55 protein-coding genes, 4 tRNA genes and 1 other RNA gene (1 of these 60 cut by a window edge) are annotated in these 55,714 nt (G+C 67.3%); 28 read left to right on the plus strand and 32 right to left on the minus strand.

Features of this window, described 5'->3' with window-relative positions:
• The 12 genes from LL964_RS01770 to LL964_RS01825 form a co-directional block, all read right to left on the minus strand.
• On the minus strand, positions 1-518 hold a 518-nt coding region (locus LL964_RS01770), incomplete at its 3' end, for a GTP-binding protein (RefSeq protein WP_228329363.1).
• A 46-nt stretch (positions 519-564) separates the two neighbouring features.
• A tRNA-Thr gene (locus tag LL964_RS01775) sits at positions 565-640 on the minus strand.
• Between the two features lie 33 nt (positions 641-673).
• Positions 674-747 (minus strand) — tRNA-Gly (locus tag LL964_RS01780).
• Positions 748-776: 29 nt separating this feature from the next.
• Positions 777-862, minus strand: a tRNA-Tyr gene (locus LL964_RS01785).
• 153 nt (positions 863-1,015) lie between these two features.
• On the minus strand, positions 1,016-2,107 hold the full coding sequence (gene ychF, locus LL964_RS01790) for a redox-regulated ATPase YchF (RefSeq protein ID WP_104584662.1): 1,092 nt from the start codon (positions 2,105-2,107) through the stop codon (positions 1,016-1,018).
• A gap of 74 nt (positions 2,108-2,181) precedes the next feature.
• On the minus strand, positions 2,182-2,766 hold the full coding sequence (gene pth, locus LL964_RS01795) for an aminoacyl-tRNA hydrolase (RefSeq protein ID WP_104584663.1): 585 nt from the start codon (positions 2,764-2,766) through the stop codon (positions 2,182-2,184).
• A 51-nt stretch (positions 2,767-2,817) separates the two neighbouring features.
• Positions 2,818-3,453 (minus strand): 50S ribosomal protein L25/general stress protein Ctc, encoded by a 636-nt coding sequence (locus LL964_RS01800; RefSeq protein ID WP_104584665.1) that lies wholly within the window; start codon positions 3,451-3,453, stop codon positions 2,818-2,820.
• A gap of 111 nt (positions 3,454-3,564) precedes the next feature.
• Positions 3,565-4,524 (minus strand): ribose-phosphate diphosphokinase, encoded by a 960-nt coding sequence (locus LL964_RS01805; RefSeq protein ID WP_104584667.1) that lies wholly within the window; start codon positions 4,522-4,524, stop codon positions 3,565-3,567.
• A 159-nt stretch (positions 4,525-4,683) separates the two neighbouring features.
• Positions 4,684-4,760, minus strand: a tRNA-Gln gene (locus LL964_RS01810).
• A 3-nt stretch (positions 4,761-4,763) separates the two neighbouring features.
• A complete protein-coding gene (gene ispE, locus LL964_RS01815; protein ID WP_104585549.1) occupies positions 4,764-5,648 on the minus strand; it encodes a 4-(cytidine 5'-diphospho)-2-C-methyl-D-erythritol kinase in 885 nt (294 codons plus the stop codon).
• Positions 5,630-6,283, minus strand: coding sequence for a lipoprotein insertase outer membrane protein LolB (gene lolB / locus LL964_RS01820; protein ID WP_104584668.1), 654 nt, complete (start codon positions 6,281-6,283; stop codon positions 5,630-5,632). The genes ispE and lolB overlap by 19 nt, the downstream gene beginning before the upstream one ends.
• Positions 6,280-7,968, minus strand: coding sequence for a tetratricopeptide repeat protein (locus LL964_RS01825; protein ID WP_104584670.1), 1,689 nt, complete (start codon positions 7,966-7,968; stop codon positions 6,280-6,282). The genes lolB and LL964_RS01825 overlap by 4 nt, the downstream gene beginning before the upstream one ends.
• 65 nt (positions 7,969-8,033) lie before the next feature.
• On the opposite strand from LL964_RS01825, the gene hemA reads away from it, so the two are divergent.
• From hemA to ppk2, 5 genes are all read left to right on the plus strand, one after another.
• Positions 8,034-9,332 carry a glutamyl-tRNA reductase gene (gene hemA / locus LL964_RS01830; RefSeq protein ID WP_104584672.1) on the plus strand — a complete coding sequence of 433 codons (1,299 nt, stop codon included), beginning with the start codon at positions 8,034-8,036 and terminating at the stop codon, positions 9,330-9,332.
• Positions 9,310-10,395 (plus strand): peptide chain release factor 1, encoded by a 1,086-nt coding sequence (gene prfA, locus LL964_RS01835; RefSeq protein ID WP_104584673.1) that lies wholly within the window; start codon positions 9,310-9,312, stop codon positions 10,393-10,395. Before hemA ends, prfA begins: the two co-directional genes overlap by 23 nt.
• Positions 10,392-12,098: an O-linked N-acetylglucosamine transferase, SPINDLY family protein gene (locus LL964_RS01840; RefSeq protein ID WP_104584675.1), complete on the plus strand. Its 1,707-nt coding sequence runs from the start codon at positions 10,392-10,394 to the stop codon at positions 12,096-12,098. Before prfA ends, LL964_RS01840 begins: the two co-directional genes overlap by 4 nt.
• A gap of 218 nt (positions 12,099-12,316) precedes the next feature.
• Positions 12,317-12,835, plus strand: a complete 519-nt coding sequence (gene moaB, locus LL964_RS01845) for a molybdenum cofactor biosynthesis protein B (protein WP_104584676.1) — start codon at positions 12,317-12,319, stop codon at positions 12,833-12,835.
• Positions 12,836-12,867: 32 nt separating this feature from the next.
• Entirely contained in the window at positions 12,868-13,650 is a 783-nt protein-coding gene (gene ppk2, locus LL964_RS01850) for a polyphosphate kinase 2 (RefSeq protein ID WP_104584678.1), read from the plus strand.
• Here ppk2 and LL964_RS01855 read toward each other — a convergent pair.
• The 4 genes from LL964_RS01855 to LL964_RS01870 form a co-directional block, all read right to left on the minus strand.
• Positions 13,632-14,861 carry a hypothetical protein gene (locus LL964_RS01855; protein ID WP_104584679.1) on the minus strand — a complete coding sequence of 410 codons (1,230 nt, stop codon included), beginning with the start codon at positions 14,859-14,861 and terminating at the stop codon, positions 13,632-13,634. The two genes, ppk2 and LL964_RS01855, sit on opposite strands and share 19 nt — an antisense overlap.
• Positions 14,862-14,946: 85 nt before the next feature.
• The gene (locus tag LL964_RS01860; RefSeq protein WP_104584681.1) at positions 14,947-15,213 is read right to left on the minus strand and encodes an acylphosphatase; all 267 of its coding nucleotides are present in this window, start codon (positions 15,211-15,213) and stop codon (positions 14,947-14,949) included.
• Complete coding sequence (locus LL964_RS01865; RefSeq protein WP_104584683.1) at positions 15,213-15,818, minus strand: TlpA family protein disulfide reductase; 606 nt, start codon at positions 15,816-15,818, stop codon at positions 15,213-15,215. The genes LL964_RS01860 and LL964_RS01865 overlap by 1 nt, the downstream gene beginning before the upstream one ends.
• Positions 15,815-17,092: a YihY family inner membrane protein gene (locus LL964_RS01870; RefSeq protein WP_104584685.1), complete on the minus strand. Its 1,278-nt coding sequence runs from the start codon at positions 17,090-17,092 to the stop codon at positions 15,815-15,817. Before LL964_RS01870 ends, LL964_RS01865 begins: the two co-directional genes overlap by 4 nt.
• A 51-nt stretch (positions 17,093-17,143) precedes the next feature.
• Between LL964_RS01870 and wrbA the strand changes: the two genes are divergently transcribed.
• From wrbA to ybaK, 4 genes are all read left to right on the plus strand, one after another.
• On the plus strand, positions 17,144-17,800 hold the full coding sequence (gene wrbA / locus LL964_RS01875) for an NAD(P)H:quinone oxidoreductase (protein ID WP_208621375.1): 657 nt from the start codon (positions 17,144-17,146) through the stop codon (positions 17,798-17,800).
• Positions 17,797-18,141 (plus strand): DUF2069 domain-containing protein, encoded by a 345-nt coding sequence (locus LL964_RS01880; RefSeq protein ID WP_104584689.1) that lies wholly within the window; start codon positions 17,797-17,799, stop codon positions 18,139-18,141. The genes wrbA and LL964_RS01880 overlap by 4 nt, the downstream gene beginning before the upstream one ends.
• 197 nt (positions 18,142-18,338) lie before the next feature.
• Entirely contained in the window at positions 18,339-18,824 is a 486-nt protein-coding gene (locus tag LL964_RS01885; RefSeq protein ID WP_104584691.1) for an asparaginase domain-containing protein, read from the plus strand.
• Between the two features lie 4 nt (positions 18,825-18,828).
• On the plus strand, positions 18,829-19,302 hold the full coding sequence (ybaK, locus tag LL964_RS01890; protein WP_104584693.1) for a Cys-tRNA(Pro) deacylase: 474 nt from the start codon (positions 18,829-18,831) through the stop codon (positions 19,300-19,302).
• Positions 19,303-19,511: 209 nt separating this feature from the next.
• On the opposite strand, the gene LL964_RS01895 is transcribed toward ybaK, so the two are convergent.
• The 5 genes from LL964_RS01895 to sufT all read right to left on the minus strand — a co-directional run bounded on the left by LL964_RS01895 (position 19,512) and on the right by sufT (position 26,984).
• Positions 19,512-21,209: a S8 family peptidase gene (locus LL964_RS01895; RefSeq protein WP_104584695.1), complete on the minus strand. Its 1,698-nt coding sequence runs from the start codon at positions 21,207-21,209 to the stop codon at positions 19,512-19,514.
• 341 nt (positions 21,210-21,550) lie between these two features.
• Positions 21,551-22,960 (minus strand): S8 family peptidase, encoded by a 1,410-nt coding sequence (locus LL964_RS01900; protein WP_104584697.1) that lies wholly within the window; start codon positions 22,958-22,960, stop codon positions 21,551-21,553.
• Positions 22,961-23,222: 262 nt separating this feature from the next.
• Positions 23,223-24,953, minus strand: a complete 1,731-nt coding sequence (locus LL964_RS01905) for a S8 family peptidase (protein WP_104584699.1) — start codon at positions 24,951-24,953, stop codon at positions 23,223-23,225.
• Positions 24,954-25,278: 325 nt separating this feature from the next.
• The gene (locus LL964_RS01910) at positions 25,279-26,364 is read right to left on the minus strand and encodes a branched-chain amino acid aminotransferase (RefSeq protein ID WP_104584701.1); all 1,086 of its coding nucleotides are present in this window, start codon (positions 26,362-26,364) and stop codon (positions 25,279-25,281) included.
• Positions 26,365-26,429: 65 nt separating this feature from the next.
• Entirely contained in the window at positions 26,430-26,984 is a 555-nt protein-coding gene (sufT, locus tag LL964_RS01915) for a putative Fe-S cluster assembly protein SufT (protein ID WP_104584703.1), read from the minus strand.
• Positions 26,985-27,179: 195 nt separating this feature from the next.
• Here sufT and LL964_RS01920 point away from each other — a divergent pair, with 195 nt between their 5' ends.
• A complete protein-coding gene (locus tag LL964_RS01920; RefSeq protein ID WP_104584705.1) occupies positions 27,180-27,599 on the plus strand; it encodes a hypothetical protein in 420 nt (139 codons plus the stop codon).
• Between the two features lie 470 nt (positions 27,600-28,069).
• On the opposite strand, the gene LL964_RS01925 is transcribed toward LL964_RS01920, so the two are convergent.
• Both LL964_RS01925 and LL964_RS01930 read right to left on the minus strand, forming a co-directional pair.
• Positions 28,070-29,527 carry an NAD(P)(+) transhydrogenase (Re/Si-specific) subunit beta gene (locus tag LL964_RS01925; protein WP_104584709.1) on the minus strand — a complete coding sequence of 486 codons (1,458 nt, stop codon included), beginning with the start codon at positions 29,525-29,527 and terminating at the stop codon, positions 28,070-28,072.
• Entirely contained in the window at positions 29,524-29,829 is a 306-nt protein-coding gene (locus LL964_RS01930; RefSeq protein ID WP_104584711.1) for an NAD(P) transhydrogenase subunit alpha part 2, read from the minus strand. The genes LL964_RS01925 and LL964_RS01930 overlap by 4 nt, the downstream gene beginning before the upstream one ends.
• A gap of 113 nt (positions 29,830-29,942) precedes the next feature.
• Between LL964_RS01930 and LL964_RS01935 the strand changes: the two genes are divergently transcribed.
• The 4 genes from LL964_RS01935 to LL964_RS01950 all read left to right on the plus strand — a co-directional run bounded on the left by LL964_RS01935 (position 29,943) and on the right by LL964_RS01950 (position 31,849).
• Positions 29,943-30,506 carry an RNA polymerase sigma factor gene (locus LL964_RS01935; protein ID WP_104584713.1) on the plus strand — a complete coding sequence of 188 codons (564 nt, stop codon included), beginning with the start codon at positions 29,943-29,945 and terminating at the stop codon, positions 30,504-30,506.
• Positions 30,503-30,850: a hypothetical protein gene (locus LL964_RS01940; protein ID WP_104584715.1), complete on the plus strand. Its 348-nt coding sequence runs from the start codon at positions 30,503-30,505 to the stop codon at positions 30,848-30,850. The genes LL964_RS01935 and LL964_RS01940 overlap by 4 nt, the downstream gene beginning before the upstream one ends.
• A gap of 5 nt (positions 30,851-30,855) precedes the next feature.
• Complete coding sequence (locus LL964_RS01945; RefSeq protein ID WP_104585551.1) at positions 30,856-31,344, plus strand: DUF3106 domain-containing protein; 489 nt, start codon at positions 30,856-30,858, stop codon at positions 31,342-31,344.
• Positions 31,345-31,773: 429 nt separating this feature from the next.
• Positions 31,774-31,849: non-coding RNA, sX9 sRNA (locus tag LL964_RS01950), on the plus strand.
• Between the two features lie 24 nt (positions 31,850-31,873).
• Here LL964_RS01950 and LL964_RS01955 read toward each other — a convergent pair.
• Complete coding sequence (locus LL964_RS01955) at positions 31,874-32,965, minus strand: NAD(P) transhydrogenase subunit alpha (RefSeq protein WP_104584717.1); 1,092 nt, start codon at positions 32,963-32,965, stop codon at positions 31,874-31,876.
• Positions 32,966-33,296: 331 nt separating this feature from the next.
• Positions 33,297-33,896 carry a TetR/AcrR family transcriptional regulator gene (locus LL964_RS01960; protein ID WP_104584719.1) on the minus strand — a complete coding sequence of 200 codons (600 nt, stop codon included), beginning with the start codon at positions 33,894-33,896 and terminating at the stop codon, positions 33,297-33,299.
• Positions 33,897-34,018: 122 nt separating this feature from the next.
• Here LL964_RS01960 and LL964_RS01965 point away from each other — a divergent pair, with 122 nt between their 5' ends.
• Positions 34,019-34,882: an alpha/beta hydrolase gene (locus LL964_RS01965; protein WP_104584721.1), complete on the plus strand. Its 864-nt coding sequence runs from the start codon at positions 34,019-34,021 to the stop codon at positions 34,880-34,882.
• A gap of 123 nt (positions 34,883-35,005) precedes the next feature.
• Here the strand turns inward: LL964_RS01965 and LL964_RS01970 are convergent, their stop codons facing one another.
• Together LL964_RS01970 and LL964_RS01975 are read right to left on the minus strand one after the other, a co-directional pair.
• Positions 35,006-37,348, minus strand: a complete 2,343-nt coding sequence (locus tag LL964_RS01970) for a DUF1631 domain-containing protein (RefSeq protein WP_104584723.1) — start codon at positions 37,346-37,348, stop codon at positions 35,006-35,008.
• 204 nt (positions 37,349-37,552) lie between these two features.
• Positions 37,553-39,793, minus strand: a complete 2,241-nt coding sequence (locus tag LL964_RS01975; RefSeq protein WP_104584725.1) for a DUF1631 family protein — start codon at positions 39,791-39,793, stop codon at positions 37,553-37,555.
• A gap of 260 nt (positions 39,794-40,053) precedes the next feature.
• Between LL964_RS01975 and LL964_RS01980 the strand changes: the two genes are divergently transcribed.
• The 5 genes from LL964_RS01980 to LL964_RS02000 are packed head-to-tail and all read left to right on the plus strand — an operon-like array spanning position 40,054 to position 43,892.
• A complete protein-coding gene (locus LL964_RS01980; protein WP_104584727.1) occupies positions 40,054-40,629 on the plus strand; it encodes a nitroreductase family protein in 576 nt (191 codons plus the stop codon).
• Positions 40,626-41,612, plus strand: a complete 987-nt coding sequence (locus LL964_RS01985) for a 5'-3' exonuclease (RefSeq protein ID WP_104584729.1) — start codon at positions 40,626-40,628, stop codon at positions 41,610-41,612. Before LL964_RS01980 ends, LL964_RS01985 begins: the two co-directional genes overlap by 4 nt.
• Entirely contained in the window at positions 41,609-42,160 is a 552-nt protein-coding gene (locus LL964_RS01990; protein ID WP_167395170.1) for an NUDIX hydrolase, read from the plus strand. Before LL964_RS01985 ends, LL964_RS01990 begins: the two co-directional genes overlap by 4 nt.
• Positions 42,153-42,938: an N-formylglutamate amidohydrolase gene (locus tag LL964_RS01995; protein ID WP_208621376.1), complete on the plus strand. Its 786-nt coding sequence runs from the start codon at positions 42,153-42,155 to the stop codon at positions 42,936-42,938. Before LL964_RS01990 ends, LL964_RS01995 begins: the two co-directional genes overlap by 8 nt.
• Positions 42,939-42,995: 57 nt before the next feature.
• Positions 42,996-43,892, plus strand: coding sequence for a leucine-rich repeat domain-containing protein (locus tag LL964_RS02000; RefSeq protein ID WP_104584735.1), 897 nt, complete (start codon positions 42,996-42,998; stop codon positions 43,890-43,892).
• Between the two features lie 218 nt (positions 43,893-44,110).
• On the opposite strand, the gene pip is transcribed toward LL964_RS02000, so the two are convergent.
• Together pip and prmC are read right to left on the minus strand one after the other, a co-directional pair.
• A complete protein-coding gene (gene pip / locus LL964_RS02005; protein WP_104584737.1) occupies positions 44,111-45,052 on the minus strand; it encodes a prolyl aminopeptidase in 942 nt (313 codons plus the stop codon).
• 126 nt (positions 45,053-45,178) lie between these two features.
• Positions 45,179-46,033, minus strand: coding sequence for a peptide chain release factor N(5)-glutamine methyltransferase (gene prmC, locus LL964_RS02010; protein ID WP_104584739.1), 855 nt, complete (start codon positions 46,031-46,033; stop codon positions 45,179-45,181).
• 201 nt (positions 46,034-46,234) lie between these two features.
• Here prmC and ahpC point away from each other — a divergent pair, with 201 nt between their 5' ends.
• From ahpC to LL964_RS02040, 6 genes are all read left to right on the plus strand, one after another.
• The gene (gene ahpC / locus LL964_RS02015) at positions 46,235-46,798 is read left to right on the plus strand and encodes an alkyl hydroperoxide reductase subunit C (RefSeq protein WP_039523700.1); all 564 of its coding nucleotides are present in this window, start codon (positions 46,235-46,237) and stop codon (positions 46,796-46,798) included.
• Positions 46,799-46,989: 191 nt separating this feature from the next.
• Positions 46,990-48,582 (plus strand): alkyl hydroperoxide reductase subunit F, encoded by a 1,593-nt coding sequence (ahpF, locus tag LL964_RS02020; protein ID WP_104584741.1) that lies wholly within the window; start codon positions 46,990-46,992, stop codon positions 48,580-48,582.
• Positions 48,583-48,672: 90 nt separating this feature from the next.
• Positions 48,673-49,614 carry a LysR substrate-binding domain-containing protein gene (locus LL964_RS02025; protein WP_104584743.1) on the plus strand — a complete coding sequence of 314 codons (942 nt, stop codon included), beginning with the start codon at positions 48,673-48,675 and terminating at the stop codon, positions 49,612-49,614.
• Positions 49,615-49,971: 357 nt separating this feature from the next.
• Complete coding sequence (rnk, locus tag LL964_RS02030; RefSeq protein ID WP_104585553.1) at positions 49,972-50,412, plus strand: nucleoside diphosphate kinase regulator; 441 nt, start codon at positions 49,972-49,974, stop codon at positions 50,410-50,412.
• Between the two features lie 52 nt (positions 50,413-50,464).
• Positions 50,465-51,433: a transaldolase gene (gene tal, locus LL964_RS02035; protein WP_104584745.1), complete on the plus strand. Its 969-nt coding sequence runs from the start codon at positions 50,465-50,467 to the stop codon at positions 51,431-51,433.
• A 429-nt stretch (positions 51,434-51,862) separates the two neighbouring features.
• Positions 51,863-52,432 carry a type 1 glutamine amidotransferase family protein gene (locus LL964_RS02040; protein ID WP_104584747.1) on the plus strand — a complete coding sequence of 190 codons (570 nt, stop codon included), beginning with the start codon at positions 51,863-51,865 and terminating at the stop codon, positions 52,430-52,432.
• Positions 52,433-52,442: 10 nt separating this feature from the next.
• Here LL964_RS02040 and LL964_RS02045 read toward each other — a convergent pair whose 3' ends face one another.
• The 3 genes from LL964_RS02045 to LL964_RS02055 all read right to left on the minus strand — a co-directional run bounded on the left by LL964_RS02045 (position 52,443) and on the right by LL964_RS02055 (position 54,022).
• The gene (locus tag LL964_RS02045) at positions 52,443-52,655 is read right to left on the minus strand and encodes a hypothetical protein (protein ID WP_104584749.1); all 213 of its coding nucleotides are present in this window, start codon (positions 52,653-52,655) and stop codon (positions 52,443-52,445) included.
• Between the two features lie 106 nt (positions 52,656-52,761).
• Complete coding sequence (gene msrA, locus LL964_RS02050; RefSeq protein ID WP_104584751.1) at positions 52,762-53,412, minus strand: peptide-methionine (S)-S-oxide reductase MsrA; 651 nt, start codon at positions 53,410-53,412, stop codon at positions 52,762-52,764.
• 94 nt (positions 53,413-53,506) lie between these two features.
• Positions 53,507-54,022 carry an SgcJ/EcaC family oxidoreductase gene (locus LL964_RS02055; protein WP_104584753.1) on the minus strand — a complete coding sequence of 172 codons (516 nt, stop codon included), beginning with the start codon at positions 54,020-54,022 and terminating at the stop codon, positions 53,507-53,509.
• A gap of 124 nt (positions 54,023-54,146) precedes the next feature.
• Between LL964_RS02055 and LL964_RS02060 the strand changes: the two genes are divergently transcribed.
• Together LL964_RS02060 and LL964_RS02065 are read left to right on the plus strand one after the other, a co-directional pair.
• The gene (locus LL964_RS02060; protein WP_104584755.1) at positions 54,147-54,854 is read left to right on the plus strand and encodes a helix-turn-helix transcriptional regulator; all 708 of its coding nucleotides are present in this window, start codon (positions 54,147-54,149) and stop codon (positions 54,852-54,854) included.
• Positions 54,851-55,714, plus strand: the 5' end (the start) of a protein-coding gene (locus tag LL964_RS02065) for an ATP-binding protein (RefSeq protein ID WP_104584757.1). 1,047 nt of this gene lie beyond the right edge of the window; the window shows 864 of its 1,911 coding nt (coding positions 1-864); it begins with the start codon at positions 54,851-54,853; the stop codon falls past the right edge of the window. The genes LL964_RS02060 and LL964_RS02065 overlap by 4 nt, the downstream gene beginning before the upstream one ends.

The following is a 55,714-nucleotide window of genomic DNA, read 5'->3' on the forward strand; positions in this document are numbered from 1 at the left end:
CCGTGGATGATCGGCGTGTCGTCGCCCGGGAAGTCGTACTTGCTCAGCAGCTCGCGCACTTCCATTTCGACCAGCTCGAGCAGCTCGGCGTCGTCGACCATGTCGGCCTTGTTCAGGAACACGACGATGTGCGGCACACCGACCTGACGCGAGAGCAGGATGTGCTCGCGGGTCTGCGGCATCGGGCCGTCGGCCGCCGAACACACCAGGATCGCGCCGTCCATCTGCGCCGCACCGGTGATCATGTTCTTGACGTAGTCGGCGTGGCCGGGGCAATCGACGTGCGCGTAGTGACGGGTCGGGGACTCGTACTCCACGTGCGCGGTCGAGATCGTGATGCCGCGCGCCTTCTCTTCCGGCGCCGCGTCGATCGCGTCGTACGCCTTGAACTCGCCACCGAAACGCTCTGCACCGATCTTGGTCAGCGCAGCTGTCAACGTGGTCTTGCCATGGTCGACGTGACCGATGGTGCCGACGTTCACGTGCGGCTTGGTGCGCTCAAATTTAGCTTTTGCCATGGGTGCGTGTCTCGGTAATCGTTTGGAGTTGAAGACGATTGAGTAATGGTGCTCACGAAAGGAATCGAACCTTCGACCTCCTCCTTACCAAGGAGGTGCTCTACCGACTGAGCTACGTGAGCGAGTTTTGCATTATGCCATGCATTTGCGTTCAATGGAGCGGGAGACGGGAATCGAACCCGCACCATCAGCTTGGAAGGCTGAGGTTCTACCGTTGAACTACTCCCGCGCCGGGAACTGCATGCCACAACGTGAAACTGGTGGAGGGAGGTGGATTCGAACCACCGAAGGCGTAAGCCAGCAGATTTACAGTCTGCCCCCGTTGGCCGCTTGGGTATCCCTCCAGCTTTTACAACCGGACCGCGCCGCCGCGTGGCGATTTCGGTTCGGGGTGAAGCAGCCCGTTATTCTGTTGTGGGCCACGCCCCGTGTCAACAAGAATTTCGAAAAATCGTCACGACTGAATGCGCGCGGCATCCGCTGCCGCGCACAGCCGATCAGACATTGAAACGGAAGTGCAGGACATCACCTTCCTGGACGCGATACTCCTTGCCCTCCAGACGCAGACGACCCGCATCGCGAGCGCCGGCTTCGCCGCGATACTTGATGAAGTCGTCGAAGCCGATCGTCTCGGCGCGAATGAAGCCCTTCTCGAAATCGGTGTGGATCACTGCCGCGGCTTGCGGCGCGGTGGAACCGGCCTTGACCGTCCACGCACGCACTTCCTTGACGCCGGCAGTGAAGTAGGTTTGCAGACCCAGCAGCGTGTATGCCGCCCGGATCACGCGATTCAGGCCAGGCTCGTCCAGACCGAGGTCGGCGAGGAACGTGTCGCGGTCCTCGTCGTCCAGCTGGGAGAGCTCCTCCTCGATGGCGGCCGAGACCGGCACCACTTCCGCACCTTCGGCCGCGGCATGCGCGCGCACTGCGTCCAGATGGGGATTGTTCTCGAAACCGTCTTCGAGCACGTTGGCGATGTACATCACCGGCTTGAGCGTCAGCAGGAACAGATCGCGCACCAGTGCCTTCTCCTCCTCGTCCAGGCCGGCCGCGCGGCCCGACTTGCCCTCGGCCAGTGCAGCCTGCAGCTTGGCCAGCACCGGCTTGCGTGCCGCCGCGTCCTTGTCGCCGCCCTTGGCGCTGCGTTCGGCGCGATTGAGCGCCTTTTCCACGCTATCGAGATCGGCCAGCGCCAGTTCGGTATCGATGGTTTCGATATCGGCGATGGGGTCGACCTTGTTGTTGACGTGGATGACGTCGTCGTTCTCGAAGCAACGCACCACGTGGGTGATCGCGTCGACTTCGCGAATGTGCGCCAGGAATTTGTTGCCCAGGCCTTCGCCACTGGCCGCGCCCGCCACCAGGCCGGCGATGTCGACGAACTCGACCGCGGTGGGAATCAGCTTCTGCGGCTTGACGATCTCGGCCAGCTGGTTGAGGCGCGGATCCGGCACCGGCACGATGCCGACATTCGGCTCGATCGTGCAGAACGGAAAGTTGGCCGCAGCGATGCCCGCCTTGGTCAGCGCGTTGAACAGGGTCGACTTGCCGACATTGGGCAGGCCGACGATGCCGCATTTGATACCCATGGGTCACATCCGGGATTCGGGATTCGGGATTGGGGATTCGTCGCGACGCCTGGCCGCGAATCCCCAATCCCCAATCACGCGCCCCTGCTGGTATGCAGGCGCTTCATCGCCTCGTTGAAATTGCCATCCATTGCCAGCGGCAGCACATCGATGGCGGCATCCACTGCCGCGCCGATCGCCGCATCGTCCTCGCGCCCCGCCCGCCCCAGCACCCACGGCACCACGCGGTCCTTGTGACCAGGATGGCCGATGCCAACGCGCAGACGGTGAAACCTGCCATGCCCGAGCAGGCGAATGGTGTCGCGCAGGCCGTTCTGGCCGCCGTGACCGCCGTCGAACTTGAGCCGCGCCGTGCCCGGCGCCAGATCCAGCTCGTCATGTGCGACAAGCAGGTGTTCCGGCTCGATCTTCCAGAACCGCAGCGCGGCGGTGATCGACTTGCCACTGAGATTCATGAAGGTGGCCGGCTTGAGCAGCCAGACCGACTGCCCCGCGATATCGACCCTGGCCGTCTCGCCGAACAGCTTGCTGTCCAGTGCCCAGCGGGCGCCGCCGCGCTCGACGAGGGCATCGACGAAACGAAACCCGGCGTTATGCCGGGTTTGCGCGTGTTCCGGGCCGGGGTTTCCCAGCCCGACGATCAGACGAAGTGCAGACATGCCGGTCGCCGCAGCCGATCCCCCGCAGCATGCGGGGAACCGGCCGACGGATTACTTGGTCTCGGCGCCTTCGCTGTCTTCTTCGCCGGCAGCGTCGTCTTCCTCGACACGCACGTGCTTGGCGGCAACCACCGCAACGTCGTGTTCCTTGCCCAGCTTCAGCTCGGGAATTTCCACACCGGCCGGCAGCTTGATCTCGGACAGGTGGATCACGGTGCCCACTTCCAGGGCGCCCAGGTCCACTTCGATGAACTCAGGCAGGTCCTTCGGCAGGCAGACCACCTGAACTTCGTTGAGCTCATGGGTGACGACCACTTCGCTCGACTTGCCGGCCGGCGAGCTGGCTTCGTTGATGAAGTGCAGCGGCACGGACGCGCTGAGTTTCTCGTTGGCGCTGACGCGCTGGAAGTCGATGTGCATGATCAGCTGCTTGAACGGATGGCGCTGCATGTCACGCAGCAGCACCTGCTGCACGTCGCCATTGAGGTTCAGGTCCAGGATCGACGAGTAGAACCACTCGTTCTGCTGGGCGAGCCAGATCTGCTCATGGTTGAGCTGGATGCTGACCGGCTCCAGATCGCCACCGTAGACGATGGCCGGAATGACGCCAGCGTGACGCAGGCGGCGGCTCGCACCCTTCCCCTCGTCTGCGCGGCGCTCGACCTTGATTTCGTGAGTCTTTGCCATGTTGTTTCACTACCTAGATTGGAATACCGCCTCGCGGCGATGGAGCGTCTCACCCGCGACCAGGAGAGACGTAGTACCGGCACCCGCGGGATGCGGACGCCGAATGGGGTTCTAGTCGACGTAGAGCGAACTGACCGACTCGCCGAATGCGATACGGCGGATGGTTTCGGCCAGCAGCTCGGCCACGCTCAACTGCCGGATCTTCGGGCATGTGCGTGCGGCCGCGCTCAGTGGGATCGTGTCGGTGACCACCAGCTCGTCGAGTTGGGAATTGGTGATGTTGTCCACGGCCGGGCCGGACAGCACCGGATGGGTGATATAGGCCACCACCTTGAGCGCACCGCGCTGCTTGAGCGCTGCGGCGGCGGCGCACAGGGTGCCGGCGGTGTCGACCAGATCGTCCACCAGCACGCAGGTCTTGCCCTGCACGTCGCCGATGATGTTCATCACCGTGGCCACGTTGGCGCGCGGACGGCGCTTGTCGATGATGGCCAGGTCGGCGTCGTCCAGGCGCTTGGCGACCGCGCGTGCGCGCACCACGCCACCCACGTCCGGCGACACCACGATCAGGTTGTCGGTGCCATAGGCGCGCCAGATGTCGGCCAGCAGCAGCGGCGAGGCATACACGTTGTCGACCGGCACGTCGAAGAAGCCCTGGATCTGGTCGGCATGCAGGTCGACCGTCAGCACGCGGTCGGCCTCCATCGCGCAGATCATCTTGGCCGCGACCTTGGCGGTGATCGGCACGCGCGAGGAGCGCATGCGGCGGTCCTGGCGCGAGTACCCGAAATACGGAATCACTGCGGTGACCGAGGCGGCGCTGGCGCGCTTGAGCGCGTCGATCAGCACCAGCAGTTCCATCAGGTTCTCGGCGCTGGGCGCACAGGTCGGCTGGATGACGAACACTTCCTGCCGGCGCACGCTTTCTTCGATCTCGACCTGCACTTCGCCATCGGAGAACCGCGTGACCAGCGCCTTACCCATGCGCAGACCCAGTTCCTTGCAGATGCTCTGGGCAAGCGGCTTGTTGGCATTGCCGGAGAACACCAGCAGGTTGCGTTGATCTTGCATGGGATCTCTCGGGCGGCGGCGGCGAGCGTACGGACGATGGTGGAGCGGAACAAGGCCGGACAAACGCCGGGCCTTTCGTTAAATCCCCGCACATGGATGTGCGGGATCTTGCAGAGGGATCTGCATGTGCGGCTCTTGCAGAGGGATCTGCATCAATAGTGGCAGGGGCGGTAGGATTCGAACCTACGAATGCCAGGATCAAAACCTGGTGCCTTGGGCCTCTTGGCGACGCCCCTGCATCAAACCTGTAACGCGTCCAGTGCGTCGAGCAACGGCGAGTGCGCTGCACCCTCCGCCACCCACGCCCGCAGGCCGCCCGGCAACCTCGCCAGTGCCTGCTCTGCAGCAGCGCGCGTGGCGAATTCGACGAAACAGCCGCTTCCCGACCCGGTCAAGCGTGGCGTTCCGATCCTGGACAGCGCCTGGAACACGGCCTCGACGGCAGGTTCGCGGCGCCGCAGGACCGGCTCGAACGCATTGTCGAGCAGAGAACCGGAAGCGAAGTCCGCTATTTTCGCGGGCGCAGCATCCCGCGTCAATTCCCGCGACTGAAATAGGGCCGGCGTGGGCACGTGAACGCCGGGATCCACCAGCACATAGGCGGCCTCGGCGAGCGCCATCGGGGTCAGCCGCTCGCCCACCCCCTCGGCCCAGGCGTTGCGACCCCGCACGAAGACCGGCACATCCGCGCCCAGCTGCAGGCCGAGTTCGGCCAGCGTATCGACCGGCAATCGGAGGCCCCATAAGGCGTTGAGCGCCACCAGCACGGTCGCCGCATCCGAGGAACCGCCACCGAATCCGCCGCCGGCCGGGATGCGCTTGTCGACCCGGATCTCGGCGCCGGCCTGCGCAGTGGCGGCCGTTTGCAGCAGGCGGGCGGCGCGGATCACCAGATCGTCGTCTTCGGCCACGCCGGGCAAACTTTCCCCGACACGCCGGATCAGGCCGTCATTGCGCACACGAAGATGAATGGTGTCCCCCCAGGCCAATAGCCGGAACACCGTCTGCAGCAGGTGATACCCATCGGCGCGGCGTCCGGTGATCTGCAGAAACAGATTCAGCTTGGCCGGTGCGGGCCAGGCCGACCAGCCGTCCAGTGCATCCATCAGGGCGAGACCGTCCAGCGATCGACCAGCAGGCGGACCTTGGCGCTGCCGTTGCGGGCCTCGATGCGCTGCGGCAGCTCGGGCTGGCCGTCGCCGGCCGGCGCCCAGGCCAGGAAATCGATGGTCCAGCCATCCTGTTGCACGGTGCGCGGACGTCCTGCGGCATCCAGATCCACGCGCTGCGCGGCGGGCTCGGCGAGCCGTAGCGCGCGCACCCAGTCGGGCATCTGGTTGACCGGGATGGTCCAGCCGGTGGCGTCGCGCAGCACCTGCTCGGCATCGGGGCCGCTGCGCGGGCCGCCCTCCAGGCCTTCGATGCGTCCCGCTCCGGTGGTGGTGTCGCCGCTGAGCACCCAGCTCTGCCGGGTCACCGGCGCACTGAGCTGCACGCGATAACGCGGGCCATCCTGCTGCCAGTCGATACGACCGCTCCCCCCATCGCGCTCCCTGCTGATCGCCACCCGCCCCTGGAAGGACCACTGCGGATGCGCCTGCAACCAGGCCTGCCGCGCAACTTCGGCCTGGCGTGCCTGCTGCGAGACCTGCTCGACGACCGCCGCACCCGTGCCCTGCCCGCGCGGCACGCTGACACACGCGGACAGCCCGGTGAGCACCAGCCCACTCAGGGCCAGCGTGCGGATGGATCCCTTCATGGACCGAACTTCTCGATCGCGCGTTGCAGGGCACGGTTGTCCGGATCCAGCCGGCGGGCTTCGTCGAAGTAACGCCGCGCCTCGTCCTGCTTGCCACTGACCCACAGCACTTCGCCCACGTGCGCGGCGATCTCCGGATCCTTGGTCAGCGCCCAGGCACGACGCAGTTGCACCAGTGCCTCCTTGGTCCGGCCCATGCGGTAGAGCACCCAGCCATAGCTATCGACGATGGCCGGATTGTCCGGGTCGGCGGTGCGGGCGCGGTCGATCAGCGCCAGCGCCTCCTTGTAGCGGGTGGTGCGGTCGGCCAGGGTGTAGCCCAGCGCGTTCAGCGCTGCGACGTTCTCGGGTTCGGCGACCAGGATCTTGCGCAGGTCGGCCTCGGCGCGCGGCACGTCGTCGCGCCGCTCCCAGGCAAGCCCGCGGGCATAGAGCAGCGCGCCGTCGTCCGGATACGCGGCCAGGCCGCGTTCGAAGGCCTCCAGCTCGCCCGGCGCATCGCCGGCACGCTGCTGCAGTTCGGCTTCCAGCACATAGGCATCGCGACGGGCATCGTCGTCGGCACTGGCATCGCCCTGCAGCGCGCGCGCTTCCGCCAACGCCTCGGGCTTGCGCCCCAGTTCGTACAAGGCGCTCGCGGTACGCAGCCGCGCTTCGCTCAGCTGCGGGCCGCCGGGCACACCGCGGTACCACTCCACCGCCTCGTCGTAGCGCTTGAGGAACTCGGCGATCTTGCCGAGCAGCAGGCGGCGATCCGGGTCCGGCTTGGTCGCATTGCCCTTGAGCTCGCCATACAGCGCCTCCAGCGCGCTGCGGTCTTTTTCCTTGGCCAGCATGGAGGCACGCAGGCCGTAGGTCTGGGTGTCCTGCGGCCCGGTGGACAGGACCCGCGCGGCGGCCTCGGTCTGCCCCATGGCGTCATAGGCGAAAGCCAGCGCGCCACGCAGCTCGGAATCCTTGACCGCCTGCGGCTCGACATTCTTCAGCAGCGCCAGGGCCTCGTCGTTCTTGCCCTCCTGCTGCAGCTGCGTGGCATGCAACAAGGCCACGCGCGGCTCTTCGGGGAAGCGCCGCACCACCTCATCGACGATGCGCTTGGCCAGCGCCGGGCGCTCCATGCGCAGCGCGAGCCGGCCGAACTCCTGCCAGGCTTCGATCTGGTTGGGGATGGCGCCGGCCTTGACCAGGTCTTCGAGCACGTCGGCGGAGGCTTCCGGCTCGCGCCCGCCATTGGCCAGGGCGATCAGCGCGAAGCGCCAGCCACGCGGATCCGGCTCCTTGAGCAGACCGAGCAGATCGCGGCGCGCGGTGCGCAGGTCGTTGCGGCGCAGGGCCAGCGAGGCCTCGGTGCTGCGCATGGACAGCGACGAGGGCGCGCGGGCACGCCACAGCGCCAGGGCTTCGATGGCGCGCGGGTCGTCATTGGCCAGCATGGCGATGCGGGCGGCACGTTCGGCCAGTCCGGCATCTCCGGCTTCGGCCCTGGCGGCGTCGAGGTAGGCGCGCGCGGCATCGTCCAGCTGGCCGGCCTGCAGGGCGAACTCACCGGCCAGCACCGGCTCCAGCGCAGCGCTGGCGGTGTTGCCGGCCACGGGCGCAGGCGTGGCTTTTTTTGCTGCTGCGGTGGCGCTGGCGGAGGCTGCGGCCAGCAAAAGAACACACAGGATGCGAATCGGTACAGGCATCGGGGGCAACCGGGCCGTAAAATGGGGCCCTGAATGGCCGCCAGCTTATCGCAAGCAACTGAACAATGACGTTGTGGGTGCTCGGACTGAATCACCAGACCGCACCTGTGGACCTGCGCGAACGCGCAGCGTTCGCAGGGGACGCACTGCCGCGCGCGCTCGAATCCTTGCGCGCCTTGCCGCAGGTGCGCGAAGCTGCGCTGCTGTCCACCTGCAACCGCACCGAGCTGTATGCACTGGCGGACGATGCCCGGACACTGGCCAGCTGGCTGGATGCCCACGCGCCGGGCCTGAGCGGCCACCTGTACCAGCATCAGGAAGCCGAGGCGGTGCGCCACCTGTTTCGGGTCGCCACCGGGCTGGACTCGATGGTGCTGGGCGAGCCGCAGATCCTGGGCCAGGTGAAGGATGCCTGGGCGGTGGCGCGGGCGCACGGCGCGCTGGGCAGCGGCCTGGATCGCCTGTTCCAGCAGACGTTTTCGGTGGCCAAGCGCGCGCGCACCGATACCCGTGTCGGCGCCAATCCGGTGTCGGTGGCATCCACTGCCGTGCGGCTGGCGCAGGAATCGTTCGCCCGGCTCAACGAATCGACCGTACTGCTGGTCGGCGCCGGCGAAACCATCGAACTGGCCGCCAGACACCTGAGCGAAGGCCGCGTGCGCCGCCTGCTGATCGCCAACCGCACCCTGGCCCATGCGCAGACGCTGGCTGGCCAGCATGGCGGCTATGCGCTGCCGCTGACCGACCTGGAACGCCACCTGGCCGAGGCCGATGTCGTGTTCTCGGCCACCGCCGCGCGCGAGCCGGTAGTGACGCGGACACAGGTGGAACAGGCGCTGCGCTTACGCAAACGCAAGCCGATGCTGTTGTTCGATCTGGCGGTGCCGCGCGATATCGAAGCGTCGGTGGCGGAGCTGGGCGATGCCTACCTGTACACGGTGGACGACCTGGAACGCGCGGTCGAAGACAACCGCCGCAGCCGCCGCGAGGCAGCCGACCAGGCCGAAGCCATCATCGACCTGCAGGTGGCACGCTATGTCGAAACCGTGCAGGCCACTGCGCGCCAGGCCCCGCTCAAGCGATTGCGCGCCTTCGGCGACCGTACCCGCGACGAATTGCTGGCCAAGGCGCGTCAGCAGTTGCATAACGGCAAGCCGGCCGACGAAGTGCTGGAGCAACTGGCGAATGCGCTGACCAACCGCCTGCTGCATCCGCCGACCGCGGCCTTGCGCGAGGCGGCACTCAACAACGACCTGGAACTGACCAGCGCAGCCGAACGACTGTTTCCGGAAAATCCCGGTTACCAACATCCCCCTGTAGCTACCCCGATCGTGAGGACCGATGACGCCGACCCTGCGCCGTAAGCTCGAAGCGCTGGCCGAGCGCCGCGAAGAACTGCAGCACCTGTTGTCCGACCCGGAGGTGGTGGGCAACAACGACAGGTTCCGTACCCTGTCGCGCGAACTGTCGCAGCTGGAGCCGGTGGCGGTGGCACTGCAAGACGAAGCGCGCGCCAAGGCCGACCTGAGCGCGGCCGAAGCCATGCGCAACGACCCGGAAATGCGCGAGCTGGCCGAGGAAGAAATCGCCGCCGCGCAGGCGCGCCTGGAAGAACTGGATGCGCAACTGGCGCTGCTGCTGGTACCGCGCGACCCACGCGACGACGGCAACCTGTTTCTGGAAGTGCGCGCCGGCACCGGCGGGGACGAAGCGGCGATCTTCGCCGGCGACCTGTTTCGTATGTACGCGCGCTATGCCGAACGCCAGGGCTGGAAGGTCGAGATCGAGTCGGACAGCCCCGGCGAGCACGGCGGCTACAAGGAAGTGGTGGCGCGCGTGGTCGGGCGCGGCGCGTATTCGCGGCTGAAGTTCGAATCCGGCACCCACCGCGTGCAGCGCGTGCCGGCGACCGAATCGCAGGGCCGTATCCACACCTCGGCCGCCACGGTGGCGATCATCCCCGAAGCCGATGACGTGGAAGAGATCGCGATCAATCCGGCCGACCTGAAGGTGGATACGTTTCGCTCTTCCGGCGCCGGCGGCCAGCACGTCAACAAGACCGAATCGGCGATCCGCATCACCCACCTGCCCAGCGGCGTGGTGGTGGAATGCCAGACCGAGCGCAGCCAGCATGCCAACCGCGACAAGGCGATGAAGCGGCTCAAGGCGCAGTTGCTGGAGACCGAGCGCAGCAAGGCCGCCGCCGCCGAAGCGCAGACACGCAAACTGCAGGTGGGCAGCGGCGACCGCAGCCAACGCATCCGCACCTACAGCTTTCCGCAGGGTCGCATCACCGATCATCGCGTGGACGGACTGACCCTGTACGACCTGCCCAACATCATCGAAGGCGATCTGGATGCCCTGATCGGCCGGCTGGTCCATGAGCATCAGGCCGACGAACTGGCGCGGTTGAGCGAGACCCCATGAACGCCGCGGTTCCGCGCGAGCTGCTGCAGCTGCGCGAGGCGGCGCGGCGCCAGCCCGGCGATCTGGTGGCCTGGTTGATGCTGGCCGATGCCGAGCTCGACATGGGCGCCACCGCCGCAGGTGAGCAGGCCGTGCAACGCGCACTGGTGCTGCAGCCAGGTCACCCGGAAGCGATCGCGCGGCTGGGGCGCGTGCGCTGGGCGCAGGCGCGGCACGCCGAGGCGGCGCGCCTGTTGCAACAGGCCTCCGACCTGGTACCGCAGCATCCAGGCATCGCGCTCTGGCTGGGCCATGCGCTGGAGGACGCCGGCCAGCCGGAGCAGGCCGCAACCGCCTACACGCGCGCATACCGGCTGCTTCCCGACGAACCCTATATCGCTGCGCAGTTGCTGAACTGGCGCCGCCGCCTGTGCGACTGGCGCGATCTGGAAGCGCTGTCCACGCAGGTGCGGGCCGCCGTGGCTCAAGGCGCTGCGGCAGTGGAGCCGTTCGCGTTCCTGAGCGAAGACGCGAGCGCGGCCGAGCAACTGGCCTGCGCGAGAACGCGGGCGCAGGCCATCGCGGCGATGCTGCAGCCACTGCCGCCGGTGGCGGTGCGCGGCCAGGGAGCGCTGCGGATCGGCTTCGTCTCCAATGGCTTCGGGGCGCACCCCACCGGGCTGCTGACGGTGGCGCTGTTCGAGGCGCTGCAGCGCCGCCAGCCGGACCTGCACGTGCACCTGTTCGCCACCAGCCCCGACGACGGGAGCGGGATCCGTGCGCGCCTGGCGCAGGCCGTCACGCTGCACGAGGTGACCGCGCTGGGCCACGTGGATACCGCCCGCCACATCCGCGCGCAGGGCATCGACCTGTTGTTCGATCTGCGCGGCTGGGGCGGCGGCGGGCGCCCGGAAGTGTTCGCGCTGCGGCCGGCGCCGGTGCAGATCAACTGGCTGGCCTATCCCGGCACCTCGGGTGCGCCATGGATGGACCATGTGCTGGGCGACGCGTTCGCATTGCCACCCTCGCTGGCGCCGTTCTACAGCGAGCAGGTGCTGCGCCTGCCACGCGTGTTCCAACCATCGGACACCTCGCGCACGGTGGCCGAGCCGCCCTCGCGCGCGGAATGCGGCTTGCCCGAGCGCGGCGTGGTGCTGTGCTGCTTCAACAACAGCTATAAGCTCAATCCGCGCAGCATGATGCGCCTGCTGGCGGTGTTGCGCGCGGTGCCTGGCAGCGTGCTCTGGCTGCTGTCCGGCCCGGGCGGGGCCGACGCGCGCTTGCGTGCGGTGGCACAGGCGCAGGGCGTGGACCCGCAGCGCCTGGTGTTCATGCCGAAACTGCCCCATCCACAGTATCTGGCGCGCTACCGGCATGCGGATCTGTTCCTGGACACGCACCCGTACAACGCCCACACCACCGCCTCCGATGCGCTATGGGCAGGCTGCCCGGTGCTGACCACGCCGGGCGAGACCTTCGCTGCGCGCGTGGCCGGCAGCCTGAATCATCATCTGGGTCTGGATGAGATGAATGTGGCCGATGACGCGGCGTTCGTGGCCAAAGCCATCGAGCTGGCGAACGATCCGGACCTGCTGGCTGAGGTACGCGCGCATCTTGCCGAGCAACGACAGCGCAGCGGCGTTTTCGATATGGACGGATTTGCGGAAGATCTCGCGACCCTGTTGCAGGCGATGGCGCGGGAGCGTGGTTGGTTGGGGATGTAAAGGGCGGTGCTGTGCCTTTTCGCCCCGCAGGAGAGGGGCTTTGGTCACTGCGCGCTGAACGTCGCAGCGCGCGGGATGGCTGACGCCCGATGTTTCCAGCACTGATCGAAGCCCAACATTGATCAAATTGCGGCCTTGTTCGATGTCGACCGCTTGGCGTCCCTCAAATTCACACCACAACGCTGTACCCGGCCACCCAGGCTCGCTAGGCTGCGCACATGCCTTCCAATCTCGACTTCATTCCGTTGCGCCTGTGCGTGCTGACCGTATCCGACAGCCGCACCCTGGCCGACGATCGCTCCGGCGATTACCTCACCGAGGCGCTCACCCGGGAAGGCCATGTGCTGCACGAGCGTGCGCTGTGTCCGGACGATCGCTACCGCATGCGTGCGATCGTGTCGGCCTGGATCGCCGATGCGCAGGTCGACGGCATCCTGGTCACCGGCGGCACCGGTTTCACCGGGCGTGACAGCACGCCGGAGGCGATCACCCCACTGCTGGACAAACTGATGCCCGGCTTCGGCGAGATGTTCCGCGCCGTCAGCGTCGATGAAATCGGCACCTCGTCGCTGCAGTCGCGTGCGTTCGCGGGGCTGGCCAATCATAGCTTCGTGTTCTGCCTGCCCGGCTCCACCTCGGCCTGCCGCACCGCCTGGGAAAAGATCGTGCGCGCGCAACTGGATGCGCGCACCAAACCCTGCAACCTGGCGACACTGCGTCCACGCCTGGGGCAATAGCCTGCGCGCTTTCCACCGTTGCCAGATCGCGCATGCCGCACCTCAAACGCAAGGCCTACAAGAAACTGCTGGCACCGCTGCAACTGGAACTGGTGGGCATGGCGCGCTGGCTGCGCCACACCAACCAGCGTGCGCTGGTGCTGGTGGAGGGCCGCGACACCGCCGGCAAGGGCGGCGTGATCCAGACCATCGCCAGCCACCTCAATCCACGGCAATGCCGGGTGGTGGCGCTGCCCAAACCCAGCGACCGCGAAAGCACGCAGTGGTACTTCCAGCGTTACGTGACGCATCTGCCGGCCGGCGGCGAGTTGGTGCTGATGGATCGAAGCTGGTACAACCGCGCCGGCGTTGAACGGGTGATGGGCTACTGCACCGATGCGCAATACGTGGCGTTCCTGGAGCAGGCGCCACGCTTCGAACAGATGCTGGTCGACGACGGCATCCTGCTGTTCAAGTATTGGTTGTGCGTGGACCAGGCCGAGCAGGAAGCGCGCTTTGCCGAGCGCCATGAGAACCCGCTCAAGGGCTGGAAGCTGTCGCCGGTGGATCTGCAGTCGCGCGCGAAGTACGACGACTACACCGCCGCACGCGAGCGCATGCTCGAGGCGACCCATACGCCGGACGCGCCGTGGACGCTGGTGGATTTCAACGACCAGAAACGCGGCCGGCTGAGCCTGATCCGCGATCTGCTGGACAGGCTCCCGGACACGTCGGTGCCCGAGGAGCCAATACCGCTGCCACCCCTGCCCGGCAAGCCGCAGCGGGAACGCTATGGCGTGCTGGAACCGATCGACGATTACGCCGGCCAGTCCTGAGAGACTTCGTCGCTGGCCGCAGCGGCGCGCGGCAACGGATGCAGGCCAGCCTGGCGCTCGGCCTGCTCGGCCTGCAACACCAACTGGCTCAGGCGATGGCCGAACAACTGCATGAAGCCACCGTGCAGCGGACGCATCGCTTCCATGTAATCCACATCGTCGGCCTGCGCACCGAGCGGGCTGCACGAGGCCAGCAACAGCTCGTCCAGCCGCAGGGCGCTGTCGGGCAGGCGCACCAGGGCGGCGCGGCGCAACCAGTCGCGCATGCCGTTGCGGTACTCGGCAGCCAGGATGTAGGCCACTTCGACCTGGTCCAGGTCCACGTCAGGGTTCCAGGCCAGCACCTGGATCACCTGCGAACGTTCGTCCAGCATGCGGCTTTCGGCCACCAATGCATGCAGTTGCTGCAACAGGCGCCATTGCACACTGGCGGTTTCGCGCTGCGCGGCGGGCATGGCAGCGATGGCCAGCGCCAGGCGCCGCGCGAACAGGGCCGGCACCTCGGCCAGCACGGCCGGGCCGGCATCGGCACCGAGCAGGAAGCGTTCGGTCCGCAGCGCCGCGGTATCGGGCAGGTAGCCATCCTGCAGCGGGCGCATCACGCCGTGATCGAGCAGCGACAGCACCACGTCCAGCCAGTAGCGGCGCTCCTGTTGCAACGCACGGTTGGCGCTGGCGTTTTGCCAGGCGCTGCGCGCATCGTCCAGGCGCGCGATGCAGGCCTGAGCATCCAGGGCATCCCATGGCGCGCGGTCGGCGTCGTCGGGATCGAAGCTGTCCACGCTGAGCATGCCGCCGCCAAAACGGTGCCAGGCTGCACCACGCTGGGTGCCGGCCGGATCGGGCCTGACCGGGCCAGCCGGCGCCGCAGGCGCCGGGCGCAGCAGGGCCGCGTAGGCCTGCGTCCACGACTCGGGCAGACGCGCCGACATCAAGTAGCTCGCGGTCGGCTGACCCAGGCCACGGCGTGCCAGGCGCAGGCTCCACAGCAGCGCACCGATCACAATGCCGCCGAAGGTCCATGCCAGCAGCCAGCCGGCGGCGGCCTGCCCGGGTTGCAACACCCGCGTCTGCGGCTGCTGGAACAACAGCCAGCCGATGCCGACCAATACGCCCAGATAGAGCCACGGCCCCCACTGCGCCAGCACGCGCGCGATGCCATTGGCAGGCAGGTCGTGCCCGTGAGAGTGATCCTGAGATGGAGCGGCCATTACATTCCCCTGAACGCCTGATCGCGTTGACAGGGTTATCGGCGAGTCGCCCCAACTCTGTTGCCCTCACTGCACCGGTCAGCGCTCAGCCAGTCACAAAGTCTTCAGACGGCGGGACCGGGCACGGCGTGCGCAGCACCGAGACGACGGAGGCCGCTGGCGGGCCCTGCCACAGCCAGCGCTCCAGTGCGTCCAGTGCCGCTGCGTTGCCGGCCGCGACAACCTCCACGCTGCCATCGGCCTGGTTGCGCGCATGCCCGCGCAGACCGAGCGCCAGGGCCTGCTCGCGGGTGGAGGCGCGATACCACACGCCCTGCACCACGCCGCCGACCACGAAGCGCGCGGAATGCATCAGCCGGCCTTGCCGGTGATGCCGACGGCCGTTTCGATCTCGCGCGCGGTGACCGGACCGAGGAACTGTTTGGCGACCTTGCCGTCCGGGCCGATCAGGTAGGTCATCGGCAAGCCGCGCGGGGTGGCGAAGTCCTGCGGGGGCTGATAAGGGTCGAGGATGGCCACCGGGTAGGAGACCGGATGGTCCTTCAGGAACGCCTGCATGTCGGCCGTGGTGATGTCTTCGTAGGCCAGACCCACCACTTCGATGGTGTCGCGCATGGTATGCAGCGCCGACAGCTCCGGCATCTCCTTCAGGCACGGTGCGCACCAGGTGGCCCAGAAGTTGACCACCACCCACTGGCCGCGGTGCGCGGCCAGGTCGTAGGTCTCGCCGGACACGGTGGGCAACGACAGCCTGGGCATTTCGGCGGTCTGCTGCACCACCGATGCATTGGCCGCACCCGCCTGCCCAGCGGCAGGCTGATCGGGCGGCGCGGTGGAGGCTGCCGGTGCGCTGGCAGCGCCGCCAGCAGGCGCGCCCTCGCCACCGGGCTTGCAGGCGGTCAGCAACAGCAGCGGCAACAGCAGCGCGCAGGCGCTGCGCACAAGACGCACAGTCATGCAGGATCTCCTGGAAGATGAGTGTAGAAATCGCCGACCGGCTGCGTCAGCACGCTGCGCAGCGGCTCGCGCAAGCGATCCAGCGCCGCGGCCGCCGCCTGGCCATAAGCGTCGTCGCGACACGGTAGCGGGCGGTCTTCGACCGGTACGCGCAACTGGCAGCTTTCGTAGAGCTCGGCCAACGGCACCACGTCCAGGTCGCGCGCCAGCAGCCACTGCCCGCGCTCGTCGCGGCGCAGCAGGCGGATGCGCTTGAGCTCGCACAGCAGCTCCTGCATCACCGTATCGGTGAGCATGGGCTCCAGCGCGAGGATGCGGTCCTCGTCAAGACCTTCGCCGTGGATGCGTGCCTGGCGGAAGCGACCCAGCAGGCGCAGCAGGCCGTAGATCTCGAAGCCCGGCGGCAGGCGCATGGCTTCGGGCTGGTAGCGGAACGCCGACATCGACGAGGCCAGCGAGGCGCCCAGCAGCACCGACACCCAGCTCAGATAGATCCACAGCAGCAGGATCGGCAGTGCCGACAACGCGCCATAGATGCGCTGATAGGTCTGGAAATTGCCGAGATAGAAGCCGAAGCCCCACTTGACGATTTCCATCAGGATCACCGCCAGCAGCGCGCCGGGCAGCGCATGCCGCAGGCGCACCGCATGCTGGGGTACCACGCGGTAGATCAACACGATGCAGACGAATTCCACCGCCATCGGCGCCAGTCGCCAGGCGAACTGGGCCAGCCACTGGCCTTCGGTGGTGCGGAACAGCGGCAGCGCGAACACGTAGGCGGCCATCGCCATCGAGGCGGCGGCCAGCATCGTGCCCAGGGTCAGCACCGTCCAGTAGATCAGGAACCGCGTCACCTTGGGCCGGGCGGCGGCCACCCGCCAGATGCTGTTGAAGGTCTGCTCGATGCTGTGCAGGGTGATCAGCAGCGACGCCACCAGGGCGATCATGCCGGCCACGGTGAACTTGCCCAGGTCTTCCAGCGAGCGGTTGAGATAGTTCTGCACCGAACGCGCTGCGCCAGGCACGAAGTTGTTGAAGATGAAGTCGGTCAGCGCGTCCTTCCACTCGTTGAAGGCGGGAAACGCCGACAGCACGCCGAACACCACGATCGCCAGCGGCACCAGCGCGAACACCGTGGTGTAGGCCAGCGACGCTGCGGCCTGGAACAGGCGATCGTCCAGGAAGCGGTGCCACAGGAAGCGCCCGAAGCTCGCCGTCCGCGCGCGGTCGTGCAGACGTTCTTTCCATTGGTGGAGTTTGTTCACACGCGCCATCGCGCAAGGGTACCCGATGCGCCGTCGTCGCGGCCTTGCCGCAGCCGCGGCGTGCAGCAAGGCGGCGGCTTGGCCGATACTGCGGCAACTCACACAGTCGGCAGGAACACGATGGCGGAGATTCTGGTGCTGTACTACAGCCGTGGCGGTTCGGTGGCGCGGCTGGCGCGGCAGATCGCGCGCGGCATCGGCGAGGTGCCCGGCACGAGCGCGCGTTTGCGTACGGTGCCGCCGGTGGCCGCGGTCACCCAGACCAGCGCGCCGCCGGTGCCGGACGAAGGCGCGCCCTATGTGGACCGTGCCGATCTGGCCGAATGCAGCGGCCTGCTGCTGGGCAGCCCCACCCGCTTCGGCAACATGGCCGCGCCGATGAAGCACTTCCTCGACAGCCTGGGCGCCGACTGGGCCAGCGGTACGCTGGCGGGCAAGCCGGCGGCGGTATTCACCTCGACCGCTTCGATGCATGGCGGGCAGGAATCCACCTTGCTGTCGATGCACCTGCCGCTGCTGCACCACGGCTGCCTGATCGTGGGCATCCCGTTCACCGAGGCCGCGCTCAGCCACACCACCAGCGGCGGTACACCGTATGGGGCCAGCCATGTCTCCGGCGCGGCCGGCGACCCGCAACCGAGCGAAGACGAGGCCCTGTTGGCACGCGCGCTCGGTCGCCGGGTGGCCGACATCGCGCGGCGGCTGACCGCCGCATGACACCGCGCGCAGTGCACTGGTCGCTGGCGGCCGCCTTGCTCGCGCTGGCAGCGCTGTTCGCGATCTGGTTCCACGACGATGCGCACCGCACTGCGGCCCTGCTGGTGTTCGCGCTGCCACCGGCGCTGATGGGCGCACTGGCGGTGCGCAGCGCACGCGCCCGTTTCTGGGCAGGCGTGTTCGCGCTGGGCTGGTTCAGCCACGGCGTGATGGCCGCCTGGAGCCAACCCGACGCACGCGGCCTGGCCTGGCTGGAACTGCTACTGGCATTGCTGGTGATCGGGCTGGTCAGCGGGCCCGGTGTGGCCGCGCGCTTCGGCGGCAGGCGCAGGGCGCGCTGACCGGCGTACCGTGCAGGCACCGGCTTTCGCCAACAGCGGTGCCCGGCCGCACGCCGCCTACCGCCGCACGTGGGCGCAGGCTTTCGCCATCCCTGCCCTGCCTGCCGCAATGCGCGCACTGCCAGCATCGCAGGCGGGCGGTATCATGACGGCCCTCGCGCGGCCTGCACCGCGCTGGCCCTACAGGATTGGCAACAATGGAAGACCTCCTGATCGTCACCACCGGTGGCACGATCGACAAGATCTACTTCGACGACAAATCGGACTACCAGATCGGCGACCCGCAGATCGGCCAGATCCTCAAGGAGCTGGGCGTGACCTTCCGCTTCTCGGTGATTCCCATCATCCGCAAGGATTCGCTGCATATCACCGATGCCGACCGCGAGCTGATCCGCGCAACCATCGCCGTCCAGCCCACCCGCCACGTGCTGATCACCCACGGTACCGATTCGATGGTGGACACCGGCAAGGTGCTGCAGTCGATTTCCGACAAGACCATCGTGATGACCGGCGCGCTGAACCCGGCACGCTTTCGCGGCTCGGATGCGGAATTCAACATCGGCTGCGCAGTGGGTGCCGTGCAATCCTTGCCGGCCGGCGTCTACATCGCCATGAACGGGCGCATCTGGAACCCGGAGAAGGTGCGCAAGAACGTGGCCGCCAACCGCTTCGAGTCGGTCTGAGGCAATGAGCAGGGCGACCCGTGCCACCCGCGCCCTGGACGCGGCTGGCGTGGCGTACGTGCTGCATCCTTACGACTACCAGGCCGATGCCGACGCCAAGGGCCTGCAGGCGGCAACCGCGCTGGGGCTGGCGCCGCAGACGGTGCTGAAAAGCCTGATGGCCTGGGTCGACGACCAGGCGGTGTGCGTGGTGATTCCCTGCGACCGGCGCCTGTCGCTGAAGAGACTCGCCAGCGCGCGGGGCGGCAAGTCCGCCCGCATGATGGACGTGGCCGACGCCGAGCGCCGCACCGGCTACAAGGTGAGCGGCATCAGCCCGCTCGGCCAGCAACGGCAAGTGCCGGTGCTGGTGGAAGCCACGGCCCTGGACGCGCCCGCGCTGTGGATCAACGCCGGCCAGCGCGGCCTGCTGCTGGAATTGCCTGCTGCCCAGTTGTTGCAAGCCCTGGCTGCGCAGGCCTGCGAGCTCTGCGAGTGAACCGCCGGCGGTAGTGCGCGGCACGCGGGCGGCGACGCAGCTGCGCGGTGGTCGGAGCGGCCGACTGGCAAGCCTCGGGCAGTGCAAAGCGTGCGCAGGAAGCGGTGCGCACGCGCGATCCACACCGATTCCGCACACCTGCCGCGTCGGCCCGATGGCGACGCGGCAGGCAGGATTCCCCCTGCTCCTCAGAGTTGCAGCAGCGACGCTCAGTACGTTGCGGTGACACTGACTCCCGAAAACGCCAGCGTCGCCTTCAGCCGCACGTAGTAGGTGCCTGCCGCCGGCATGCTCAGCGTGCAACTGTCGGTATTGCCGGGCAGCACGCTGCGACAGCTGTAGGCGCTGTCGCTGGGCAAGGCGCCGGCCCGCACCGACAGATCCGCATTGCCGCTGCCGCCGTTGAGCGCCACCTTCAATGCGCGCGTCCCGGCCGGCACGGTGATCTGGTAGTACAGCGCATCGGACTGCGCTGCGCTCAGCCCGGCGCGCGCCACGTTGCGGGCCAGCGTATTCGCGGCGATCACCGCCGCCAGCGCCCCGTCGGCGTTGACCAGCCCCGCGCCGCATCCCTGCGCACAGGCAACCGGCAAGGGCCGCGCGCTGCTCTTGAGCAAGGCCTCCACCGTTGCAGGCGTGAGCGGGTTCAAGGCCACCGATTGCATCAATGCCACCACCCCCGCCACGTGCGGTGCGGCCATCGAAGTCCCGCTGTAGGTCGCGTACGCCGCATTACCCGGTACCGTGGTGCCGCTGTTGAGCGTAGAGACGATGGCCTGCCCCGGCGCCGCAATATCCACCCCTTTGCCGTAGTTGGAGAAGCTGGCCTTCGCGCCGGCCGAGGTGGTGGCGGCCACTGCGATCACGTTCGGGCAGTTGGCCGGAACGCTGGTGGAAACGTCCATGTTGCTGTTCCCGGCAGCCACCACCACCGAACTGCCACGCGTCACCGCGGCGGCAATGGCGTTACTCATCGTCGCCGAGCAACTGCCGTAGCCGCCCAGCGACAGATTGATCACCGTGGCCGGATTCGGATTGGCCGGCACGCCGGTCACCCTCCCCCCCGAGGCCCAGACGATGGCATCGGCGATATCGGACATGTAGCCACCGCACCTGCCCAGCACCCGCAGCGGCAGCAGCCTGGCATTGAAGGCGGTACCGACCACGCCATTGCCGTTGTTGCCGACGGCCGCGACGATGCCGGCTACATGCGTGCCATGCCAACTGGAGCTGGACGCGGACGCTCCGGGACCGCATTCGTTCGCGGCCGTCCAGTCGCCCTGGTCGGCTGCGTTCGCGTCACGGGCATTACCGTCGCGGGCGGTTGCCGGATCGGTGATGAAGTCGTAACCGGGCAGGACATTGGCCGCCAGATCAGGATGCGCGGTGATGCCGGTATCGATCACCGCCACCACGATGCCCTTGCCGGTGGAACGATCCCAGGCGGGGCGGATGTTGAGACCGGCGTTACCGGTGCCCATCGCCCACTGCTGCGCAACGCCGGGGTCGTTGGGCACCAGCAAGGGACGCATCAGCACATCCACTTCCACGCGCTTGACCGCCGGGTCGGCGGCGAGCCGCCGCATCAGGCTTTCCGCATCCACGCGATCGAGCTTGCGGTCGGCGACCAGCAGCACCGGGCCGGTGCTGAGCCGGCGCGTGGCGGCCAGGCCCAACGCTCGCCCCTGGCGTGCCGGTACCGCGCGTGCGACCTCGTTCCAGGACGTGGACAGGCCGGTCGCACGGCTGCTGCCGACCCGGTCCTTATAGCTGACGATGAAACGCTGATGGGTGGTGCCGGACGCCAGGCCCTGCAGGCCGACCTCGCCGGCGGCCGCATGGAACGTGCAAGACAGTGCGCAGAGCAGCGCAGCATGGCGCAGTGCGCCAACCGATGGATGCGGCATGGATCAACTCCTTCCCCAAGGACCTGACGACATGAATGGCAATGCGCCGACGCCGTGGGCGAGGCGCGTGCCCGATCGTGAGGCGGCCAGCCCCACAGGCCCCTCATGCGGCGCTATCGGCAACGCCCCAGGGGTCTGAAGCAGCTTGGGTGCGCTGCTGCGCGCAGCGTTCAGGCGACGATCGGCAAGCGCGTTGGCCAGCGCTGCGATGGCTGGTGCGCAAACGCACACTGCCCCGCCGAGGCGGGGCAGTGTGGAACTCGAAACGCCGACAGGTCGGTCGGGACCGGCCCGACACCGTTGCCGGCGGCATCGCCGTCGGTGGGCGGCGATGGCTGCGGTTACGGGGTCTGGTTCACCGCACCCGCGGCGTTGACGATGCCGGCACCGCAGCCGCCCGAGCAGGCGCCCGGCAGCGGACGGGCGGTGTTCTTCAGCAGGGTTTCCACTGCCGCCGGGCTCAGCGGACGGCTTGCTGCCGACTGCACCAGTGCCACCACGCCGGCCACGTGCGGCGCCGCCATCGAGGTGCCGTTGTAGCTGGCATAGCTGGCCGAGCCCGGGGTGGTGGTGCCGCTGTTCAAGGTCGACAGGATCGCCGAACCCGGGCCGGAGATGTCGATGCCGGCGCCGAAGTTGGAGAAGCTCGAACGCGCGCCAGCCGAGGTGATCGAGGCCACCGAGATCACGTTGGCGCAGCTGGCCGGAGTGAAGTTGGCCACGTTGGCATTGCTGTTGCCCGCCGCCACCACCACCGTGGTACCGCGCGACACCGCCGAGTTGATGGCGTTCTGGTAGCTGCTCGAACAGGCGCCGCTGCCACCCAGCGACATGTTGATCACTTCGGCCGGATTGGCGTTGGCGGGCACGCCCGACACCGAACCGCCGGAGGCCCAGACGATGGCATCGACGATATCCGAGGTTGCCCCGCCGCAGCGGCCCAGCGCACGGATCGGCACGATGCGGGCATTGAAGGCGGTGCCGGCCACGCCGGTGCTGTTGTTGGTGACCGCCGCGATGGTGCCCGCAACATGGGTACCGTGCCAGCTGGAGTTGGCCGCCGGCGAACCGGAGAAGCACTGATTGGCCGTGGTCCAGTCGCCCTGATCGGCCGGGTTGCTGTCACGGCCGTTGTTGTCGCGCGCACGCGTCGCATCGCTGATGAAGTCGTAGCCGGGCAGCACGTTGGCGTTGAGATCCGGATGGCTGGTGATGCCGGTGTCGATCACCGCCACCACCACGCCGCTGCCGGTGGCGGTGTCCCAGGCCGGGCGCACATTGATGCCAGCTGCGGTAGTGCCGAAGCCCCACTGCTCGGACAGACGGGTGTCGTTCGGAGTCAGCACCGGATACATGATCTGGTCCACTTCCACATAGTCCACGCTGGGGTCGGCGGCGATGCGGCGCATCAGCGTTTCGGCTTCGGCGCGGTCCAGGCTACGGTCGGTCTTGAGCACTTCCGAACCCAGCGCAGTGCGGCGCACGTGATTCAGGCCCAGCGCGCGGCCGGCGCGTGCCGGCACTGCACTGGCAACGGAATTGAGCGAGGCGCGCATCGAGGTCTGGCTGACTGCAGCACTGGAGCCGTCCTTGTACTTGACGATGAAGCGATCCAGCGTGGGCTGCGACTCCAATCCGGCAAGATTGACCTGACCGGCGAACGCCGGCACCGCCAACAGGCACGTCAGCGCGGAAACACCCAGCACGACCAGGCCGCGCGCGGATGCGCGACGTTGCGACACATTGGACATTGAATCGTTCCTCTCTCTTGGTTGTGGTGCCGCAAGCGCGGCGAGTGGCCGAGCCTTGCCGCAACTGCGGGTCGGATCGGAAAGCGCGTGGGCGATGACGCCCATTCAATGCCTGGCCGGGGGTGGCCGATCAGGCGGCAAGGCGACGCCTGCGCCGGTCGGGACGACAGGCGTGGACGGCACATCGCGAAGAAGGAAGGCGAACGATCCGCGCCTGCCGGACGAACCGGCGAGCGCGAACCGCCCTGTTGCGACGACGGGCTTAGTAGCTGGCCCGCAGGGTCACGCCAGAGAAGCTGCTGTAGGCCTTGACGCGTACGTAGTAGGTTCCCGACGGCGCGCTGATGCTGCAGGTTTCGGCGTTGCCGCTGCGATACGGACGGCAGGTATAGGCGGTATCGGTCGGCGCACTTCCGGCACGCACGTACAGATCCGCATCGCCGGTGCCGCCACTGATCGCCACCGTCAGCGGGCCGCTGCCAGCCGGCACCGCGATGGTGTAGTTCAGTTCCGCACCCGCCGCCGCGGCCAGCCCGGTGACCGGGGTGCCGTTGGTCAGCGTATTGCCACCGCCACCACCACCGCCGCCGCCACCATTGAGCGCGGCGGTGACGGCGGCATCGGCATTGACGATGCCCGCGCCACACCCGCCCGAACACGCGCCCGGCAGCGCGCGCGCGGTGTTCTTCAGCAGGGTCTCCACCGCCGCAGGCGTCAATGCCGTGGGGGCGACCGACTGCACCAGGGCGACCACGCCGGCCACATGCGGCGCTGCCATCGAGGTGCCGTTATAGGACGCGTAGCTGGCGCTGCCCGGCGTGGTGGTACCGCTGTTGAGGGTGGACAGCACCGCCGAACCCGGCGCGGAGACGTCGATGCCCGCGCCGAAATTGGAGTAGCTGGCCTTGGCGCCGGCCGAGGTGGTGGCTGCTACGGCGACCACGTTGTTGCAATTGGCGGGCAGCGCGGTGGAGACGTTGGCCGAACTGTTGCCGGCCGCCACCACCACGGTGGTGCCGCGCGAGACCGCGCCATTGATCGCGTTCTGCATGGTGACCGAACAGGCGCCGGTGCCGCCCAGCGACATGTTGATGACTTCTGCCGGATTCGGATTGGCCGGAACGCCGCTGACGCTGCCGCCGGACGACCAGATGATGGCATCGGAGATGTCCGACAGCGAGCCGCCGCAGCGGCCCAGCACGCGCACCGGAACCACCTTGGCATTGAAGGCGGTGCCGGCCACGCCGACGCCGTTGTTGGTCACCGCCGCCACCGTGCCGGCGACATGGGTGCCGTGCCAGCTGGAATTGGAAACCGGACATCCGGAGGTCGAGTTCCAGTCGCCTTCGTCGGCCGGATTGCTGTCGCGCCCATTGCCGTCGCGCGCGGTTGCCGCGTCGCTGATGAAGTCGTAGCCGGGCAGGATATTGGCGTTGAGGTCGGGATGGCTGGTGATGCCGGTATCGATCACGGCCACCACCACGTTGGCGCCGGTGGACTTGTCCCAGGCCGAACGGATGTTGAGCCCGGCATTGGTGGTGCCGAAGGCCCACTGCTCGGACAGGCGCGCGTCGTTGGGCGTCAGCGTGGCATGCAGCATCTGATCCACTTCCACTGCCTGCACGCTGGGATCGGCAGCCAGCTGGCGCATCAGCGCTTCGGCTTCGACACGGTCCAGCGCGCGATCGGCCTTGACCAGTTCCGGCCCCAGCGCCAGGCGCCTGACCGAATTCAACCCCAGCGCCTTACCGGCCTTGGCCGGCATCGCCCGTGCGGCGGTGCGCAGCGAGGTGCTCAGGGCGGTGGGATTGGCCAGCGCCGTAGCGCCGTCCTTGTAGGTCACGATGAACTTCTGATGGGTCGAGGCGCTGGCCAGGCCATCCAGATAGACCTCGCCGGCGAATGCCGGGGTTGCCAGCAGCAGGGAGGTGAGCGCAGTGGCGCTGACGACGGTGAGCGCGCGACGGCGCTTGCGGAACGACTCGTTCGACATCGAATTCCCTTCCAAATCAAAGAGAACCGCCTTAGCGGTGTAACCGGCAGTGCCCTCTTGGGTCAGTGCCGAGCCCCCGAATCGAGCCCCCTGTTATCGATCCGTTCAGCGAACCTACCGCAACAGAAACGAACTGGACAATACGAATTTGGCATTTTTTGAAACCAAATATCATTTTTGTGACACAGCGCAGCTGTGTTCAGCCCGCTTGACGTATTCAGAGGCGGCCGCCGCGTCGTTTTTGCTGCACAGCAGGTCAGGGCAGGCCAAAAAAAAGCCCCCGCACTGACGCGCGGGGGCCTGTTTTTGTCGCCAGGGTGTCGGCTCAGGACAGACGCACCAGCCAGCCATGGCGGTCCGGGACACGCCCATACTGGATATCGGTCAGCTCCTGCCGCAGCGACATGGTGACCTTGCCCGCCGGCGCGGCGAGATCGCCGACCGCGAATCCATCGCCCTTGAGTTCGCCGATCGGGGTGACCACTGCGGCGGTGCCACAGGCGAATACCTCGGAAATCTCACCGGACGCCACGCCCTGTTTCCACTCGTCGATCGCCACCTTGCGCTCGACCACGCGCATGCCGCGATCGCGCGCCAGCTGCAGGATGCTGTCGCGGGTGATGCCTTCCAGGATGCTGCCGGACAGCTCGGGGGTCACCAGCGTGCCGTCCCGGTAGACCAGGAACACGTTCATGCCGCCCAGCTCTTCGATGTACTTGCCTTCCACCGGATCCAGGAACAGTACCTGCGAGCACCCTTGCGCCTGCGCCTTCTGCTGCGGCAGCAGCGAAGCGGCATAGTTGCCGCCACACTTGGCCGCACCGGTCCCACCCTTGGCCGCACGCGCATAGTCGGTGGACAACCAGATCGACACCGGCGCCACGCCCTTGGCGAAATACGGGCCGGCCGGGCTGGCGATCACGTAGTACGAGGCCTTGTGCGCAGCGCGCACGCCCAGGAAGGCCTCGTCGGCAATCATGAAGGGGCGGAAATACAGGCTGGTCTCCGGTGCCGACGGCACCCAGCCGCCATCCACCGCCACCAACTGGCGCAGCGATTCGACGAACAGGTCCACCGGCAGCTCCGGCAACGCCAGACGGCGCGCGGAGCGCTGCAGCCGCTCGCCGTTGGCCTGCGGGCGGAAGGTCCAGATCGAGCCGTCGGCATGCCGGTAGGCCTTGATGCCTTCGAAGATCTCCTGGCCGTAGTGCAGCACCGATGCGGCCGGATCCAGCTGCAGCGGGCCGTAACCGCGCACCTGCGCGTCATGCCAGCCCTGCTCGCTGTTCCAGGAGATGGCGACCATGTGATCGGTGAAATGCAGCCCGAAGCCGGGCGCGGCCAGGATCACGGACAGTTCGTCGGCCGTGCGGGGCGACGGGGAACGGGTGGAAGCGAAGGACACGGACACCGGCAGATTCCTGTATGGCGGGCGGAAGGACGCAGCGCCACATCGGGTGACATGGCGCGTGACGATCAGAGCATGCCGGTCTCGAGACGGGCCGCTTCGGACATCATATGCCGGCCCCACGGCGGGTCGAACACCAGCTCCACGTCGGCCTCGGCAATGGTCGGGATCATTTCCAGCTTGCTGCGCACGTCGTCGACCAGGATCTCACCCATGCCGCAGCCAGGCGCGGTGAGGGTCATCTTGACGTCCACCCGGCGCTGGTCGTCTTCCTCGCGATGGCCCAGCACCGCCTCGTAGACCAGCCCCAGATCGACGATGTTGAACGGAATTTCCGGATCGAAACAGGTGCGCAGTTGCTGCCACACCAAGGCTTCGACTTCTTCGTCGCTGGCATTGTCCGGCAATTCCAGCCCGGGCGGGGCCTCCTTGCCGATCGCATCGCCATCCTTGCCGGCAATGCGGAACAGATTGCCCTCGACGAACACGGTATAGCTGCCACCCAGCGCCTGGGTGATGTAGCCGTAACTGCCTGCGGGCAGGGTCACCGAATCGCCCTGCGGCACCATGACGGCATCGCAATCGCGTTCGAACTGGACGGGTTCGCTGCTACGGGAATACATGGGCTGGATATGGGGCCGCGCCGGACGCGCGCAAGTCGGCCATTCTAGCCGACCAGGGCGATGCCGCTGCCGGTCGCGCCGCCGACGCTGCATTCCATCTGAAACACAGTCATCTGCAGCCAGCGTGACTCACGCCGCCAATGCAGCGCAAAACACGCCTTGCGCTCTATCATGTGTGCACTGTCAGGAGCCCCAATGCCGCCCACCTCCGCGTCCGCCAGAAGCGCCCACTGGCTCTGGCCCCCGCTCCTGTTGCTGGGAAGCGTCACCGCCCTCATCGCCTGGCTGCTGATCGCCCTTGCGCTGGGCAACCAGGCCGGCTGGATGGCCCTGCTGGTTGCGTTGGAAGTGGTCTGGATGCTGCGCCTGGGCACCTTGCGCGCGGGCCGGTTGCGCATCGGTGTGGCAGTGGCGACCACCACATTGATCATCGTCGGCGCCAACTGGGGCATCGCTTCGGCGCAACTGGGCGGGCCGCTGGGTCTGGACCCATGGACCTCCGCGCAGAAAATGGGCCCCGGGCTGGCCTGGACCCTGCTGCAACTGGCCAACAACGGTTTCGACCTGCTGTGCTACGCCACCGCGCTGGTGCTGGCGTGGTGGGCTGCGCGCTGAGCCGGGCGCGTTGAAAAGCGCTGCGCGTTTGCTGCGGGGCCCTTGCCCGCTCACCATCGCAGGACACGCTGCAAGTACGTCCATGCAAGCTCCGTGGCGGCATCCATGCCGCCAAGGGTCCCGCGACGGTGAGTGGGCAAGGACCAGTCATGTTGGTAGGTGTGCAGAGCGTTCAGAAGAGCAGCAAGCAAACTGCGCAACGCGGTGCCTTTATTCTTGGACAAAGCAATCAGCCAACTGTCTGGCGCGGTGTCCTTGCCGATTGCGGGACGCTGTGGCGGCATGGATGCCGCCACGCAGCCTCCAGGGACGGATTTACGGCGTGTCCCGCGAGCGGTGAGGGCACCGCGCCTTCGACTCACCCGGCTTTTGATCCGAGCGTGTAAAACGCACCCGCTAACGCCGCAACGGCAAACGATGCCCCGTGTTTGCCTCGAGCATTCGAGCGCACCTGGCAACCCATCCAAATCTCAATGCCCGCCCCCATCCAGCGCCTTCAGCTCGCTGACCAGCGCACCGGCGGCTTCCGCTCCATCGCCATACAGCATGCGGGTGTTGTCGGCGTAGAACAGCGCATTTTCGATGCCGGCGAATCCGGTCCCCTTGCCGCGCTTGATCACCACCGTGTTCCTTGAATTGACCACGTCCAGGATCGGCATGCCGTAGATCGGACTGGCCGGATCGGTCCTGGCCACCGGGTTGACCACATCGTTGGCACCGATCACCAGCGAGACGTCGGTGCTGGCGAATTCCGGATTGATGTCGTCCATGTCGGCGATCAGGTCGTAGGGCACGCCGGCTTCGGCCAGCAGCACGTTCATGTGCCCAGGCATGCGCCCGGCCACTGGATGGATGGCGAATTTCACCTTCACCCCGCGCGCGATCAGGCGCTGCGCCAGCTCCCAGATCTTGTGCTGCGCCTGCGCCACCGCCATGCCGTAACCGGGCACGATCACCACCCGCTCGGCGAAGGCCATCATCGCGGCCACGTCGCCTGCTTCGATCGGCTTCTGCGCGCCGCTGATCTCCTGCGCCTGCCCACCGCCGCCGAAATTGGAGAACAGCACGCCACTGATCGGCCGGTTCATCGCCTTGGCCATCAATCGGGTCAGCAGGATGCCGGCCGCGCCCACCATCATGCCGGCGATGATCAATGCCTCATTGCCCAGCACGTAGCCCTCGAACGCCACCGCCAGGCCGGTGAAGGCGTTGTACAGCGAGATCACCACCGGCATGTCGGCGCCGCCGATCGGCAGCGTCATCAGCACGCCCAGCGCCAGCGCCACCACGAAGAAGGCGATGATCGCCATCGGCTGCAGGCTGCTCGCCGCCCAGCCACCCAGCACCACCATGGCCAGCGCCACCACCAGATTGAAGGCCTGCTGGCCGGAGAAGGCCACCCGCCGGTCGAGCCGGCCGTCGAGTTTGGCCCAGGCGACGATCGAGCCTGACAGCGACACCGCACCGATCGCCGAACCGATCACCGCCAGCAGCACCGTGGTGGTGTCCGGCCGGCGTGCGGCCAGTTCGGCGATGGCCTGTGCGCTCCAGTGCGCGGTATCGCGGTTGACGAAGAACGAAAACCGCAGCAGCTCCACCGCCCCGATCGCCGCCGCCGAGCCGCCGCCCATGCCGTTGTACAGCGCCACCATCTGCGGCATGTCGGTGATGGCCACCTTCTTGGCCGACCACCACGCCACCCCGGTGCCGATCGCCAGCGCGGCCAGGATCAGCGGCACGTTGTGCAATTCGGGGAGCAGGAACGTGGCCCCGGTGGCGATCAGCATGCCCAGGCCGGCCCAGCGGATGCCGCTGCGCGCGGTCAGTGGCGAGGCCATGCGTTGCAGGCCCAGCAGGAACAGGGTGGCGGCCACCAGGTAGCTGGACTTCACCAGCCACGACAGCAACTCGGGCGTGGACACGTTCACGGCGCCTCCCCGCCCGGCGGCTTGCGGCTGGACTTGAACATGTCCAGCATGCGCTCGGTCACCACATAGCCGCCGGCCGCATTGCCGGCGCCCAGCGCCACCGCCACGAAGCCCAAGGCTTTTTCCAGCGTGGTGTCGGCGTGTCCCAGCACCACCATTGCCCCGATCAGCACGATACCGTGGATGAAATTGGAGCCGGACATCAGCGGCGTATGCAGGATCACCGGCACCCGCGAGATGATGACATGGCCGGCGATGGCCGCCAGCATGAAGATGTACAGCGCTACGAAACCGTCGCTCATCGTCTCTCGCTCCACTGGCCGGTGCGGCCCACCGATCATACCCATCCAACGGGCCTGTCAACCGAATCGGCACTCGGCCGTTGACGCCATATCGTCCTCACGGAAGCTACGCTGTGCTGGTGGGAACCCCTTTCGATCCGCAGCCTGCCGTCCCGGCCGCCGCCGCACCCGTCTCGCTGGATGCGTTTCTGGCCGGCATCGGCCCGCGCGCATTCCGCTTCGCCGAGGCCGGGCTGCGTCATCGCGAAGACGCGCTGGATGCGGTACAGGACGCCATGGTGAAGCTGCTCGGCTACCGCGAGCGCCCGGCCGAAGAGTGGACGCCGCTGTTCTGGAGCATCCTGCGCAGCCGCATCATCGACCTGCAGCGCCGGCGCAGTTTCCGCCTCAAGTTCTGGGCACCGGCCGAGCGCGCCGATGACGAAGGCCCGATCGACTGGGCCGACCCCGGCATCGGCCCGGTTGGCGAGCAGCAGCACCAGCAGGCCTACCAGCGGCTGGTGCACGCGCTGCGCGGCCTGCCGGCACGCCAGCGCGAAGCCTTCACCCTGCGGGTGCTGGAAGAGCTGGATGTGGCCACCACCGCCAAGGCGATGGGCTGCTCCGAAGGCTCGGTCAAAACGCACCTGTCGCGCGCCCGCGACGCATTGCAAAAACAGTTCGAGGATTTCCTGTGAAACGCTCCAACGATCCGGCCCAGTTCGATGCGCAGCTGCGCCAACTGCACGCCACTGCGCTCGGCAGCCTGCCGCCGCAGACGCTGGCACGCCTGCGTCAGGCCCGCCACACCGCGCCGGTCAGGCGCATGCGCCGCCATTGGCTGCTGGCCACAGCCTGTTCCGCGCTGCTGGCGGTTGGTATCGGCCTGCAATTGCAACCGAGCGTCGACACGCCGCCGCAAGCGGCACCGTCCGAGGCGATCGCCGACACCAGCGCCGGCGCCGAGACCGACGACCTTCTTTCGCAGAACCCGGACCTGTATGTCTGGCTCGGGTCCGACTCCGCACTGGCCATGGAATGAACACGATGACCCGCACCACCCGCCTGCTGCTGACCCTGTTGCTTTGCGTCGGGCCGTGCGCGCCGTTGCTGGCGCAGGACCGCCCGGCAGGACCGCCGGGGCCGCCGCCGCTGGACGGCCCCGGACCGCGTGGCCCAGGCCCGCGCAACGAGACGCCGATGCCGGAGTGGGACCGGCTCACCCCGCAGCAGCGTCAGGTGCTGATCGACGCCCTGCGCGAACGCTGGAACGACGTGCCCGAAGAACGCCCGCGGATGTATCGCCATGCAAGCCGCTGGCTGGACATGACGCCCGAGCAGCGCAAGCAGGCCAAGGCCGGCATGGACCGCTTCCGCAACATGAGCCCGGAACAGCGCCGCGAGGCCAGAGCGCTGTTCCAGCGGATGCGCACGCTCAACCCCGAGCAGCGCAATGCATTGCAGCAACGCTGGCAAAAGATGAGCCCTGCCGAACGCAGCACCTGGTTGCGCGAGCATCCGCCGACGGACGATTGAGCGTGCCGCCGGGGCGTGTGCCTGGCTGAGGCGGCTTTCTCCGGCAGACTGGACAGCTGCGGTCGCGGTTGGCCAGCACCGATGCGTCGTGGCAATGCTGACGATCATGCATTCGGCGTGGATCCTGTCTCGCGCAACGGGCGGTTGCCGCCGAGCGCTGTGCGTGTCCGCCGCCGAGCGCGATGTATGTCCGGCAACTGGCGCAGTGGTTGTTCGTTGACGGACGAGGCCGCAAGACCGGGCGACTTCGCACCTCGCACCGCGCACTGCTACGGCATGGCCGTCCGGGATGCAGCCGACTGCACCTGCGTCAAGTGCGCTCGCGCCACACGCCTGCATCCGGAGCCACCCGCCAGCGCTTGAATAAGAGCAGCTAACAGAACGGCTGCGCTCCCCGCCAGGCGGGCGCGGCCGGTGCTCGGAATCGGCATGTACCACTCGTACACTGCGGTTCCTCCGCGCCGTCCACACCCACCGGACGACCGCTCGCTACGTTCTGTTAGCCGCTCTAAGTCTACGTACTGACGCGTCACGCAGCAGGCGCTGCCGACCAGCGCGTCCTGGCCAGCAGTTCGTCGTCCCAGTCGAACGCCAGCGCGCCATCCTTGATCACCAATGCCGCGAACGCATAGACGTTGCGCGCGAACATTTCGCTGGCGTGCACCGCGCCCTGGCTGGCGAGGTTGAGCGGCCCGGCGATCGCCACGCCGTCCAGGTCATAGGTTTCGCCGGGGCGGGTGGCCGCGCAATTGCCGCCGGTTTCCGCGGCCAGGTCCACGATGACGCTGCCGGCGCGCATGCCGTGCACCATCTCGGTGGTCACGATCTTCGGCGCGGGCCGCCCCGGCACCGCCGCCGTGCAGACCACCACATCCACGCCCTTGAGGTGTTCGGCCAGGCGGCGCTGCTGTTCGGCGCGTTCGTCGTCGGTGAGTTGCCGCGCATAGCCGCCCTCGCCGGCGGCGCTGACGCCCAGATCGAGGAAGCGCGCGCCCAACGAGGCGATCTGCTCGCGCGTCTCCGGGCGCACATCGAAGCCTTCCACCTGCGCGCCCAGCCGCTTGGCGGTGGCGATCGCCTGCAGTCCGGCGACCCCGGCACCGATCACCAGCACCTTGCACGGACGCATGGTGCCGGCCGCGGTCGTCAGCATCGGGAAGAAGCGCGGCGCAAGCTGCGCGCCGATCAGGACCGCCTTGTAGCCGGCCATGCCGGCCTGCGAACTCAACACGTCCATGGCCTGCGCGCGCGTGGTACGTGGCAGCCGCTCCAGCGGGAACACGATCAACCCGCGCTCGGCAAACGCCTGCGCGCGCGCCGGGTCCGCATCGGGCGACAGCATGCCGATCACCACCGTCTGCGGCCTGCATTGCAGCAGCAGCTCGGTCGGCGGCGCCTGCACGCAGAGCACCATATCGGCCAGGGCGAGACTCTGCGCATCGGCCACGTGCGCACCGGCGGCGACATAAGCCGCCTCGTCCATGCTGCTGGCGCGGCCGGCGTCCGGCTCGATCCACACGCTGGCGCCAAGCGCGACCAGCTTTCTGACCGTTTCCGGCGTTGCCGCCACCCGGCGTTCGCCCGCCGCCCGCTCTTTCAGCACCAGTACCTGCACAGCCATGGTTGCTCCGGTCGCACGCCCAGTCGCCGCGATGCTAGCAGAGCGCAGCGCGTGGGCCGGCGGTGCGCTCGTGCGTATTGCAGCCGGTATGCAGCCGGCAGGTCTGACGCCCTCACTCCCGCTGGCTGTTCGCGGCACGACAACGCGTCGGGCATCGGAGCGCTGCGGCACCGGTGCCCGCGTGCCTGCAGGGCAGCACTGTGATCCCGCCGGCGCCGTACGTCCGAGCCGATGGGACAATCGTGGATGAAGCGCCCTGCTCCGGCGCGCCACCGGGCATCCGCGGTCTGCGGCGCTCCGGCCGCCGGCAGACCACGGACGTTGGACCGCGCTACGGCTCGAGCAAGCCCTTCAACAATGGCGCGAACAGGACCTCGGGGGGCATCGCGGACAGCGCCTCGTGCTTGCGATCGATCGCCAGCGATGCATAGCCATGCACCGCGCTCCAGGCCAGCAACGTGCGTTGCTCCAGCAGTTCGCGGGCCGGAGCGCTGCCGTGACGTGCGATCCATTGCGCCCGCAGCGTCTCGCGCAGGCACGCCATGGCCGCCCCGCTGGCCTGCACCAGCCGTGGCAGGGTGCGCGCCCGCACATCCAGACCCAGCATCATCCGGAACTGCTGCGGAAACGCGAGTGCGAAGCGGATGTAACCCAGCCCGCCTCCCAGCAACGGATCGGCCGACTCCCGCTGGGTGGCCACGATGCAGTCGAGCATGCGCTCGTAGCCATCGGCGGCCAACTCCGTCAACAACCCTTCCAGCGAACCGAAGTGGTGGGCCGGCGCAGCGTGCGAAACCCCGGCCCGGCGCGCGCATTCGCGCAGCGTGAGCCCGCGCAAGCCGGATTCGCCAAGCAGCTCCCAGCCGGCGCGCCGCAACGCGGCAGGCAGGTCGCCATGGTGATACGCCGTCGGGGTCTGTGCTCGCGCCATCGGCATTCGCTTATCGGGACTCCAGTGCAGCAGATAATCTTGACGCTGACAAGTTTTCAGCGCCAGACTTGCCCGCATCTTGCCATCGACAAGATTGACGCTCCCCATCACCAGGAACCTCCATGAGTTTTCCCATTGCCAGGCTGCGCGCGCGTCTGCTGCGCCTCGTACTGGCCGGCGCCAGCCGACTGGCGCCCGGCCCGACTGGTCGCTATCTGGCCCGCCGTTTCGTCACCCCAGCTCCGTCCGGACGCCGGCAGGCAGCCGCCATTGCCGCCACACTGGACGATGCACAGCGGCAGAGCCTGGGCATCGACGGCCTGGAGATCGCGGTGTACCAATGGGGCGATCCCGCACAGCGGCCGTTCGTGCTGCTGTCGCACGGCTGGGCCAGCTACGGGCTGCGGTTTGCCGCCTGGGTGCCGCAGTTGCGCGCACTTGGCTACGCGGTGGTCGCCTTCGACCAGGCGGCGCACGGGCTGAGCGGCGGGCAGATCAGCAATCTGCCGCATTTTTCGAAGATCCTCGGCCAGATCGGCCGCCACTTCGGGCGCCCCGCCGTGTTCATCGGTCACTCGTTGGGAACGGCTGCGGCGGTGTTCGCCGACGATCCGGCATGGCGGCCGGCGCGCTATGTCATGATCGCCCCGCTGGTGGCGCCGGCCGGCAGCGCCAGGCGTCAGTTTCAGGCGGCGGGCATCGCGCCTGCGGCCTTCGCACCCTTCGAGACCTGGCTGATCCAGTTGATCGGCGCCTGTTTCGCCGATTTCGACGCCACCGCGCGCCTGCCGCAGTTCGATCGCCCGGCGCTGATCATCCACGACCGCCGCGATCGCGAAACGCCGTGGGAAGAGGGCGCCCGCTTCGCCGCCCTGTGGCCGGGTGCGCAGTTATTCAGTACGGAAGGGCTCGGGCACAATCGCATGGTCGATCACCCCTCGGTGATTGCGCGGGCCCTGGACTTCATCGGGCCGGCGGCGCCGTAACCGCGTGCGCGATCCGGCGCGTGCGCCGACTGCGATCGCCGTCAGCGCGCGGTGTCCTGTGCGGACCGCGCGTTGTTGCGCCATCGGTCCGCATCATTCGCCCACGCCGCGCCGGGACGGCGCTCAATGCACCGTGCTGTTGGTGTGCAGCGGATCCAGTCGGTCGATCACGCCCTGCATCGCGCTGTCGAACGCACCGTCGTTGATGTGTTCGCGCAGGCGACCCAACCGCACCATCACCGCCAATTCTTCCGGCGACGCCACGCAGAAACGCACGCCGCGCCGGTTGACGAACAACAGGCGCTGCGAGATCGGGCTCACCCACGACAGCTTGCCCGCCTGCACCTTGCCGTCCTTGTCGACGAAATCCAGCCAGGTGCCGATATCCATCGCGCGGAAACGCTCGGCGTCGGCGCTGTCGGTGCTCTGCGCCACCGCTTCGGCGCCCAGTACCACACTGACGCTTTCGGCCGCCGGTGGCGGCAGGTTGACCTGCGGCAGTTCCGGCAATGCCTTCTCCAGTTCCGGGCGCGCCTCGGCGATCGCCTGCAAGGTATCGTGCAGCGCGGTGATCGCCACCACTGCCGCATCCCCGTGCAGGCCAACGCTGGCGAAAACGCGGTGCAGGGCCGGCTGCCAGACCTGCAGCCACGGCTTGCCGATGATGTGGCGGCGCGCCTCGCCCAGCTCTTCTAGCACCCCATCGGCCAACGCCAGCGCTTCCAGCGTGCCCGGACCTTCTTCGCCGTCGCGCAGGATCGCCATGGTCAGATGGTGCAACCAGGGTTGACGCAGGAAATCCTCGACCGCCTTGGGCAGGCCCGCACCGTCGGGGACGCGCTGCTCCAGTTCCGCCAGCGCGCGACCACGCGCCAGCTCCAGCTTCTCCTGCCCACGCTGGGTCTCGGTGGCGCGACGCTCGGCGATTTCCACCCGCCGGCGGTGCTGGGACAGGAAATCGCGGAATTCCTCTTCAAGGGTCAGGAAGATGGCCAGGTTCTCGTTGAACTCGGCCACCAGCCGGTCGACGATCTCCTCCACCTTGCCCATCAGTACGCGCTCGGCCGGGCTGTCGCCGGTGTTGCCTTCGCAGGCCTCGGCCAGCGAATTGAGCAGGCGCCGCGCCGGATGGGTCTTCTGCACGAACATCTTGCGGTCCAGCAGCGCGACCTTGACGAACGGCACCACCAAGCGGCCGATCATCTCGCGCGAGCGGCTTTCCAGGTCGCGCTCGTCCAGCATCACGTCGAACAGCATGCCGACCAGATCGATGGCGTCTTCGTCCATCGGATCGAGTTTTGCGGTGGCCGGGTCCACGCCCAGCCGCGTGGCGCTGTTGAGTACTTCGTTCTTCAACCGCTGCGCGAGCGATTCGTTGTCGTCGCCGATCGCCGCCTGCAGGGTCGCGCTGGGCGTGGCCTGCAGCAGCGACAGCACCGACATCATTTCGCGCTGGCTCAACGGGCGCTGCTGACCGACCGCCACCGACGCGGCAGACGCGGCGCTGTCGCGCACGTTGCGGGTCTGCTGCAGCAGCTCGTGCAGCGCATCCAGCAGCATGCCCTGGCTACCGCCGGGATGATCGGCATCGCCACCGTCCACGCCGCCGGCTCCGACACCCTCGGCATGACCGCGCTGGGCGGCCGCCTGCATGCGCCCGCGGCTGTGCGCCCAGCGGTCCAGGAAACGGTTGGCCCAGGCCGGCGCGTACTGATCGCTCGAATCGTCGCCATCGCCACCCTGCATTTCGGCCTGTGCCTCGGGCGCGGCGCCACGCGCGGGCACGCGCGGCGGCGGGCGCTTGGGCTGGGAGATCTCGGGCATCACCCCGGCCTTGGCCAGGGTCTCGTCCAGCCGCGCATACAGCTTGCCGATCGGCTCGGCCAGATCGCGCTCGCACAGCTTGATCAGCACCAGGCGCACTTCCGGCGCCAGGTCGCAGGTGGCGAAGGCTTCATGGATGGCCACGCCCAGGTGTTCCGGGCCGAACGGATTGGTGTCGGCCACCAGTTCCAGCCCGCCGGCGATCCAGCCCAGCCGGCGATCGACCCGTGCCAGCACCTGCTTGAAATCGCGCAGCAGCACCGTGGCCAGGTTGCGCACCGCCAGCCGCGACTCGAGCACGTGTTCGGGCACCAGGCTCAGTGGACCCACCCCCATGTCGCCCGCCAGCACCACCTCGGCCGACAACGGTGTTCCCAACAGCAACGCCTGCCAGCCGTCTTCGAGCTGTTGGCGAAATCGTGTCGCCACTTCCTCGCGCTTGCGCCGCAATTCGCGCATGCCATCAAGGAACAGCAATTGCGAGGTGCCAGCCGATTCGGCGCGATCGAACAGCACATCGTCGAAGTGTGCCACTGCAGCAGCGAATACCTGCGCGAGCGCCGGCACGAACACGTCGTGGGCCTGCTCGAGCAAGCGTTGGTCACGGCCCGGGTGTCCCGACGGACTGGGCTGGAAGGTCATGCGCAAAGGCTCCCCGCCTCTGCAGGCGTGAAAATTTTCAACCGAGAAGTAACAGACGCGGCCCCAAATTCCGCCCACGCATGGTAGGCGTTTCGCTCGACCGCTAAGTGTGACACATATCCCACTTTACTCGTGACCGCCCAGGGATGCCGTTCGGACAGCCATCCTAGCCCGCAACGCCGTGGTGGAGCCTGCCTTCGATCGTCATACCCCGGCTGGGGTTAAGCGTTCAGCGTGCTGGCGGTCGAGCCCGTCGATCACGTCCTGCATGGCGCCGTAGAAAGCATCGTCCTGCCGATGCAGCCGTACCCGTTCCAGCCCGACCATCATCGCCAGTTCTTCGGGCGAAGACACGCACAGCCGACCGCCACGTCGGTTGACGAACATCAGCCTTCCGGAAATCGGGCTGATCCACGAGAGTTTGCCGGCCTGCACACGTCCGGCGCGATCGACGAAATCCAGGCTGGTGCCGATCGGCAGGGCGCTGAAAAAGTCGGCGGTGATGCGATCGAACTGCAGGGGTGTGTCGGCATCGAGTAACGGCGGCAGCGGATCGGCAGCGGGCTCGGCCGGCCCCTGCGGCAGGTCCGATGCGATCGTCATCGAGCCCGGCACCTCCGGAGTGGAGGCCACGGATTCCGGACCCAGCGCGCGTTGCAGCTCCCGTATCGCCTGCTCGACCATCGGCGGTGCCAGCCCCGCCAGCGCACCGACCTGCCGCAGTGGCGCATGCAGTTCCTCCAGCCCGTCCTCGGCGCGACCCACCCGATCCAGCACCGCATCGCCCAACGCCAGCGCGGCATCCAGCACCGGGCCGGTGCCATCGCCGCGCAAGGCGGCCTGCTGCACGGCGGGATGCCAGATGCGGCTGAGGAACTGCTCGACCGCCGGTGGCAGCGGTCCGCGCGCCAACCGTTCGGCCAGCGCGCGCGAGGCCATGTCGCGGGCACGCTCGCGGCGCTCGTCGGCGCGCTGCAATTCGTTGGCGCGGCGCTCGGCGATCTCCACCCGGCGCCGGTAGTGCTCATGCGCGGCGCCGAATTCGGCCTCCAGCGCCAGGAACACCGCCGGATGCTCGTCGAAATCGCGCACGATGGCAGCCACCACCGCGGCCGCCTGCGCCAGCAAGCCCTGTTCGGCAGCCGTCTCGCCAGCATTGCCATCGCAAGCGTCCACCAGCAGATTGAGCAGACGCCGCGCCGGGTGGCCGTCGCGCACGAACAGATGCCCGTCGAGCATTGCCAGCTTGGCCATCGGCACCAGCAACTGCCCGAGCAGGCCGCGCTGGGCCGCCGACAGCTGGCTCTGGGCCAGGATCGCTTCGAACAGCAGCGCGATCAGATCCAGCGCATCGGCATCGCTCGCATCGAATCGGCTGCTGGCCGGATCCACGCCCAGCGAGCCCGCCGCACGCCGGAGTTGCGCGCGCAGTCCACGCGGCAACCCCATCCCGACCCCCTCGATGCCCTCGAAACCGCCGCCGGGCATGGTCTGCAGCAGCGACAACGCCGACACCACTTCGCGTGGCGACAGCACGCGCTGATCGCCCACCACTGCGGCGTCGACCTCCGGTTCGCGTGCCTGCCGGGCTTGCTGCAGTCGCCGGTGCAATGCCGCTGGCAGCACCTCGCGATCGCCGCGCACGTGCACGTCGATCGCCTCGACCCCGGCCAGCGCGCCCTGCCCGCCCGCCCAATCGGCGAAGAAGCGCGCGATCCAGTCCGGCGCGTCGGTCACAGCGTCGCTGTTCGCCCGACCCGGCCGCGGGATGCCGCTGCGGCGCTGCCGGGCCTGCGGCAGCTCGCGCAGGCGTGCGACCTGCGCCAGCGCCTGTTCGAGCTCGGCGTAGCGCTGCCCCACACGCGGCATCAGTTGCTGCTCGCAGACCTTGAGCACCGCCAGATGCACCTTCGCCGTCAACGTCACGCCCTGGAGCGCCTCGTACAACGCAACCCCCAGATGCTCCGGACCGAACGGATTGCTGTCGCCATCGATACGCAGCCCGCCGGCGATGAAACCGAGGTAGCGGTTGAGCCGCATCAGCTCCGGCCGCCACCGATGTTGCAGCGCGCCGGCCAGGTTGCGTACCGCCAGCCGCAGCTCCAGATCGTGTTCGGGTAACAGGGTCAGTCCAGCGGCGCCGCGCGCCAGGGTGCGTTCGGCCGACAGCGGACGCCCCGACTCCAGCCCCTGCCAGGCTTTGGCCAGATGCGCGCGGAATCGCGCGGTGATCGGCTCGCGCTGCCGGCGCAGCGCCTGAATCGCCTCCAGGAAATCGTTCTGATCCCTGCCTGCGTCGGCGGCCAACTGGAACAGCGCCTGCGCCAGCACGTCCTGCACGTCGATGAACGCATCGGCCAGCGGCACCAGTACGAGATCGCGCACCTGATCGAGCAACTGCGGGTTGCGGCTGGGCAGCGGGTCGGTGGAAACGAACTGGGTCATCGGACGACGCACGCAACGAAACGAGGGGGGGCGGATACCCTGCGGCAAGCGGGGTCAGGCGGGTGCGAACGGCGCCCGGGGTTGCAGTGTACGTGGGCTGCGGCAGGGTACCGCGCGGTGTATCGGCCCGACCGCATGCCGCCGCCGGCATCGGGTGCGTACAGGCACGCCGGGCCTGCCCGGTGCGTACCGTCGCGTGCGGCGGCCGTTGGGTAGCGCCCGTCTATACTCGCCGCATTCGTTCGCAGAACTCTTACCCCATGCACGCACCGTATTCGTTACAGGCGCTGGATGCGCGTCGCTCGGTCCCCTCCAAACAACTGGGCGAGCCCGGCCCGGACGATGACACGCTGTTGCGCATGCTCGCCTCGTCCGTAAGGGTGCCCGACCACGGCAAGCTGGTGCCGTTCCGCTTTCTGCGCATCGGCGGCGACGCCCGCCATGCCCTGGGTGACTTCCTTGCCGAGCGTACCCAGGCCGCCGATCCGCTGGCGCCGGCGGCGGCGGTGGAGAAGGACCGCAACCGTTTCAACGATGCGCCAGTGGCGATCGCGGTAATCGCCACGCTGCAGCCGGACCACAAGGTGCCCGAGCAGGAACAACTGCTGACTGCCGGCTGCGTGTGCTTCGCGCTGCTGCAGGCCGCGCAGGCGCACGGCTTCGGCGCGCAGTGGCTGACCGGCTGGATGGCCTACGACCCGGCAGTGAGCGGCTACCTGGGCCTGCAGGAACACGAGCGCATCGTCGGCTTCATCCATATCGGCACCCCGCGCATGCAGGTGCCCGAACGCGAGCGGCCCGATCCGCGCGCACTGCTGCGCGACTGGACGCCATGAACACGCTGCCCAGCGCCATTGCGGCGGCGCTGCCGGGCGGCCCACGACCGCAGCCGCTGTATCTGGTGGATGCCAGCCTGTACGTGTTTCGCGCCTGGCACTCGATTCCGGACGAATTCCAGGATGCGCAGGGCTGGCCGACCAACGCGGTACACGGATTTGCGCGCTTTCTGCTCGACCTGCTCGAACGCGAGCATCCGCAGCACATCACCATCGCCTTCGACGAAGCGCTGGACAGCTGCTTCCGGCATGCGATCTACCCCGCCTACAAGGGCAACCGCGAACCCGCGCCGGATGCCTTGCGCCGGCAGTTCGCGCATTGCAAGGCGTTGTGTGCGGCGCTCGGCCTCAGCGTGCTCGCCCATCACCATTACGAAGCGGATGATCTGATCGGCAGCGCCCTGCACAACGCACGCGGGCACGGCCTGCGCGGCATCATCGTCTCGGCCGACAAGGATCTGTCGCAACTGCTGGCCGAACACGACGAGCAATGGGATTACGCACGCAATCTGCGCTGGGGCATGGACGGGGTGAAAGCACGCCATGGCGTGCATGCGCACCAGATCGCCGATTACCTGGCGCTGTGCGGCGATGCGATCGACAACATTCCTGGCGTCACCGGCATCGGCGCCAAATCGGCAGCCGTGCTGCTGGCGCATTTCGGCAGTCTGGATGCGCTGCTGGAGCGTATCGACGAGATCCCGTTCCTGCGTCTGCGCGGCGCGGCGCAGATGGCGGTGCGGCTGCGCGAACAGCGCGAACATGCGTTGCTGTGGCGCCAGCTCACCACCATCGCGCTGGATGCGCCGCTGGACCTGACCGCCACCGGTTTCACGCGTGCGCCGGCCGATACCGACATGCTGACCGGGCTGTGCGACAGCCTGCGTTTCGGGCCGCTCACGCGTCGCCGCCTGCAGGCTGTCTGCGCGCACGCGACACCGCCGCTCCCTCCCGTTTCCCTGTCCCAAGGCCCGACTGCATGAACCGACACGACACCCCGCCCACCGTGGTCTACGAAGGAAAGTACCAGCGCATGGTCGTCCGCGGCACCTGGGAGTATTCCGAGCGCGTGCATGCCGGCGGCCTGGCCGCGATCATCGTGGCAGTGACCCCGGACGATGCGATGCTGTTCGTCGAGCAGTTCCGCGTGCCGCTGCAGGCCCGCACCATCGAAATGCCGGCCGGGCTGGTCGGCGATGTGCATGCCGGCGAGTCGATCGAGCTGTCGGCGATCCGCGAACTGGAGGAAGAAACCGGCTGGACCGCCGAACACGCCGAAGTGCTGATGATCGGCCCCACCTCGGCCGGCGCCAGCAGCGAAAAGATCGCCTTCGTGCGCGCTACCGGGCTGCGCAAGGTCGGCGACGGCGGTGGCGATGCCAGCGAGGACATCACCGTGCACGAAATTCCGCGCGCGCAGGCCGGCGCCTGGCTGGTGCAGAAGATGGCCGAGGGCTACCAGATGGACCCCAAGCTATGGGCCGGCCTGTACCTGGCCGACCACGCGCTGGATGGCACCCCGCGTGGTTGATGCAGCAATCGAGCCATTGCTCGGCGCCGGGGATCCGGCGCCGTTCACCGTTCACAACGCGCAGGCCGCATCGCCCTGGCTGTTGATTGCCGACCATGCCGGCCAGCGCGTGCCGGCACGGCTGGCCAACCTGGGCCTGCCGCAGCGCGAGCTGGACCGCCATATCGGCTGGGACATCGGCATTGCGCAGGTCACCCGCCTGCTGGCCGAGGCGCTGGATGCGATTGCCATCACCCAGACCTATTCGCGGTTGGTGATCGACTGCAACCGGCCCGATGGCGCTGCCAGCCGGATGCCGGAGATCAGCGACGGCACCACGGTGCCCGGCAATCTGCAGCTGAGCCCGACTGAGCGCCAGCAGCGCATCGATGCCATCTTCGCGCCGTATCACGGCCGCATCGCCGCCGAGCTGGACGCGCGTACAGCACGCCGGCAACCGACGCTGCTGGTGTCCATGCACAGCTTCACCCCGGTGATGGCCGGCCAGGCGCGCCCCTGGCACGCCGGCGTGCTGTACCACCGCGACACCCGGCTGGCGCATCGCCTGCTGCACGCCTTGCGCGCGGAACCGGACCTGGTGGTTGGCGACAACCAGCCGTATGCGGTCAGCGATGCCACCGACTACGCCATTCCGGTCTACGGCGAAGGCCGCGGCCTGCCGCATGTGGAACTGGAGATCCGCCAGGACCTGATCGCCGATACCGCCGGGCAAACCGCGTGGGCGCAGCGATTGGCGCGCCTTCTTCCACCGTTGGCCGATGGGTTGCTGCAGCGCTGATCGGGAGCGAACCAAACACCTGGATGCAGGGCGCGTTCGACGAAAGGAGGAAGCACGATGACGGAGACTCTATTCGAAGCCGATGAGCGCACGATGGAGAACCTGATGGAGGGCCCATGGGCCAGCATCGAGGGAAAAACCCATGGGCTGTCGCGCAGGACTGCATTGTTCAACAAGAGCGGCTTCGAAAAATACAGCCACCTTATCGATGCGTATGGGTGTGACGGATTCGCGATCGCGCCTGAGGATGTCGTGCAGGGCGAGTTGAAGGCGCATTTTTCGCCAGATTTCAGCAAGATAAGAAATCGCGACGCGATCGTCGAGATCGGCATCCTGGGCAATGGCGTCTTCGCGGAAGACTTCGACTATGACGTGTTCAAAAGCTTCAGCAACGTCAAAGGACTCACGACACAGAACGTGTCTTTCGGCCCCCTCCTTCCAACCCTCTTCCCCGCGATTGAAACGTGGCAGAGCCTTGACTGGAAAAGCAACAAGCTCCACTCCCTCAACGGTGGCTGGACCAAACTTGTGCGTCTTTCCGTCCACGGATTTGGCGGGTCGCTGGACGTCTTCGACGACCGCCCCATTCGCAAGCTTTTCCTGATCTCGTCAACGATAAAGAAGATCGACGAGATTGCACGCTGCACCTCACTTGAAGTCTTGCAGTTTGTCGCCTGCCGCCTTGCCGGCGACGTCTCATCACTCTCGCGCCTCGCACAGCTGCGCGCGCTACGCTTTGAAGGCAAAAATAAACTGCAAGGCTGGGAGTTCCTGCACAGCGAAACCTTACGGAATTTCTGGGCAACGGATCTGCCGTGCCGCTTCCGTCCAGAACAATTTCCACACATCGAAAACTATGTCATCAACACCTACCGGAACAGGGACCCGTTCCGAATGGTTGTTGGCGATCCAGATGCGATCGAAGACACATTCGCCAGCATCTTCAACGAATAACACTCCGCATCGACACCAGGCTGGTAATGGGCGTAGTTGAATCGCATGAGCAACGCGCTTTCGCGTAGATACGAAGCGCAGAAAGATCAATGCTGCGCTCGATGCGCACCAGTGGCGTGGCCTAGATCGGCCACGCACCATGGCTGGCGTGATGGTGTGGTGGCTGCGTGCAGCGGGTGCGGCCAGGCCATGATGGCAGCCGCACCCGTTGGGATCGCTCAGGCGAACCGGTCTGTGGCGCGCACCAATGCATCGACGTTTTCCGGCTCGAATGCCGAGTGCCCCGAGGCCGGGCTGATCTGCAGCTGCGCCTTCGGCCAGACCTTGTGCAGATCCCAGGCGCTCTGCAGCGGGCAGACCACGTCGTAACGGCCGTGCACGATCACGCCGGGGATGTCGGCGATGCGATGCGCATCACGCAACAGCTGGCCTTCCACCTCGAAGAAGCCCTGGTTGACGAAGTAGTGGTTTTCGATGCGCGCAAAGGCCAGCGCAAAGTGCGCGTCCTCATGCCCGGTGACGAAGTCCTGATCCACATGCAGGAAGCTGGTGGCGCCTTCCCACACGCTCCAGGCCTTGGCGGCGGCCAGCCGGGTGGCCTCGTCGTCGCTGGTGAGGCGGCGATGGAACGCAGCGATCAGATCGCCGCGCTCGTCCTGCGGAATCGCATTGATGTAGTGCTCCCAGGCATCCGGGAACAGCCGGCTGGCGCCCTCCTGGTAGAACCATTCCAGCTCGAAGCGACGCAACAGGAAGATGCCGCGCAGCACCAGCTCGGTGACCTGTTGCGGATGGGTCTGCGCATAGGCCAGCGCCAGCGTGGAGCCCCAGCTGCCGCCGAACACCTGCCAGCGCTCGATGCCCAGATGCGTGCGCAGGCGTTCGATATCGGCCACCAGATCCCAGGTGGTGTTGTCGACCAGATCGGCATGCGGCGTGGAGCGGCCGGAGCCGCGCTGGTCGAACAGCACGATGCGGTACTTGGCCGGGTCGTGGAAGCGCCTCATCTTGGCGTTGCATCCGCCGCCCGGGCCGCCGTGCAACAGGACCACCGGCTTGCCCTGCGGGTTGCCACACTGTTCGAAGTACAGCGTATGGCGGTCGTCGACCTTCAGGCTGCCCTGCTCGTAGGGGGCGATCTCGGGATAGAGCGTGCGCATGCGTCGGTCCTGGCGAAAACCGCCATTGTATCGGCCAGCGGCAATGGGCATCGCCTGCGCTTCGCCCCAAGGCGCGCGCATGCGTCCGCAACACGCACGGCCGGTGCGCCGCAGCGGCCGCCGGCATCAGGCTGCGGCGCTGGTCTCCCAGCAGCCCAGGCTGACGCGCTCGCGCAATTCCAGATCCGGATGGGTGGCGACCCGGGCGAATCCGCGCATGCGCAGCATTGCCGCCACCGCCGCCCCCTGATCCCAACCATGTTCGAGCAACAACCAACCGCCCGCGCGCAGATGCGCCGGCGCCCCGTCCACGATCAGCCGAATGTCGTCCAGTCCGTCGTCGCCAGAGGCCAGCGCGCTGGCGGGCTCGTGACGCAGGTCGCCCTGGTCCAGGTGCGGGTCGCCGGCCGCGATGTAGGGCGGGTTGCTGGCGATCAGGTCGAAGCGCTCGGCCGCCAGTGGCACGAACCAGTTGCCGGGACGGAACTGCACGTTCGATAGATGGTGGCGATCGGCATTGCGCTGGGCGATGGCGAGCGCGGCCGCACTGGCGTCGGTGGCGACCACCTGCGCCTGCGGCCGTTCGCTGGCAATGGCCAGTGCGATCGCGCCGCTGCCGGTGCCCAGATCGGCCACCCGGCGACCAGGTGCACGATCCAGCCGCTCCAGCGCCAGTTCGACCAGGGCTTCGGTATCGGCGCGCGGAATCAGCGTTGCCGGCGAGACCTCCAGATCCAGCGTCCAGAAGCCACGCGAACCGGTCAGGTAGGCCACCGGCTCGCCCGCCGCGCGCCGCTGCACCAGGGCTTGGAATGCGGTGCCGACGGCCGCCGGCACCGGATCGCGGCCATGCGTGAACAGCCAGGCCCGATCGCGGCCCAGCGCATGCAGCAGCAGCGGCTCGGCATCGCTGCGATCAATGCGCTCGGCCGCCTGGCGCAGCAGTTGGTCGGCCGGAAGACCGCTGGACACATCGCTCATACGGATCATTCACTTGTGCGAAACCTCGGCCTCCCATTATCCGAAAGGGAACGGCGCGCCGCATCGGCAGATGGCATCTGCAGAATCGATAGGCATGGGCTATCTATTTAATTCCATCAATCGATTTGAGGAATCTATCGATCCTGCCTACCATGGCGCTTGTTCCATCCCCCGCCCCCCTTCACCGCACGAGGAAATTGAATGTCTCTCATCAACACCCAGGTCCAGCCGTTCAAGGCGAATGCGTACCACAACGGCAATTTCATCGAAGTCACCGAAGCCAGCCTGAAGGGCAAGTGGTCGGTGCTGATCTTCATGCCGGCCGCATTCACCTTCAATTGCCCGACCGAAGTGGAAGACGCTGCCGACAACTACGCCGCGTTCCAGAAGGCAGGCGCCGAGGTCTACATCGTCACCACCGACACGCATTTCTCGCACAAGGTCTGGCACGAAACCTCCCCGGCCGTGGGCAAGGCGCAGTTTCCGCTGATCGGCGACCCGACCCACAAGCTGACCCGCGCCTTCGGCGTGCATATCGAAGAAGAAGGCCTGGCGCTGCGCGGCACCTTCATCATCAATCCGGAAGGCGTCATCAAGACCCTGGAAATCCACGACAACGCGATCGCCCGCGATGTCACCGAAACGCTGCGCAAGCTGACCGCTGCACAATTCGTGGCCAACAATCCTGGCCAGGTCTGCCCGGCCAAGTGGAAGGAAGGCGCCAAGACCCTGGCTCCGTCGCTGGATCTGGTCGGCAAGATCTAAGCCGTCCACCGCATCCCTGGCCCGATGTTCCGGGCCGGGGGTGAACCGGAGCCGGTGCCGGTGCGCTCGCCCGCCATCGCCAGCTCGCGCCCGACCTCGCGCCGGCTGCGGTTCACCTCTCCCCTCCCCAGGCGAACTGCGTCCGCGCAGCGACGTCACGCCCTCCCCTTGCCTATTCCCAGGAGTTCTCCGTGTTGGATGCCAATCTCAAGACCCAGCTGACCGCCTACCTGGAACGGGTGACGCGCCCGATCCAGATCCATGCATCGATCGACGACAGCCCCGCCTCGCGCGAAATGCTCGACCTGTTGGAGGACCTGGTGCTGCTGTCGGACAAGATCACCCTGGAAGCGCATCGCGACGACGACCAGCGCAAGCCCTCCTTCGCGCTGACCACGCCGGGCCAGGACATCTCGCTGCGCTTTGCCGGCCTGCCGATGGGTCATGAATTCACCTCGCTGGTGCTGGCGCTGCTGCAGGTGGGCGGGCACCCTTCCAAAGCGACCGCCGAGCTGATCGAGCAGGTGCAGCACCTGGAAGGCGACTACCGGTTCGAAACCTATTTTTCGCTGTCGTGCCAGAACTGCCCCGACGTGGTGCAGGCCTTGAACCTGGCGGCGGTGCTCAACCCGCGCATCCAGCATGTCGCCATCGATGGCGCGCTGTTCCAGGACGAAGTGCAGACCCGACAGATCATGTCGGTGCCCACCGTGTACCTGAATGGTGAGCTGTTCGACCAGGGCCGCATGACGCTGGAGCAGATCGTCGCCAAACTCGACACCAACGCCGCCAAGCGCGATGCCGCCAGGATCGCCACCAAGGACGCCTTCGACGTGCTCGTGGTCGGCGGTGGCCCGGCCGGCTCGGCTGCGGCGGTGTATGCCGCACGCAAGGGCATCCGCACCGGCGTGGCTGCCGAGCGTTTCGGTGGCCAGGTGCTGGACACCATGTCGATCGAGAACTTCATCTCGGTGCCGGAAACCGAAGGTCCCAGGATGGCCGCCGCGCTCGAACAGCACGTGCGCCAGTACGAGGTGGACATCATGAACCTGCAGCGCGCCGAGCAGCTGATCCCGGCCGGTGCCGATGGCCTGATCGAGATCAAACTGGCCAACGGCGCTTCGCTCAGGAGCAAGACCGTGATCCTGTCCACCGGTGCGCGCTGGAGGCAGATGAACGTGCCGGGCGAAGACCAGTACAAGAACAAGGGCGTGGCCTACTGCCCGCACTGCGACGGGCCGCTGTTCAAGGGCAAGCGCGTGGCAGTGATCGGCGGCGGCAACTCCGGCGTGGAAGCGGCGATCGATCTGGCCGGCATCGTGGCGCACGTCACCCTGGTGGAATTCGACGACAAACTGCGTGCCGACGAAGTGCTGCAACGCAAGCTGCGCAGCCTGCACAACGTGCGCATCATCACCAGCGCACAGACCACCGAGGTGCTGGGCGACGGGCAGAAGGTCACCGGCCTGGTCTACACCGACCGCACCGGCGGCGACACCCAGCATATCGAGCTGGAAGGTGTGTTCGTGCAGATCGGCCTGCTGCCCAATACCGAGTTCCTGCGCGGCACGGTGGAATTGTCGGCGCGTGGCGAGATCATCGTCGACGACCGTGGGCAGACCAATGTGCCGGGTGTGTTCGCTGCCGGCGATGCCACCACCGTGCCGTACAAGCAGATCGTCATCGCGATGGGTGAAGGCTCCAAGGCGGCCCTGAGCGCGTTCGACTATCTGATCCGCTCCAGCGCACCGGTCAGCGCCGAAAACGTGGCAGAGGCCGCTTAAGCGCAGCCGCTCAACCGCCGCCCGCGCACGGGCGGCGTAAGCTGCTTCCACACGTCAGTCCAACCGCAACCGCTACGAGGGCTGCTGCACATGAATCTGCGTGACCTGAAGTATCTGGTCGCCCTGGCCGACCACAAGCATTTCGGCCGCGCCGCGACGGCATGTTTCGTCAGCCAGCCCACCCTTTCCACCCAGATCAAGAAGCTCGAGGACGAGCTCGGCGTTCCGCTGGTGGAGCGTGCTCCGCGCAAGGTGATGCTCACGCCGGCCGGTCGCGAGGCGGCCATGCGCGCGCGCGGCATCGTTGCGGAGGTGGAGCAGATGAAGGAAGCTGCCCGTCGCAGCCAGGACCCGGAAGCGGGCACCGTGCGGCTGGGCATCTTCCCTACGCTTGCGCCATATCTGTTGCCGCACGTGGTGCCGCGCATCCGCGAGCGTTTCCCGCGCCTGGAACTGCTGCTGATCGAAGAAAAGAGCGACCAGCTGATGCACCAGTTGCGCGAAGGCCGCCTGGACGCAGCGCTGCTGGCGCTGCCGCTGCAGGACGACCAGCTGCATGCCGAATTCCTGTTCGAGGAGCCTTTCGTGCTGGCCGTGCCCGACGCCCATCCGCTGGCGAACCACGACAGCATGACGTTGGACGATCTGTCCGAACAACGCCTGCTGCTGCTCGAAGACGGCCACTGCCTGCGCGAGCAGGCGCTGGACGTCTGCCATCTGGCCGGCGCTCTGGAAAAATCCGAATTCCAGGCCACCAGCCTGGAAACCCTGCGCCAGATGGTCGCGGCCAATGTCGGCGTGACCCTGCTGCCGCTGCTGGCCGTCAAGCCGCCGGTGGCGCGCTCGGACAGTATCCGGCTGATCCGCTTCCGCGAGGACAAGCAACCCAGCCGCCGCATCGCCATGGTATGGCGCCGCAGTTCGGCAATGACGTGCTTCCTCGAGCAGCTGTCGCAGCTGTTCAAGGAACTGCCGGAAGCACTGTTCGCGCTGGATCAGCCTGCTACCGGGCCCAAGGCGGTTGCGGCCTGAGGATTCGGGATTCGGGATTCGGGATTCGGTACAGCATCATGGCTGCGCTTGTTTGGTGCAGGATTCTGCCGGTATCGATCAGAGCGGTGCTGATGCGTCGCTTTGATCGGATCGGCTGGAATGCTGGTTCCCAGCCATGCCCGGATAAGCTGCGACTCCGGTATCGCGCACTTCAGCCCACGATTGCACCGCGTCGGCGCCGTTACCCGGTCACGCATTGGCACAGGTCGTCGCCGCGATGCGTGATCTGCTGGGGGAGCGCCGCGCATGCGAGGTGATGCATTGCGATCGGTCCTTGGCGCCCTCACGTTCGAAGGAACGCTTGCCATGTCGGCGAGCCTGTCCGAGGAGAACGCCATGACATCGCAACACCGCAGCGGTTTGCCACCCTCCATCCTGGTCTCCAGCCACGATCTGGCAAGACTGGAAGCCTTGCTGGATTCCCCCGCGTTTCACCAGCATCCTGCCGCAGCCGCGCTGAGCGACGAACTGGGCCGCGCCAATGTATTGCCGCCCGAGGACATGCCCGGCGACGTCGTCACCATGCATTCGCGCATCGACTGCGAAGACGAACTGCATGGCGAGCGACATACGCTCACGCTGGTGTACCCGCACGAAGCCGATGTCCAACAGGGTCGCATCTCGGTGCTTGCGCCGGTTGGCAGCGCATTGTTCGGCCTGTCGGTCGGCCAGAGCATCGACTGGCGCACGCCCGATGGGCGCGATCTACGCCTGCGCGTGAGCGCCGTACACGATCGCCCCGCATCCGCGGGCGACTTCCAGCGCGCGGCGCGTTAACGTAGCGCGCTGTGTCATCCCCCGATCCGCTCCACGATTCGAGAGAACCCGCATGACTGCATCCCCCTCCAAGCTTGCCCAACTGCGCGACCTGTCCGTGGTGGTCGCCGATACCGGCGATTTCGACGCGATCAAACGTCTCAAGCCGGTCGACTGCACCACCAATCCCACCCTGGTCAAGAAGGCACTGGATCTGCCGATCTACGCCGACCTGATCGAGCGCGAGCTTGCCTGGGGCCGTGAACACGGCGGCGACGATCGCAATGCCACCGTCAACGAAGTCGCCGACCGCCTGACTGTCGGCGTCGGCATCAAGCTGGCCGGACTGGTGCCCGGCCGCGTTTCCACCGAAGTCGACGCCGACCTGGCGCACGACACCCAGGCCACCATCGACAAGGCGCGCAAGCTCATCGCGATGTACGCCGAGCGCGGCATCTCCAAGGACAAGATCCTGATCAAGATCGCAGCCACCTGGGAAGGCATCGACGCCGCGCGCCAGCTCCAGCGCGAAGGCATCGACTGCAACCTGACGCTGATCTTCAACCACTCCCAGGCGCTGGCCTGCGCCGAGGCCGGCGTGTTCCTGATTTCCCCGTTCGTCGGCCGCATCCTGGACTACTACGTCGCGCAAGGGCAGACCCCGGCCAGCATCGACGAAGACCCGGGTGTGGTCTTCGTGCGCAAGGTGTACGAGGCGTTCAAGCGCCGCGGCTCTTCCACCGTGGTGATGGGCGCGTCGTTCCGCTCCACCGCGCAGATCGAAGCGTTGGCCGGCTGCGACCGCCTGACCATGTCGCCGGATCTGCTGGAGAAGCTCGACGCCGAGCATGGCGAACTGCCGCGCAAGCTCTCGCCGGTCCAGCCCGACAACGCGCAGATCACCCCGATCGACGCCGACCGCTTTGCCAAGGATCTGGCGGCGGACCCGATGGCCACCGAGAAGCTGGCCGGCGGCATCGACACCTTTGCCAAGGATCTGCAGGCCCTGCGCAAGACCATCGCCGATAAGCTGGCCGGCTGACCTCCGCAGGCAATGCACGACACCGACGCCCGCGGCCGATGGCTGCGGGCGTTTTCGTCGGGAGCTGCCGGCTGCGCAGCCGGCAGCCAGCGCGGCAGCGACAGACGTGCGGACGTCATTCCGTCGCGGGCAAGCGTCACCTCACCGCGGTGCGCGCCTGCGTCACGCCGCCCAGGCCATCTCACTGCGGGCGGAGTGGACGACACTGGCAGCAGCGATGCCGAGCGATGCTCCTTGACCGATGGCGCACCTCACCTGACTTGTGGTCGATCGAAGACTCAGTCGAGCAGGCAGGCGTCGGCTGCGTCCCTCCGACCAGGTGAGCCGCGCCGCCCGGCAGTCGCGCACGACAGCGTTTCTCCACACGACGCTTACAATCCCGCACCGCGCACTGCCTAGAATCCGGATTCCTCAACGGGCTGGCGGACAATGGCAAACATTGCAGTGGTGATGGTCGATGGCGTGGCCGACTGGGAAATCGGCGTGGTACTCCCGGCGGCGCGCGAGTGGTTCGGCGACCAGGTGGCCATCGCCAGCATCGACGGTCAGCCGGTGCAATCCATCGGCGGGCTGCGTATCACGCCGGAATTCGCACTCTCGGATCTTGCGCCGCTGGAGGCGGACCTGTGGATCCTGCCCGGCAGCGAGCGCTGGCAGGCCGGCGAGATCCCGGGCCTGAGCGGGCTGCTGGTCGAACGCGTACAGCAGCAGCGTCCGGTCGCAGCGATCTGTGGCGCCACCCTCGCCCTGGCTTACGCCGGCTTGCTGGACGAACGCGCCCACACCAGCAATTCGCTGGCGTTTCTGCAGGAACACGTGGTGCCGTACGCCGGCGCCCACCAGTTCCGTCACGAGAAGGTCGTCACCGCCGACAGCCTCATCACCGCACCGGGCACCAGTCCGGTCGGCTTCGCGGTGGCCTGCATGCGCCTGCTGCATCCGGAGCGCACCGACATGCTTGCCCAACTCCGCGGCATGTTCGCCGGCGAGTTTGTCTGATCCAACGGACTCAGGCGTGCCCCCGGCGCAGGGGCCGCACGGCGTGGATGCGGTGGATCGCCGCACCGATCCATTGCACCGACGAGCTGCAGGGATTGACCGCAATCCTCCGCCGGGCCGATTCGCCGATGAGCCACGCGCGGGGGCGCCGCCGCATCTTGCGCACGCCGCACAAAAAGATGGCCACGTCGTCTCCGACGTAGCCATTGAAGTTGCCTGGCATGCACTCCCATGCGCTGCCTGTCGTGATGACGCTGCCGGTCGCTGACGGCCATCGCGACGCGACCACGCTGGCGTGGACAGCGCCTGGATCCGGCCTCGCCTTTCCGTCAGGCATCCAGCCCGATCGGGCAGCTCACTCCCGTTCCGCCAAGTCCGCAATACCCGTTGGGGTGCTTGGCGAGGTATTGCTGGTGATCGTCTTCGGCGTAATAGAAAGCAGGCGCCGGAAAACGGATCTCCGTGGTGATCGCGCCATAACCCGCGGCGTCCAGCTGTTGCTGGTAGGCATCGCGGCTGGCAAGCGCGGCGTCGTATTGCTCTTGCGTTGTGCAGTAAATGGCCGAGCGGTATTGCGTGCCGACATCGTTGCCCTGACGCATGCCCTGGGTGGGGTCGTGGCTCTCCCAGAACGTGCGCAACAGTTGCGAGAACGACACCGATTGCGCGTCGTACACCACCAGCACCGCTTCGGTGTGGCCGGTCTGCCCGGAACACACTTCGCCGTAGGTGGCATTGGGCGTTTCGCCGCCGGCATAGCCCACCGCCGTGGTGTAGACGCCCGGCACGTTCCAGAACTTGCGCTCGGCACCCCAGAAGCAGCCCAGCCCGAATTGCACCTGAGCTAGTCCAGTGAACTCGCCGCGCAACGGGTGCCCGTTGATCAGATGCGTGTTATGCAACGGCAGTGCCTGGTCGCGTCCTGGAAGCGCCTCGCCCGGGCGAGGCATGCGTTGTTTGAAAGCGCCGATTCCCAGCATGGTGCAACTCCGCAATCGTGAGGATTGCCTGCTGGATGGCGCCGACCGGGGCGGCTTTCAAGCCTGTCCGGCCGGCGCGCACAACCGACCCGGCTTACTTGGCCTTGGCGACCGCCGCACGCGTATCCACTTCCGGCATCGCCGAGCTGTGGTGATTGATGATCAGCCACTTGCCCTCGCGCTTTTCGTAGACGAAGGTGTAGCGCGCCTGCACGTCGGTCTTCTTGCCGTCCTTGTCGGTCAGGGTGAAGGTGTAGACGCCGGCATCCACCGCGCTGTCGTCGTCCAGCACGCGCACGGTGCGGTAATTGACCACGCCCTTGGGCTTCTTGGTCAGGAACATCTCGAAATACTTCTCGATCTGCTCGCGCGAGGCACGCACTTCGTTGGAGACCGTCGGCAACAGCACGCCGTCGGGCGCATACAGGTCGGCCACCTTGTGCGGATTGCCGGTGGCAAGCGCCGCATTCCAGGTATCGAACAGTGCGGCCACCTCGCGCTCCTCGCCTGCGGCCGGCAGCTTGGCCTTGTCGGTGTAATGCATCACGCCGCCAGCCAACGCCGGGGTGGCGGCCAGAGCCAGAACCAGGGAAGCAAGGGTGCGACGCATGGGGAAATCTCCGAGTTGAGTTAGGGGTGCCTAAGCGGGCGAGCTCAGTATCGAAATCAAGCGACCCCAACAATTCTGCCGGTTGGCATATACTCAAATATGCTGATCGGCCTAGAGAGAACCCATGGAAACCCCCACCAATGCAGGGGATTGGCGCCAGGCCCTGCGCCGCGAAGCGTCCGATGGCGCGCGCTGGCAGGCGCTGTGGGAGGCGACCGTGGCGTTGCGCCATGCCACCACGCCGGAGCAGGCGAGCGATGCGGTGCTGGCGCGCGTGCTGCTGTTGCTGGGCCTGGAGGATGGCGCGGTGCTCGCCCAGCGCTGGCCACGCACCTTGATCGTGGCCAGCCGGGGGCGTGCCCTGCCGCCCGGCGCCAGCGCCGCCGGCGACAGCCACGAGGCGGGCTGGTTGCTGCCGCCGCGCCCGCTCGACATCCGCGAGGCCAGGGTGCCCATCCAGGCGATGGGCAGCAGCCACGGCATGCTGTGCGTTGCCTGGAGCGACAATCGCCCAGCACCGGGCAACGACGATGTGCAGGCGCTGCAGGCGTTCGCACTACTGCTGCCCGCGATGGTGGCCGAACCGGCCAGGCCGGTGGCCACGCGTCGGCGCAAACCGCTGCAGGACGACCGCCTCAACGCCTTGAGCAAACGCGAAAAGCAGGTGTTGTCGCTGCTTCCGCGCGGACTCACCAACGCCAGCCTCGCTGCTGAACTGGGAATTTCTCCGGGAACGGTGAAGGTGCATGTCGAGCGCATCCTGCAGAAACTTGAGGTAAAAGATCGCACCCAGGCCGCGGTGTACGCGGTCCAAGCCGGACTCGCGCTATGAATGCATTGGCGGTGCGTTGGAACGATTGGCCGATCACCCGCAAGAGCCTTGCGGTGGTCACCTTGCCGTTGCTGTTGCTGGCGGTCGCGTTGATGGCGATCTACAGCGTGGAGCGGCAGAACATCGCCGCCGAGAACGACGTTCGCCAGACCCTGGAAGTGTTGAGCGACCTGTACGAGGCGCACGCACTGCTGGCGGAAACGGCGGCCGGCGTCCGTGGCTATCGGCTGGTGCGTCGGGATGAATTCCTGACGCCTTACCGCGACGCCGAACCGCGTCTGCAGGGCGTGGCCGACCGGCTCTCGCAACGCATCACCGACCCGGTGCAGGCGCAGCGCTTTGCGCGCATCAAACCGTTGTTCGCGGAGAAGATGCAGGGGTGGCGCCGCCTGCTGGCACCGGACCTGAGCCGCGAAGAAGAGATCCGGCAGCTGTGGGATGGCAAGTACAAGCTCGACATCCTGCGTGCGGAACTGCGCGAGCTGCGCAACTACGAGACCGCGCAACTGCAGGTGCGCAGCGCCAAGGCGCAAGGCCTGCGGCAGCGCAATCTCATCATCACGTTGAGCGCGGCGATGCTGGGCGGCCTGGGCGCGGTGTTCGCCGTGGCCTGGTTCGCCTCGGCGCTGTCCGGGCGGTTGCGTACCCTGGCCGCCAACGCCGACCGCCTGGGTGAAGGGTTGCCACTGGCCCCACAGCCGCGTGCCGGCGATGAACTGGGCCAGGTCGGGCAACGGCTGGCGCAGGCCAGCGAACTGCTGGCCGCGCGCGCGGCCGAAGCACAACTGGCGCGACGCGAGGCGGAAACCGCCAACCACGCAAAAACCGAGTTCCTGTCCCGCAGCAGCCACGAACTGCGC

The organism is Xanthomonas melonis, assembly GCF_020783655.1.
Lineage (GTDB): Bacteria > Pseudomonadota > Gammaproteobacteria > Xanthomonadales > Xanthomonadaceae > Xanthomonas > Xanthomonas melonis.

Excerpts from the sequence above, each read along its gene's own strand:
- LL964_RS02040 (WP_104584747.1), top strand. The coding sequence starts at position 51,863 with ATGGCAAACATTGCAGTGGTGATGGTCGATGGCGTGGCCGACTGGGAA.
- hemA (WP_104584672.1), top strand. The coding sequence starts at position 8,034 with ATGACGTTGTGGGTGCTCGGACTGAATCACCAGACCGCACCTGTGGAC.
- LL964_RS01805 (WP_104584667.1), bottom strand. The coding sequence starts at position 4,524 with ATGCAAGATCAACGCAACCTGCTGGTGTTCTCCGGCAATGCCAACAAG.
- LL964_RS01980 (WP_104584727.1), top strand. The coding sequence starts at position 40,054 with ATGCACGCACCGTATTCGTTACAGGCGCTGGATGCGCGTCGCTCGGTC.
- LL964_RS01895 (WP_104584695.1), bottom strand. The coding sequence starts at position 21,209 with ATGCCGCATCCATCGGTTGGCGCACTGCGCCATGCTGCGCTGCTCTGC.
- LL964_RS01860 (WP_104584681.1), bottom strand. The coding sequence starts at position 15,213 with ATGCATTCCGCGCGCTTCGTGGTCGGCGGCGTGGTGCAGGGCGTGTGG.
- rnk (WP_104585553.1), top strand. The coding sequence starts at position 49,972 with ATGACATCGCAACACCGCAGCGGTTTGCCACCCTCCATCCTGGTCTCC.
- prfA (WP_104584673.1), top strand. The coding sequence starts at position 9,310 with ATGACGCCGACCCTGCGCCGTAAGCTCGAAGCGCTGGCCGAGCGCCGC.
- lolB (WP_104584668.1), bottom strand. The coding sequence starts at position 6,283 with ATGAAGGGATCCATCCGCACGCTGGCCCTGAGTGGGCTGGTGCTCACC.
- ahpC (WP_039523700.1), top strand. The coding sequence starts at position 46,235 with ATGTCTCTCATCAACACCCAGGTCCAGCCGTTCAAGGCGAATGCGTAC.
- LL964_RS01975 (WP_104584725.1), bottom strand. The coding sequence starts at position 39,793 with ATGACCCAGTTCGTTTCCACCGACCCGCTGCCCAGCCGCAACCCGCAG.
- LL964_RS02060 (WP_104584755.1), top strand. The coding sequence starts at position 54,147 with ATGGAAACCCCCACCAATGCAGGGGATTGGCGCCAGGCCCTGCGCCGC.
- LL964_RS01880 (WP_104584689.1), top strand. The coding sequence starts at position 17,797 with ATGACACCGCGCGCAGTGCACTGGTCGCTGGCGGCCGCCTTGCTCGCG.
- LL964_RS02045 (WP_104584749.1), bottom strand. The coding sequence starts at position 52,655 with ATGCCAGGCAACTTCAATGGCTACGTCGGAGACGACGTGGCCATCTTT.
- ybaK (WP_104584693.1), top strand. The coding sequence starts at position 18,829 with ATGAGCAGGGCGACCCGTGCCACCCGCGCCCTGGACGCGGCTGGCGTG.
- LL964_RS01855 (WP_104584679.1), bottom strand. The coding sequence starts at position 14,861 with ATGGCCGCTCCATCTCAGGATCACTCTCACGGGCACGACCTGCCTGCC.
- pth (WP_104584663.1), bottom strand. The coding sequence starts at position 2,766 with ATGTCTGCACTTCGTCTGATCGTCGGGCTGGGAAACCCCGGCCCGGAA.
- LL964_RS01960 (WP_104584719.1), bottom strand. The coding sequence starts at position 33,896 with ATGGCGCGAGCACAGACCCCGACGGCGTATCACCATGGCGACCTGCCT.
- tal (WP_104584745.1), top strand. The coding sequence starts at position 50,465 with ATGACTGCATCCCCCTCCAAGCTTGCCCAACTGCGCGACCTGTCCGTG.
- sufT (WP_104584703.1), bottom strand. The coding sequence starts at position 26,984 with ATGTATTCCCGTAGCAGCGAACCCGTCCAGTTCGAACGCGATTGCGAT.
- LL964_RS01970 (WP_104584723.1), bottom strand. The coding sequence starts at position 37,348 with ATGACCTTCCAGCCCAGTCCGTCGGGACACCCGGGCCGTGACCAACGC.
- LL964_RS01905 (WP_104584699.1), bottom strand. The coding sequence starts at position 24,953 with ATGTCGAACGAGTCGTTCCGCAAGCGCCGTCGCGCGCTCACCGTCGTC.
- LL964_RS01885 (WP_104584691.1), top strand. The coding sequence starts at position 18,339 with ATGGAAGACCTCCTGATCGTCACCACCGGTGGCACGATCGACAAGATC.
- ychF (WP_104584662.1), bottom strand. The coding sequence starts at position 2,107 with ATGGGTATCAAATGCGGCATCGTCGGCCTGCCCAATGTCGGCAAGTCG.
- LL964_RS01945 (WP_104585551.1), top strand. The coding sequence starts at position 30,856 with ATGACCCGCACCACCCGCCTGCTGCTGACCCTGTTGCTTTGCGTCGGG.
- LL964_RS01955 (WP_104584717.1), bottom strand. The coding sequence starts at position 32,965 with ATGGCTGTGCAGGTACTGGTGCTGAAAGAGCGGGCGGCGGGCGAACGC.
- LL964_RS01965 (WP_104584721.1), top strand. The coding sequence starts at position 34,019 with ATGAGTTTTCCCATTGCCAGGCTGCGCGCGCGTCTGCTGCGCCTCGTA.
- prmC (WP_104584739.1), bottom strand. The coding sequence starts at position 46,033 with ATGAGCGATGTGTCCAGCGGTCTTCCGGCCGACCAACTGCTGCGCCAG.
- LL964_RS01825 (WP_104584670.1), bottom strand. The coding sequence starts at position 7,968 with ATGCCTGTACCGATTCGCATCCTGTGTGTTCTTTTGCTGGCCGCAGCC.
- LL964_RS01920 (WP_104584705.1), top strand. The coding sequence starts at position 27,180 with ATGCCGCCCACCTCCGCGTCCGCCAGAAGCGCCCACTGGCTCTGGCCC.
- msrA (WP_104584751.1), bottom strand. The coding sequence starts at position 53,412 with ATGCTGGGAATCGGCGCTTTCAAACAACGCATGCCTCGCCCGGGCGAG.
- LL964_RS01985 (WP_104584729.1), top strand. The coding sequence starts at position 40,626 with ATGAACACGCTGCCCAGCGCCATTGCGGCGGCGCTGCCGGGCGGCCCA.
- LL964_RS01930 (WP_104584711.1), bottom strand. The coding sequence starts at position 29,829 with ATGAGCGACGGTTTCGTAGCGCTGTACATCTTCATGCTGGCGGCCATC.
- LL964_RS02000 (WP_104584735.1), top strand. The coding sequence starts at position 42,996 with ATGACGGAGACTCTATTCGAAGCCGATGAGCGCACGATGGAGAACCTG.
- LL964_RS01840 (WP_104584675.1), top strand. The coding sequence starts at position 10,392 with ATGAACGCCGCGGTTCCGCGCGAGCTGCTGCAGCTGCGCGAGGCGGCG.
- LL964_RS01865 (WP_104584683.1), bottom strand. The coding sequence starts at position 15,818 with ATGACTGTGCGTCTTGTGCGCAGCGCCTGCGCGCTGCTGTTGCCGCTG.
- LL964_RS01800 (WP_104584665.1), bottom strand. The coding sequence starts at position 3,453 with ATGGCAAAGACTCACGAAATCAAGGTCGAGCGCCGCGCAGACGAGGGG.
- LL964_RS02025 (WP_104584743.1), top strand. The coding sequence starts at position 48,673 with ATGAATCTGCGTGACCTGAAGTATCTGGTCGCCCTGGCCGACCACAAG.
- LL964_RS02055 (WP_104584753.1), bottom strand. The coding sequence starts at position 54,022 with ATGCGTCGCACCCTTGCTTCCCTGGTTCTGGCTCTGGCCGCCACCCCG.
- moaB (WP_104584676.1), top strand. The coding sequence starts at position 12,317 with ATGCCTTCCAATCTCGACTTCATTCCGTTGCGCCTGTGCGTGCTGACC.
- pip (WP_104584737.1), bottom strand. The coding sequence starts at position 45,052 with ATGCGCACGCTCTATCCCGAGATCGCCCCCTACGAGCAGGGCAGCCTG.
- LL964_RS01900 (WP_104584697.1), bottom strand. The coding sequence starts at position 22,960 with ATGTCCAATGTGTCGCAACGTCGCGCATCCGCGCGCGGCCTGGTCGTG.
- LL964_RS01990 (WP_167395170.1), top strand. The coding sequence starts at position 41,609 with ATGAACCGACACGACACCCCGCCCACCGTGGTCTACGAAGGAAAGTAC.
- ppk2 (WP_104584678.1), top strand. The coding sequence starts at position 12,868 with ATGCCGCACCTCAAACGCAAGGCCTACAAGAAACTGCTGGCACCGCTG.
- LL964_RS01870 (WP_104584685.1), bottom strand. The coding sequence starts at position 17,092 with ATGGCGCGTGTGAACAAACTCCACCAATGGAAAGAACGTCTGCACGAC.